Consider the following 57671-nt stretch of genomic DNA (forward strand, 5'->3'; position numbering starts at 1 on the left):
TTGCCGCCGGAGAACAGGATCACCGGCCGTTCGAACTCGCCCGCCACCTCACGGAAGACATGGACCGCCTCGGACTCCAGCGCGTCCAGGTGGGACAGCGTGAAGGTGCTCATGCCAGCCCTCGCTCCACCAGCAGCGCGTGCACCGCGTCCGCCGACTCCTGCGGGGTCTGGTCCTGGGTGCGCAGCACCAGCGCCGGGTCGGCGGGTGGCTCGTACGGGTCGTCGACACCGGTCAGCCCGGTCAGCTCACCCGCGGCCTGCCTGGCGTACAGGCCCTTCACATCCCGCTCGCTGCACACCTCGACGGGGGTCGCGACATGCACCTCGAGGTACGGCGTGCCGCTCTTCTCGTGCCGGTTGCGGACCGCCTCGCGGCTATCGGCGTAGGGGGCGATGACCGGGACCACGGAGAGCACGCCGTTGCGCGCGAGCACCTCGGAGACCAGTCCGATGCGCTGCACATTGGTGTTGCGGTCCTCCCGGGAGAAGCCGAGGCCGGCCGAGAGGAAGCGGCGTATCTCGTCGCCGTCGAGAACCTCCACGCGATGTCCCTGGGCCTTGAGCCGATCGCCCAGCAGCCGGGCGATCGTCGTCTTGCCCGCGCTCGGCAGCCCCGTCAGCCAGACCGTGGCCCCCTGAGCCCTTGGCGTGGTGGTCATGCGCAACAGACCTCTTCCCTACCGTCTCGTCAAGCTCGCGTACGACCTGTCGAAGAGTAGGTAAGAAGTCTGAGAGGAGTGGTTAAGGAAGCTGAGGTTTGGCTGAGTGACTCGTGGTATGCAAGAGGTCACGGGGCCGCGCCACGAACATTTCACAATCGTCGGTCTGTTCACAGACCGACGAAGACACTGCCCGCATCCCGAAGCCGCTCGTGCAGCGCCCGGAAGACGGCGGCCGAACGGGTGCCCGGCCAGTCCGCGGGCAGCAGGCTCGCCGGCAGCCCGGGATCGGTGTACGGCAGATGGCGCCAGGAGTCGAGGGCGCGGAGATAGTCCCGGTAGGCGTCCTCCGGCGCGGTGTCCGTCCGGTGCTCCCAGTCGCGCAGCACCGGCTCATGGGCGTCGAGGAACTGTTCGTGCGCCTTGGCGATCGCCGTCAGGTCCCACCAACGGGCGACCGCCTCGGCGGTGGGCGCGAACCCGAGATGCTCACCGCGGAAGAAATCCACGTACGGGTCGAGGCCGAGCCGGCGCAGGGTGTGCCGGGTCTCCTCGAACAGCCGGGCCGGGGCGATCCACACCCCGGGGGCGGCCGTGCCGAAGCCGAGTCCGGCGAGCCGGGAGCGCAGCACGTGCCGCTTCTGCCGTTCCGACTCGGGCACCGAGAACACCGCGAGCACCCAGCCCGCGTCCTCCGGCGGCGCCCCCGCGTACACCCGGCGGTCGCCGTCGTCGAGCAACTGCCGTGCGTCGGCGGAGAGTTCGTAGCCGGCGGCGCCCTGTGCGGTGCGGGCCGGCGCCAGCAGCCCGCGGCGTTTCAGCCGGGACACCGACGACCGTACGGAGGGGGCGTCCACGCCGACGGCGGCCAGCAGCCGGATCAGCTCGGCTACGGGCACCGGGCCGGGCAGGAAGCGGCCGTACGCGCCGTAGAGCGTGACGATGAGGGACCTCGGGGCGTGTTGCTCGGACACGTTGATCATTTTAGGTCCCCGGCATCGCTGCTGGTCACCTTCGGTACGCGCCTGAACGTGTGTCAGGATTCCGGGACCGCCCGCGGGCGGCGGCCGGGGCGCGTCGAAGGCACCGGCGGGCAGGCCGGCGGCCGTGCCCCAGGGGTGTCCGGAGCCGGGTCAGGCGGCGACGGAGAGCCGGCCGGCCGGGCCGCGGTGCGGCTCGACCACGCTCCCGTCGGCGTGCAGCTCGCCCGTGTCGTCGAAGACGATCGCCCCGTCGCACAGCAGGGTCCAGCCCTGCTCGGGGTGGGCGGCGACGATGTGCGGGAGGCCGCGGTCGGCCGTCGCGCTCGGGAACTGGTGGGAACACATGGCGCACCTCCACGGGTCTGCCTCCGGCGCGGTCGCCGACCGGCATGACCAGACCATGCTCCTGTCGTGAACGCCGTGGAACCTCCGGTCGCGACCTGTGACAACACACGGACAACTCGCGGACGCTCCCACGACGACCGCCGCACGGCCAGGACGGACCGGTGGGACGCGCCACCGAAGGAGTGACGGTCACGCTTCCCGGGCCGGGCGCCCGGTATCCAGGGCATGCCCCACCCCACGACCTGGGAAGGATGTCATGCCCCTACGCCCCGTCCTCGCCGCGGCCCTCGGTTCCGCCGCCCTGCTCTGCGCCGCCGTCGCCCCCGCGACCGCCGCCCCCACCGAGTCCGTCACCGTCGACCCCACCGGCCGTCTCGCCGACGACGGCACGGTCACCCTCTCCGGCACCTACACCTGCACCGATGCCACGGGCCCCGTGTTCGTCAGCTCGTCGGTCAGCCAGGACTCGCCGAACTACCGCCACGGCGTCGGCGGCACCCGTGCCGTGTGCGACGGCGCCAAGCACCACTGGGAGAACACCGGCAAGGTGATCTCGGAGAAGCTGAAGACCGGTGCGGCCCATGTCGAGGCCACGATCATGGAGCTGCGCCCCCAGGGCGGCCTGCCGCTGCCGTCCTTCCACGCCCTCCAGCAGCAGGACGTCACCCTCAAAAAGGCCTGAGGCGCGTTCCCGGGCGGCCCGGCACGCCGGCGGTGCCGGGCCGCCGCTCACCAGGACTCCGTGGCCTCCACGGAAGACCGAGGATGGAGAGCGTGTCCACCACCGGTCGTGCCGGGCAACGGGTCACCAGCTTGCGCAGCGCGGAGGTGACATCGAGGCGCTGTGGTGTGTCGTGGCCGCCGTCGCCCTGGAGGTCGGCGACCGCCCGACGCTACGCCGCTGCCAGGGCCGGCTGCGCCCGGCCGCCGGCCAACTCGCCGGGGCGGGCAGCGGGTTGGTGACTGCGGGGCCGGTCGATGCCTGGCTGGCGGCGATGGAGGAAGCTCTGCGCTAGGGGCCTGTCTGACAATTCCCGTCTGCCTCGCGGCGCCATGCACGCACTCTCGCCGCACCGGGCGCCGACCCAAGTACACGCAGTACGAGGGCCTACGCCCGGCACGCCCCCAGCCTCCGGCCGGGGGGACCCCCAGAGCACGCACCTGACGCCGCGTGGCCGCCCTCCGGGCGACGACGGGAATTGTCAGACAGACCCTCGGTGACCGGCGGCCGGTTGTTCACCGGGGGCTGCACACCGACCGCGGTGCCGCTCTGCCAGGGGTGCCCTGTGCGTCCTGCACCCGCTGGAGGTCCCGGAGGAGGCCCGGGATGCCGGGGTCCTGGCCGGCGGCGACCCTGGCGATGGTCTGCAGGACGGCCTCGTAGAAGGCGTCCCGTACGGCGGGTGCCATGACGTCCGAGGCGTCCAGGCAGCGCGGGCCCTCGCGGAGCCGTGCGGCGATCTTGCGTTCGACCGGGTGGTTCTGCGGGGTCACCTGCCGGTTCGCGGAGAAGAAGTCCGCCGAGCGGGCCCACTCCTGCTGGCCGTCCTTGGAGGCCAGCAGCCGGATCAGCTCACGGGCCCGGGAGTTGTCGCTGAACAGGGCCGCGAAGTCCCCGGTCACCTCGTGGGCCCGGACCGGGCCGCCGCCGGGCAGCAGCGGAGCGGAGTCCGTCAGGTCCGCGTGCCGCGCCTCGGTCTTGTAGAAGGAACGCGCGAAGGAACCCTGGTGCTCCAGACCGCATCCGCCCCAGCCGTCGAACAGCAGCCCGTCGCTGTCCGGAGCACCGCGATGGTCGGTGAGCAGGGCGTGCCGGGCCCTGGTCCGGTCCTGCCCGAGCAGACCGGCCCAGGCCTCCCAGGCGGAACGCACCGCGGCGCTCTGCCACCACTTCTTCCCGCCGGTGCCCAGCGCCCACGGCTCGTAGCCGGCCGGGCCCGCCCGTTGCAGCACGAGGTCCTCGATCCAGTCGGTGCCGGGCCAGCCGGAGGCGCCGTCGTCGCCCATGCCGATGCACCAACTCCCCAGTGGTGCTGGCGAGTCGGCGGGCTTCTCGTCCTGGCGGTACCAGACGATGCTCTTCAGGTCCGCCTTGACCGGCACCCAGTACACGGACGAGGAGGAGATGCCGGTCGCGTTCCAGGGGGCGCCGTACTGCTGCGGGTCGTAGAGCCCGTTCAGTGGCTTGAGGCGGTTCTGGTCGGCGTACTCGGCGAGTTCACCGATGCCCGGCATGATCACGATGTCCGGGGGCTCTCCCGACTGCACCTTGGAGAGCAGCACCTCGCGCTGGGCCGCGGTGCCCTGGTAGCGGAAGGGGATGCCGAAGTCCCGCAACACGGACTCGAACTGCTCCGCCTGCTCACCGGTCCAGGTTCCGAGAATGGTCACCGGCTCCCCGTCGTCGTGCCGTGCCCAGGCCACCACCACCCCGACGGCCGCGACCAGCAGCATGACCACGAGTACGACCAGTAGCTTGAACCGCCGGGTCATCGCCGCCTCCAGTAGTCGCTGTCGAGCCGGAGCCCGAGGCCCAGCGCGGGCAGGACGACGACCAGCAGGCCGCCGACGACCGTGCCCCGGTACATCCGGTCGGTCCAGCCGCCGTCGGTGAGTTCCTGCCGGACCTCCTCCGACTTCTGCGCGACGGTCTGCTGCGCCGTGGCCAGCCCCGGGCCGGTGTGCCGGGACACCTCGGTGATCCGGCCGAGATCCCCGAGCGCCCGGTCCAGGCGGTCCTCGGTGGCGGACGTCGTCATCAGCGGGAACACCGCGAGCAGCACGGTGATGACGAAGGCCGCGAGCAGATACGGGTTCCAGTCGCGGCCGCACCGGTCGCGCAGCATGAACAGCGCCGAGAGCAGGGTCAACGCCAGTGCGCCCAGGGCGAGTTCGGCGAGCCACCAGCCGGGCCGCCGCCACCGCCCCATGGTGGCGGTGGCCTCGGCGTGCCGCAGCTGGACCCGTTGCAGCGCGTCAAGGCGGGGCGCGAGCCCGACCGTGCTGCGGGTGAGCAGCGAGTCCGCCTCGTCGAGTTTCTGCTCCCGCATCAGCGGCTGGTCGCGGTACATGGACGTACCGAGGTTGAGCGAGTTGCCGTAGGTGGCGAGCAGACCGTTGACCGTGCCGAGGTCCTGGTCCGTGCGGTCGGCGATCCTGGACAGGCCCTGGTCGGCGGCGGAGAGCTGGGACCGATAGGTCTCGCCCGAGCCCGCCACGTCGACCAGGTGCGTCCGCACCAGCGCGTGGGCCTCCTGGTCGGCCCGCAGCGCCGCCAGCCGGGTCGCGGCGAGCCCCTGCACGGCCGGCGCCTCACGGGCGGCGAGGGCGGCGGCACCGCGCTCGGTCTGCCGGTAGGAGAAGAACAGGGCGGTCGAGGCCACGGCCGCGCACAGGAACAGCACCAGCAGATGCGTCTCCAGCAGTCGGCGGGTCCGCCAGTGACCAAGCCGCCCGCGCCAGAACGCGGCGGGGGAGTACCGCCGTAGGAAGGCCGTCCGTACGGTCGTCACAGCAGCTTCTCCCCACAGGCGATGCAGTAACGGGCCTCGCTCCCCGCTCGGTTGCGGCAGGTGCCGCAGCGCGGGCCCGGCGGTGCGTCGACGGCGTCGTCCAGGGGGACGCCGGGACGCGAGCCGGCCCGCAGGATCATCGGGCCGAGGGCGCCGGCGTCGACGGCGCGCAGCCGGATCCGCCCCGAGGCCGCGTCCTCGATGTCGGCGACCGTACGGATCTCGTCCAGCACCCAGTCCGTGCCGAACCGCGCGGCCAGCCGGGCCGCCTGCCCCAGGCACTCCCGGGCGGTGTCGGGCCGGTGCTCCTGGAGCGCGGTGAGTCCCTCGCGCAGCGCGCCGCGCATCCGGGCGGTGGCGTGGAGGCTGCGCACGCTGCCGCCGCCCGCCGGGGCGGGCGGCGCGGACTGCCCAGGCAGGTGCCAGCGGGCGACGACGGGCGCATGGACATCGCCGATGGAGACCATGGCGAACTGCAGCTCGGTCTCCAGCGGGTCGTCGTCGGCGCCCGCGACCAGGGTGAGCAGGTAGTCGCGGCTGCCCTGCTCCCACTGGTGGGTGGGGAAGCTCCAGCAGTGCGACCGGCCGGGCCGGGGCAGCCCGACGAGGCGGTGCGGCCGGGGCGCCTTCTCGCTGAGCGAGACCTGGCGCACGGAGGGCCGCAGGGTCACCTCGATCGGCAGTTGGGGCGTGGGCACCCGGCGCAGACGAGCGACGGCGTCCGTGACCGCCCGGCCGAGCCCCTCGTCCACGAACTGGGCGGTGCCGTGCAGCCGTTCGGCGAGGGCCAGCAGCGGATCGGGCGCCCATTCGGTGCCCACCGCGAACACATCGCAGGTGAACTCACCGGCGCAGACGTCCAGTTCCTCTTCGAGACGGGTCTCGCCGGCCGCGCTGCTGCCGTCGGTTATCAGCATCAGATGCCGCACGGACAGTGGGCGGCCGGCGAGCAGGGCCCGCGCCCTGGCCGCCCAGGGGGCGTACCCGGCGGGCCGCGGACCGTCCCGGTGCAGCGGCAGCGAGCCCGCGGCGAACGCGGCCCGGCGCCGCTGGTTCTGGTCGGCGACGGCCCACTCGTCGTCGCCGAGCGGATAGCACCGGACCGGCTCGGGGCCGCTGCCGAGCACGGCGAAGGAGATCCGGTCGGGCAGGGCGCGCAGCGCGGCCGGCAGAGCGTGCCGTACGGCCGCCCGGTCGGACTCGGCGACGTCCACCGCGATGATCACCGCGAGTTCGACGGCGGGCAGATCGGTGGGGGCGCCGTCGGCGGCCACGTCGACCCGCAGATGGGCCTCGATCTTCGCGCTGCGGTGCGGGCGCAGCTCGCCGTCGAGGTCGACGTGGAGTCGGATGCCCGGCTGCGGCGGCCGGGTGTGGCTGCTCATGTCCTGCGTCACCGCTCCTTCGCTTCGTCACCATGCGCACGGCGCCTCCGGTGCCTGCCGATCGGTCCCGTCGTGCCGATCGGTCCCGTCGTGCTGATCGGTCCGTCGTGCTGTGCGGTCCCGTCATGCTGCGCAGGCCCCTTGTGCCGCGCAGTCCCTTTGTGCTGCGCGGTCCCTCCGTGCTGTGCGGTCCTTTCGTGCTGTGCGGTCCTTTCGTGCCGTGCGGTCCTTTCGTGCCGTGCGGTCCTTTCGTGCTGGGGCCCCGTCATGTTGTGCGGTCCCCTTGTGCTGCGCGGTCCCTCCGTGCTGTGCGGTCCTTTCGTGCTGTGCGGTCCCGTCATGTTGTGCGGTCCTGCTCATGTCGGGCGGTTCCGTCGTGTCGTGCGGTCACACGCGGGTCTGCGGTCGTACCGCGTGGACGAGGTCCACGAGGTGTTCGTGGGTGGCGGCCGACTCCCGGTGCCGCGCCGCCAGTTGCCGGTAGAGCGACTCCATCCGCCTGCGCTGCTCGCGCTCCGGCGAGGGCAGGCGTCTGAGCCGGCGGGCGTCGAGCCGGCCGGCGCCCGCGCCCGGAGCGCCGGCCCGGTCGCTCTGGTGGTGCAGCGCGTCCAGTTTCCATTCGTGCAGCTCGGTCCTCAGTCGCAGTGCCTCGTCCTCGGACAGGCTCGGCTCGCCGGCGCCCGGTCCGCGGCCCACCAGGCCGGGCAGTTCGGCCAGCGCCGCGTCGACCTCGGCGGGCGCGGGCAGCGGATCGAAATTCCTCGGGGGCGCTCCGGCGTCACCGGGCAGGCGGGCCGCGCGGATCCGCAGGGAGGCGATCCGGGCCACGGTGTGGTCCAGGGTGCCGGGCCCGACCCGGCCGAGGACGTCGAGGGCCGCTCGCCGGTCGCCCGCGCGCAGCGCCAGTCTGGCCAGGCCCAGGGCGGCGCCGCCGTGCGCGGGGTTGCGGGCGAACACCGCCTCGTACAGCTCCCTGGCGCTGGGCCCGTTGCCGTGGTCGCCGAGCCGCTCCCGGCAGTAGGCGAGGGCCAGTTTGGGGGCATACTCGCCGGGCAGTTCGTGGAGGGCCCGCAGGAAGTGGGCCTGGGCGTCGGCGACCTGCTGGGGGTTGTCGTAGAGACCGGCGTGGCGCAGCGCGAGCAGCGCGCGGTGCCACTCCAGCCGCCAGCGGCGCACCGCGGACGGTCCGGGGATGGAGTCGGCGGTGTCGAGCTCCGCCTGGGCCAGCTCCAGATCGTCCCTGGTGTTCCGGGCCAGCAGGACGCGCACGTTGTGCAGACAGATCTCCACCGACGCCGGCTTCTCGTCCTCCTGGTCGAGGAGCAGCCCGGGGTCGTAACCGCTGCTCACCTCGAACCGCGCCGTCTGCGGGTCGCCCGGATAGCGCCGCGGCACCGGCAGACAGCCGGCGATCTCGGTGGGCGTGGGGGTGCCGAGGTCGAGGGCCGGGGCCACCGGCGGCTCGTAACGGTCGCGGCGTGGCCGCCCCAGCCAGTGCTCGATGCCCGGCACCGTGCCGAGCCGGGCGCCGAGCAGCTGCGGGGACGGACGGAAGTAGTCGGAGGGCTCGGGCGGGTCGCTCTTGCCGCGCAGGGCCCTGATCTCCCGCAGCGCGCCCCGCAGTTGGCCGGCCATCTCGCGGGCGTCGGCGAAGCGCAGGCCGGGGTCGGTCCGCACGGCGCGCTCGACGACCTGCCAGAAGGAGCCGGTGCCGAGGCCCGGCACCTTGTCGACGGCCCAGTGGGCGAGTTCCCGCAGGGTGACGCCGACGGTGTGCAGGTCGTGGGCGACGGTGGGCAGACCGGAGAACGCGATCTCGGGCGCCATGTAGTCGCTGGTGACGTGGGCGGGCGGGCGGCTCTGGCCCTCCTCGCGCATACCGCCGAGGTCGATGACCTTGACGCCGTTCCCGTGGTGCACGACGTTCGAGGGCTTCATGTCGCCGTAGACGAAGACCCGTTCACCGCCGGCGTGCAGGTGCACCAGGGCTTCGAGGATCTGACAGCCGTACGCCGCCACGTGCTCGACGTCGAGGACCGACTCGCCCCGCCGGGTCTCCTCGACGACCTTCTCCAGGGTGCCGTCGCCGACGTCGTCCATGACGATGTAGCCGCCGGTGATCTCCCCGGTGCCGTCGCCGCGGGCGACGAAGTCGCGGATCTGGACGATCCGGGGGTGGCGCATGGCGACCAGGTTGCGGCGCTCGACGTCGGCGAGCCGGGCGCCGTCGTGCTCGTACCGGTTGAGCAGACCCTTGACGGCGACGACGTCCCCGAGATGGGTGTCCTCGGCGAGGTAGACCCAGCCCTGGCCGCCGTGCGCGATCGGCCCCATGATCCGGTACTGGTCGCGCAGCAACTCGCCCTCGGTGAGCTCCGGTTCGTACGAGTAACGCTCGCCGCACGCCGGGCAGTACCCCGTGATGGGCACCGGGCCCTCGGTGAAGGGCGGGGCGAAGGTGATACCGCAGTCGGCGGCCGAACAGCCCATCCGGATGCGCAGCGGCGTCTGCGCACGGACGAGGCGTGCCTCGGCAGGGCGGGGCGCGCGGTCGGGGAGCGCCAGCAGGTCATGGGGGCCGAAGTCCCGCGGGTCCTCGGGCAGGGCGGGCAGTCCGGGACCCTGCTCCGCGCGGCCGCACTGGTCACACCAGCCGGTGGGCAGTACGGAGCCCTTGCAGGGGGATCCGTCGAAGCTCCGGTGCGGGCAGCCGGTCGTCCTCCCATCGCCCTCATTCCCGGGCTCGGTCCGGGCGGCGCCCCGCATCACCGGCCTCCCTGGCGGTCCAGGTCGGTGCGCAGGGTCCTGAGCAGCGAGCGCAGCCGGGTGAGCTGCTGCTGCGGGTCCCGTAACGCGCCGATCCGGCGGAGCTCGGTGCGGCGCAGGTCGGCCGTCTCGGTGACGGAGTCCAGGGAGGCGCTGTCGACGACGTCACGGCGGATGGCGTTGCCGAACTCGGCGAGCTCGAGCCGGCCGAGCAGGGCGTCCGCGTGGTCGAGGAGGGCGGGCCGCAGCAGCTCGTCGCGGGCCGCGCTCCAGCCGGTGCCGCCCTCGTGGCGGAAGACGAGCAGCAGCCGGAATCCCAGCATCCTTAACCGGCTGAGGAGTTCGAGGAGAGGACCGGGCTGGGGCTCTTCGTCGAAGGCGTCGACCACGACCGTGACGGGCCGGACGGGCGTGACATCGGCCGACCGCGGGGGCCGGCGGTCGGTGCCGAGCAGCCAGTCCCAGTACGCGAGGTACTCGCCGACCGGGAAGGAGACCCGTCCCAGGGCGTGGTCGGCGAGGTCCGGTCTGCTGTCGCCGCCGCGATGGACGACGTCGGCGCGGTGCAGCAGATGGCGCAGCGAGCGGTCCTTGCCGCTGCCCGGGGACACTACGGTGATCTTCACCGGGTCCTCGTCCGGATCGGCGTACCACCGGCTCAGCCGTTCCTCGAAGCCGTGGTCCCAGGCGTCCGGGCTGCACAACTCCTTGACGGCGGGCGAGAGTTCGGCGATGCGGTCGACCGGGATCAGATACGAGAAGGCGACCCGGTTGTCCTCGGGCAGCAGCTCTCCCATGTCCCCGCGCCAGCTGACGACAAGGCCGACCACCCGGGCAGGGCGGCCCTCCCGAGGCCGGGTGCAGACGGCGGCGCCGCTGAAACCGGCCCGCACCACCTCCGCCTTGGTGACGGCGTCGAGCTGCACCTGCTCACCGGTGACGCCACCGATGCGGCCCCACAGGCTCATGCCGTCGTCGAAGCCCTCCGCGTACCCGGTCGCGTACACCTCCGTACCGGCCCTGAGCACCGGTTCCAGCGGAGCGGGACGCGCCTGCGGGCGTGGGCTGTCCAGCCGTAACACGGCGACGTCCTCGCCGTGTTCGCCCTCCTCGAGCCAGCCGCCCGCCATGACCCGTGCGGCCACCGGCTCCAGCGCGCTGTTCTCGGCGAACTCCAGCCACATCACGGCATCCGGGTGGCGCACCACGTGTGCACAGGTCAGCGCCGTGTGCTGGTCGACGAGTACACCGGCCCCGCAGATGGGACCGTGCGCGTCCTCGCGTCGCAGCCTGAGTCTCCAGTCCGCACGCAGTTCCCCCATGCTGTCTCACACTACGCGCGAAGCATGGTGCGTCCCTAGACCCGTGACCAGGTTGGATCGGTCAATCAACGGAATTCGGCGGTGTGTTCCCCCGCCGGACCCGGAACCGGGGAGGACGGCCCCCTCTCACGGGAGTGGGGGGACGCCTGTTCGGGGACGTCGATGCCGGCCGGGCGCCGTGCGCACAACCGGCGCAGACTGAACTGGACGGCCAGGGAGGCCACCAGGGCGAGGTCGCCGACCGCGACCGTCGGACGGGGACGAGGGGGCGGTCCGACGACGTGCTCTGCGGTCGTGATCGGCAAGTTGGCAGTGCGAGCCTGAACGCATCCCGAGAGGGTCCCCAGGGGGCGCCGGTCGCTGCCACAGCAACCTGTCTCACCCTTCTCGGTCACTTCGGCCGCTTTTCTCTGATCCGGCTGCCCACGGCCATCCCCGCCGACACCACGCCGTGGGTGGTGTGGCGACGCGGGCGTCCCGCGGAGTCGACGTCCACGGAGGCGCCCAGGCCTTCCTGGTGAGTGCGGCTCTCGGCGTACGAGAGGCGGACCACGGCGTCGAGCCCGCCGTCGGGAGCTTCCTCCAGGGTGACCTCACCACCGCTGGCGCGGACGAGCTGCCGGACCATCGGCAGGCCGAGGCCCGTGCCGTCATGGTCGGCGTCAGAACCTCTCCAGAACCGGTCGAAGGCCTTCTGCCGTTCGGCCTCGGTCATGCCGGGACCCTGGTCGATCACATGCAGCTCGGCCACGGGCGGTGTGCGGCTGCCGTCTTTCGGGGCGGTGGTGACGGCCAGAGTGATGGCGGTTCCCGGTGGGGACACACGCAGCGCGTTGGAGAGCAGGTTGTCGATGATCTGCTCCAGTGCTCCCGGGACCGCCCACACCCGGACGGCCGTGGCTCCGGAGACGACGATGCCGACGTGTTGTTCGTCGGCGAAGGCCGTCCAGATGGCCGCGCGGTCGGCGACGACGGCGTCGAGATCGACCGCCTCCGGTCTGATCGCGGAGTTCTCCAGTCTGGCGAGTGCGAGCAGCCCCTGCACCATACGACTGAGCCGCTCCATCTCCGCCAGCGCCGTGTCGAGGCTGTCCTGGGCGCAGGGGGCGAGGTGCGGCTCGAAATTCTCCAGGCGCAGGCGTAGTGAGGTCAGCGGGGTCCTCAGTTGGTGCGACACCTCGGAGGCGAACGCCTGCTGAGCCCGGAGCACGTGCTGCAGCCGGGTCGCGGTCCTCGTGAACGACGCGGCCAGCCGGCGCAGTTCCGGCGGCCCGTGATCGGTGGCCGGCGGATCGGTGAGCCGCCCTTCGGCGAGTTGCGCGGTGGCGCGTTCCAAGGCCCGCACCGGGCGGGTGATCGACCGGGCGAGGACGAAGCCGATCAGGGCGACGGTGGCCAGCACGCCCAGCCCGACGGCGGCCAGCGCCAGCCAGGTGGCATGGACCTTCGCCTTGAGCGGGCCGAGCCGGTACACGGTCCGCACCACACAGGGGACGGCGACGCCGGAGCCACCCGGCACGGTGACGAACAGGACTTCGCCACCTGCGGACGGGTCGCTCCGGGTACCGACAGCGGGCTGATCGCGCAGCGCGTCGGCGATGTCCGGCGCGGCGGACAGGTCCTTGCCGACCAGGGCAAGGGCGGTGTCGGTGAGGACGACACCCTTCTCGTCGGCGACGAGCACGCGGCTGCCGGTCCGCCGCCCGTAAGCGCGGGCCAGGTCGGGGAGGTCGGCCGCCAGACCGTGCTCCATCCTTTCCTCGCAGACCGCGGCGAGCGTCATCGCCCCCTGCTGCGCCGTACGGGAGAAGCGGGACAGCTCGCTGCGGGCGTAGAAGACGCCGAACGGCACTTCCAGCGTGAGCAGGACGAGCAGTATCAGGCTCAGATGGCTGAGCAGGATGCGACGTGTCACCGGGGCCCTCCGTCGTACGCCGACGCCGCCGCGGAGGTGGCGGACGTGGCGGACGTGGCGGACGTGGCGTCGACGGGAGCCGGCGACACCAGGCGGAAACCGATTCCGCGGATGTTCTCGATCCAGGCGGAGTCCCCGAGTTTGCGGCGCAGCGCGGCGATGTGGACATCCAGGGTCTTGGTGGGGCCGAAGTAGTTCGGCTCCCACGCCGTGTCGAGAATCTGCCGGCGGGAGCAGACGGCTCCGGGGTCTTCCGCGAGGCAGGTGAGCAGGTCGAACTCCTTGGGGGCAAGGGCGACCGGCGCCTGATTGAGGTGCACCTGCCGGGTGCGGCGGTCGATGGCCAGCGGGCCGATCCGCTGGACGTCGGGCATCCCGGGCCGCGCCGGGTCGGCCGACGGCTTCCGCTCGTCGTGGCGCGTGTCCGGCCCTGCGAGGCGGGTGCGGCGGGTGACGGCCCGGATCCGGGCGACGAGTTCCCGTACGCCGAACGGCTTCGAGACATAGTCGTCCGCACCCAGCTCCAGACCGAGCACCCGGTCCACCTCGTCGTCCCTGGCAGTGATCATGATGATCGGCACCGCCGAGCGGGCCCGGAGCGAACGGCAGACGTCGATGCCGTCCATGTCGGGCAGCCCCAGGTCCAGCAGCACCATCGCCGCCTCCGGCGCGGCGAGGCCGTCGGCGCCGCTTCTGGCGTGTTCCACGGTGAACCCGAAACGGCGCAGCCCCTCCATCAGCGGTCCGGCCACCCGGTCGTCGTCCTCGATCAGCAATACACGCATGCCGGAAGGCTCACAGACTTCCGCCGGAGCGTGCGGCGCAAACGCCGGAACCTCCCCCGAGCCGGTGATCCTTGTCTTCGCGGGCAGCTGGATTCACCACGGACGGCGTAGCCGCCGACACCCGATGCGACGGCGACAGCCAGTAGGTCGCCGGCCGGATCAAGCAGAGAGCCAGGACATTCGAACACCGGCGGATGCCGGCTCCGCCCCCGCGGCAGGCAACTCGGCTCCCAAGCCGCCGATGTGCGGGCCACGGTCGGGTTCGGCCATCCCCACCGGAGTCGAAAACTGATCCAGCGTCAGAGAGCATCGGTTGAAGCATCGCCGCGGAATCGGCCGGAGGCGGGAAAAGCACAGCACCTCCTCGAACGATTCCGGGATCCCCGCTGTATTTGCTCTGGCAATCCCCTTGATCGTCTTCCCCTAGCGTCGGTTGCACGTCCGGTGCCACCGGACACCGCGTGACAAGCGCCTCCGAGCCCCTGGACACCTCATGCCCATTGCTGAACTGCGCCGCATCCGGCCGGACCTGGTGGAGTCGTTCACGGCCGCGCTCCCGGGAGCGCGGGCAACCGTGCTGGGCCGCCTGTGGGGCGCCCTCGCACGAGAACCCGTGCCCGGTGTGGTCGGACATCACCGTGAGTCCGACAGTCTCGTGGTCGACCTGCAAGGGGGTGGCTCACTGTCGGCGGCTCAGCGGTGTGCGCTGCCGTTCGCCGAGGTGCCGGCGGGCTTCACCGTGTCCGGTCCCGAGGGAGTGATCAGGGGGCCGGCGGAGCTCCTGGCGCAGCTCGGCCTGCACACCCCCGCGGCGGAACGACTGGCGACCGAGCTCGACAACAGCGTGGTCAACCTGGCGCTGGCCAGGGCCGCGAACACAGACCGGACGGCCCCGCCGAGCGACTCGGCGGACGCCGAGCAGGCGGTTGTCGACGGCCACCCGCAGCATCCCTGCAGCCGGACGCGTACCGGTATGTCGATCGCCGATGTGCTCGCCTATGCTCCCGAGCACCGCCCAGTTGTCCCGCTGGCGCTGCTCCGGGTCCCGGCCGACCGCTGGCAGGGGGCCGGCGCCTGGCCGCCGCAACTGCGCGACGGCGACACGATCCTGATGCCGCTGCATCCCTGGCAGCACGACCATGTGCTCGCGCACCATCCAGACCTGGCCGTCGCGGAGGAGACGATCCCGGCCCGGCCGTTGCTGTCGTTGCGGACCCTCGTACCGCTGGGCGTCCTGCCGGGGTGTCACATCAAGACGGCGCTCGACGTGCAGGTCACCAACTACCGGCGCACCATTTCCCCGGCCGAGGTCGCCGACGGGCCCCCACTGTCCGATCTGGTCTCGGCTCTCCTGGACAAGGCCGGGTACGGGGGAAGCCTCCGCATCCTGCGTGAGCTGGGCGGCGGAGCGGTGCGGGTGGACGGACAGCCCTCGGCGAGCCTGGCGGCGATGATCCGGGAATCGACGGAGCGCTACCTCGACCCCGGGGAGATCGCGGTTCCGCTCACCGCCGTCCACGCGACAGGAGCCACCGTGATCTCGGGAAATCCGGTGCGCTGGCTCGCGGACTTCGCCGGGCTCGTCCTGCCGCCCGCACTGACCTTGCTCTCCATGGGCGTGGCACTGGAGGCCCACGGCCAGAACACCCTGGTCGTGCTGCGGAACGGGCAGCCGGTGCGGGTGCTGTACCGGGATCTGGACGGCGTACGAGTCAGCCCACGGCGCCTGGCCCGGTGCGGCTTCGAGCTGCCACCGCTGCTCGGCACCCGCGCGGGCGACGACGTGGGCGCGCTGCACACCAAACTGTTCGGCGGCCTGATCAGCGGAGTCTTCAGCGAGCTGGTCGACGTCCTCACGCGGACGCGGGGGGCCGATCCCCGAGCGCTGTGGGGTGCGGTGGCCGAGGCCGGCCGCCGGGTGTACGCCGGCCTGCCGGACCACGAGGACGCCACGGCGTTCTTCGGCGACACGATGCCGCTGAAGGCGACCGTCGCCATGCGCCTCTCCGAGAACCCGGGCAAGGCGCAGTGGACCTACGTGCCCAACCCGCTGGCCCTGCACCGCTGACATCCGACACCGATCGTCGTCCCCCTGGAGCACCCCATGACCACCGGCACCGCCCCCCACACCAGGTTCGCCGCCACCACCGTCACCGCATCGGCAGGCGAACCGATGCGGACGGCCGACGCCGTCACCGCCCACACCCTGCTCAACTGCCTGATCCGGGAGGTGTCCGCCCCCGAGCACCAGGTGACCGTCGACAACGGCCACCTCCTGCTGCTCCTGCCCCGCCGGGGCCTTCTGCTCCGTTCCCCACTGCGCCGGGCCTCGCTGATCGGAGCGCACCGCTTCCAGGGCCCGGTACAGCGGCTCGACGACGAAGCCTGGGTGACCGTCGGGTGGAGGGAGCTTGCCGGTTACATCCAGGACGAACTGGAGCTGCGCACGGGTGTCGCCAACGAGGAGTTCGTGACCCAGGTCGCCGACAGCCGCGAGACGATCCGCACCGTACTGGAAGAGCGGGCGGGAGCCACGCCGCACACGGACCCGTACCTGGCGTCGGAACAGTCCCTGGTGTTCGGCCATCGCTTCCACCCCACCCCGAAGGCCCGCACCGGCGACCCGGTGGACTGGCTGGCGTACGGCCCGGAGACCGGCGCGCGGTTCCGTCTGCGCTACCTGGCAGTGCGCCACGGCCTCGTGCGTGAGGAGGGCGAGCTCCACGAGATGGACTCGCTGCACCCTACGGCCGACCCGGAATACGCGGTACTGCCGGTGCATCCCTGGCAGTACCGGCTACTCCAGGGCCACGCCCGGTTGCGCGAGGCGGTCGCCGCCGGCGATGTCGTCGACACCGGCGTGAGCGGACCGGAGCTGATGCCGACCGCATCGGTGCGCACGCTCTACCACCCGGACACCGACACCTTCCTCAAGTTCAGCCTGAACGTCCGCCTCACCAACTGTGTCCGCAGGCACACACGTGACGAACTGGCCGGCGCCGTCGCCCTCAACCGGCTGCTCCAGCCCGTCTTCGCCGACCTGTCCGGCCGCTTCCCGGGATGTGCGCTCCTGGCCGAGCCCGGTTACCGCACTCTCGGCACCGACGGTGACCTCGACCTTCTGGAAGGTCTCGGCGTCATCGTCCGCTCCGGCCTGCGCCCCCACCTGCGCCCCGGGGTGACACCCCTGCTCGCCGCCGCGGTGGCGGACGAGTACCCCACCGGTCCGGCCCATGTCTCCCACCTGCTCGCGCGCGGTGACGGAGACATCCTCGCCTGGTGGGACGCCTATCTACGGCTGCTGCTGCCACCGGTGCTGGCCGCCTACTTCGAACACGGCGTCGTCCTGGAACCCCACCTGCAGAACGTCGTCGTGGGCGTGCACGCCGACGGCACCCCGGCGCAGATGATCTTCCGCGACCTGGAGGGCACCAAGCTCCTGCCCGGCCATCACCAGCGCACCCTCGCCGACCTGCCGGAGGACGTCCGGGGTCCCCTCACCTACGACGCCGAACGCGGCTGGAACCGGGTCGCGTACTGCCTCCTGGTCAACCACACCGCGGAGCTGCTCGGCACACTGGCCGACCTCGACCCGACGCTGGAACCCGCGCTCTGGGGCCTGGTACGCGACCACCTCGACGCCTACGCCCGCACCGCCGCCGAACCGCCACGCCTGCGCGCCCTCCTGTCCGGCGTACCGCTGCCCGCCAAGGCCAACCTCCTGCTGCGCTGGGCCCGCAAGGCCGATCGGCACGCCACCTACGTCCCCCTGCCCAGCCCGCTCGGCGCGGACTTCCCCCATGAGGTGATCCGGTGAGGCCCGCGGTGTCCGCCCTGCTCGACGGGATGACCGAAGACGACCTGCCCGCCTATGTCTACGACCTGCCGGGCCTGCGCGAGCACGTTCAGGTGATCCGGGCCGCGCTGCCGGAACGTGTCGAGCTGCTGTACGCGGCCAAGGCCAACTCCGATCCCCGGATCCTGCGGACACTGGCCGGATACGTCGACGGGTTCGAGGTGGCTTCCGGCGGTGAGCTGAGCCACGTCCGCGGGCTCGCTCCCGATGCGCCGATCTCCTTCGGCGGCCCCGGCAAGACGGAGACGGAGCTGACCTGTGCGCTGCACGCCGGAGTGGAGCGCCTGCACATCGAGAGCGAACAGGAACTACGTCTGGTCAGCACGGTGCTGGGCGACGGGCTCGTCAACGTCCTGCTGCGCGTCAACCTGCCCGTCGACCTCGGCCAGGTCGCACTCGCCATGGGCGGCCACCCCAGCCCCTTCGGTATGGATCCCGCGCAGCTGGACCGTTGCCTGGAGCTGATCGCGACCGACCCACGCATCCGACTGCGCGGCCTCCACCTCCATCTGGCCAGCGGACTCCAGGCCCCGGCCCAACTGGCTCTTGTCGACAAGGTCCTGAACTGGGCCGAAGCCTGGGCTCGCGAGCACGGAGTCGACCTGGCCGAGGTCAACGTCGGAGGGGGAATGGGCGTCGACTACGCCCGTCCGTACGAGGTGTTCGACTGGTCCGTCTTCGGCGCCGGACTGCGCCCCGTCCTGGCCCGCCATCCCCGCCTCACGCTGCGCATCGAACCCGGCCGCTCGGTCACCGCCTACTGCGGCTGGTACGTCACCCAGGTCCTGGACATCAAGTTCAGCCGCGGGCAGGCGTTCGCCGTGCTGCGCGGCGGCACCCACCATCTGCGCACACCGGCGGCGAAACAGCACGACCAGCCCTTCGAGGTGATCCCCGACGACGACTGGCGGCGGCCCTGGGACCGCCCGGAAGCCCGTGACGAACCGGTGACGCTGGTCGGACAGCTGTGCACGCCCAAGGACGTCCTGGCACGCGGCGTCATGGTGGAGCGACTGCGCGTCGGTGACCGCGTCGCCTTCGCCATGGCCGGCGCCTACGCCTGGAACATCTCTCACCACGCCTTCCTCATGCACCCCCACCCGGCCTTCCATCACCTCGACGATGTGGAGGTGCCCGCCCCGGGCACGTACGCCCACCAGATGTCATGAGCGCGGTGCTCGCCACACTCACCGCACGGCACTTCCGCCGCTACCTGCTCGGACAGCTGACCTCCAACGTCGGCACCTGGATGCAGCGCGCCGCCCAGGACCTGCTCGTCCTCCACATCACCGGTGACAGCGGCACCGCGGTCGGCATCGTGACCGCACTGCAGTTCCTGCCCCAGACACTGTTCGGACTGACCGGAGGCGTCCTCGCAGACCGGTACCCCAAGCGGCGGCTTCTGCTGCTCACGCAGACCGCCATGGCAGCACAGTCGCTCCTGCTCGGACTGCTGACCGTCGTCGGAGCGGTGAACCTGCTGTCCGTGTACGCGCTGGCCTTCGCCCTCGGCACCGCAACCGCCGTGGACAGTCCCGCCCGCAACGCCTACATCTCGGAACTGGTCGCCCGCGAGCGCGTGGCCACCGCGGTGAGCCTGAACTCCGCCCAGTTCAACGTGGCCCGTATCCTCGGTCCCGCCCTGGCGGGCCTGACCGTCGCGGCCTTCGGCACGGGCCCCGTCTTCCTCGCGAACGCCGTCTCGTACCTGGCCGTCCTCTACGGCCTGATCACCATCCGTACGGTCGAGCCGAGCGACCCCGGCCACTCCCCACCCGGCCGCACCCGGCTGCGTGACGCCTTCCGATCCATCGCAGCCAGCCCAGACCTGCTCCTGCCGATCTGCGTCATCGCCTTCGTCGGCACCTTCGGCCTCAACTTCCAGGTCACCATCTCGCTCGTGGCCGTCACGGTCTTCCACTCCGGCGCCGCCGCCTTCGGCTACCTCTCCGCCGCCTACGCCGTGGGCAGCCTCATCGGCGCGATCTACGGGGCGAGCCGCGGGAAGCCCCCCACCGCACAACGGCTGATCACCACCACGGTCGTCTTCGGGGCCCTGGAAGCCGCACTGGGCCTGATGCCGGACTTCGGCACGTTCACTGCCTTGCTGATCCCCACCGGCTTCGCCGCGGTGACCGTCACCACCACCGCCAACGCGGCGACCCAGCTGCATGCCGACCCACGCCTACGAGGCCGCGTCCTCTCCGTCTACTTCCTCGTCCTCCTCGGCGGCACCCCCCTCGGCGCCCCGCTGGTCGGCCTGATGTCGGACGCCTTCGGCGCCCGATCCAGCCTCGTCCTCGCCGGCGTCGTATCGGCGTCCTCAGCGCTCGCTCTGTCCGCCTTGATCACACCGCGAGCCCGACGGCTCACCCGGACCAAGAGCCCCGCCTCCGCAGCCGGTTCACCCCGCACCGACGGCCCCGGCGCCCCAGTGCCGTGGGACGACTCGCGCCCGGCGGAGACGCCGGGCGCGACTCCGGACACCAGCGGCCCAGGACGTACAACCCCCTGGTGACGGGTCGTCCCGGAGGCGCCGCCGCGCCCTGTCCAGGCTCGCGTTCATACAGGTCGGACAAGATGCGGCGGCATCCGCAAGTCAGATGTCCCGGAAGATCTCGATCTGCGCCCCGATCGTGTTGAGGCGCTCCGCGAGGTCCTCGTAACCGCGGTTGATGACATACACGTTGCGCAGGACCGACGTGCCCTCGGCCGCCATCATCGCCAGCAGGACGACGACCGCGGGGCGCAGCGCCGGCGGGCACATCATCTCGGCCGCGCGCCAGCGGGTCGGGCCCTCCACCAGTACCCGGTGCGGGTCCAGGAGCTGGAGGCGCCCGCCGAGGCGGTTCAGGTCGGTCAGATAGATCGCGCGGTTGTCGTAGACCCAGTCGTGGATCAGGGTCTTGCCCTGCGCGACCGCCGCGATGGCCGCGAAGAACGGGACGTTGTCGATGTTCAGGCCCGGGAACGGCATCGGGTGGATCTTGTCGATTGGCGCCTCCAACTTGGAGGGGCGGACCGTCAGGTCGACCAGGCGGGTACGGCCGTTGTCGGCGACGTACTCCGCCGTGCGGTCGTGGTCGAGGCCCATCTCCTCCAGGACGGCGAGTTCGATTTCGAGGAACTCGATCGGCACCCGGCGCACGGTCAGCTCCGACTCCGTCACCACCGCCGCGGCCAGCAGGCTCATCGCCTCGACCGGGTCCTCGGAGGGGGAGTAGTCCACGTCCACGTCGATGTTCGGGACGCCGTGCACGGTCAGGGTCGTGGTGCCGATGCCCTCGACCTTGACGCCGAGCGCCTCCAGGAAGAAGCAGAGGTCCTGCACCATGTAATTGGAGGACGCGTTGCGGATGACGGTGACGCCGTCGTGGCGGGCAGCGGCCAGCAGCGCGTTCTCGGTGACCGTGTCCCCGCGTTCGGTCAGCACGATCGGACGGTCCGGCCGGATCGAGTGGTCGACCTGCGCGTGGTACTGCCCCTCGGTCGCCGCGATGTCCAGCCCGAACCGGCGCAGCGCGATCATGTGCGGCTCGATGGTCCGCGTACCGAGGTCGCAGCCGCCGGCGTACGGCAGCTTGAAGTGGTCCATGCGGTGCAGCAGCGGGCCGAAGAACATGATGATCGAGCGGGTGCGTACGGCGGCCTCGGCGTCGATCGACGCCATGTCGAGGTCGGCCGGCGGCACCAGCTCCAGGTCGACACCCTCGTTGATCCAGCGAGTGCGCACGCCGATGGAGTTGAGCACCTCCAGGAGGCGGTACACCTCCTCGATCCTGGCCACCCGGCGCAGTACCGTGCGCCCCTTGTTGAGCAGCGAGGCGCACAGCAGGGCCACGCACGCGTTCTTGCTGGTCTTCACGTCGATCGCGCCGGACAGCCGGCGGCCGCCCACCACCCGCAGATGCATCGGGCCCGCGTAGCCCAGTGAGACGATCTCACTGTCCAGGGCTTCACCGATTCGAGCGATCATCTCAAGGCTGATGTTTTGGTTGCCGCGCTCGATGCGGTTGACAGCGCTCTGACTGGTGCCGAGCGCCTCCGCGAGCTGTGTCTGTGTCCAGCCGCGGTGTTGCCGGGCGTCACGGATGAGCCTGCCGATGCGTACGAGGTAGTCGTCTGCCATGAGGTTGAGGTTATCTCAGATATGAGATGGCGCCTGTTGGGGGGTCCGTTCGGGTGATGCCCTGTCAGCGAGCCTGGCTGTTCGGCCCTTCGACCGTTGTTCCGGCGCGCGCAAGGGCGCGGTGAGAGAACGCCAAGGCGGCTTCCAGCCTTTGGCCGTGCATTCCGGCGGCCGTTGTCCGGAGGCATTTCCTCCGTACGCTGGTGTGCTGCCCGGTGCGCACCATCGGCACATGTCACCAGGCTCAAGTCGGAGGTACGAGAAATGCCCCGAGTGGCGAGCCGTTCCTCGCGATCATCTACAACGGAATCTGATTCGCGGTTCGTTGTGCTGTCTGCCGCCGGTTTCCTCCTCGAAATGCGTGCCGACGGCGGCCACGGGAATTCCCGCGCTCTCTCCGCACGCGGTGGGTATCGTAAATGTCTCGAAGGATTTGGGCGGCGGAAGGCGTGACGGGCGACGGTGGCATATGCGGCCGCGCCCTGAAGTTGCCGGACGGGGAACCGGAGCCCGGCGCGAATGTGGGCGGGGGCGTTCGGCGGCGGACGCCGCCGGTCCTCAAGAGTTATCCGGGTGACACCCCGACCTGCCCCTGCCTGGCCGTGCCGACGCCCGGCGCGTGACGGGCTGCTGGCCAACTTGTGCGTGGTCTTCGCAGGCCAGGAAGCCGGAATCATGACCGACGTCCCCGGCCTGGTGGGCGGTCGCGGTACCGCTGGACCAGTGCCGGGTGCCCTCCCGCCGGGCCCTGCGTGACATCTTTTCCAGGACCGGCGTGCCGTGGATTCCGGTGGCCTCCTTCTCCGCCGATCCGCAGGTGGCCAGATACGGCCCGGAAGGGTTTTCCGAGATCGACATCACCGGTTGCGTCGCGGCGAATCACCGGATCATCTCCCAACTTCTCCTGGCCCGCGAAGAAGTACGCATGACCGGCCACGGAACTGATCTCACCATCCGCCTTCCGGGACAACGCCAGCCCTCCAGCCGTACCCACCCCGATCTTCTCCCGGACCGACCGATCTGTCCGGGCGTGCCGACACCCGCCCTCACGGTTTCCGGAACATTGCGGACAGATCCCGTACCCGTCGTTAAACACCGAGAACTGAATGGTGCCCGCGCTGATCGATTCAGGGCCGCCGCCGAAATCGCGGAGAAGATTCGGAAATCCGGTCCGCTCCGGCTGCGGATCGAGGGCAACCGGTTCGCCGACGGGTCCGGCCCCTTCGCCGACGGCATCCGCGCTACGGGCGCTCCGGAGTACCGGGGCGCGGTCACCGAGGTCGCCATCGGCACCGGCGTGCTGTCCGCCGACCGGGTGGACTGGAGCCTGAACTGCCTGCTCGACGCGGGTGCGGCGGGCGTCCGTCTGGGAGTGGGCAACGGCCTGACCGGTAGGCACTTCGACTCCATCTCCCCGGGAGCCCGACTTGACACGCTCTGACACGATTTTCGACACGCCGACGATCCGCCTTGTGGGTTCCCCGCACCGCCGTCCGGAGCCGGACGGCGGCGCCCAGGTGATCGACGACACGACCTTCACCGCCGCCCGTGTGAACAAGGCGGCCGGCACCCTCCTGGGGGCGCTGAGCGAACCCCGCACCGCACAGGACCTGGTGGCAACCCTCGCCTCCACCGCCGACTGCTCCCCGGCGGAGGCCGGCCGGATGGCGCCGCGGGCCGGACCGCTCACGTCTCCGGTCCGCCCGCGGACGTCATCGCCGACGTTCCCGGGACGTGTGCCGCCACCCGAAGGGTCCGGGCAGATCCATCGACGTCGTCCGGCGTCCCGTGCTGCTGTGCGTGTGGCGGGGCCCGTGCCTGCCCCCGGTGGTGATGGACCAGGAGTGCCGATTGATGTTGAGGCGCACTCCGGGCAGGATCCGAAAGCTCTTCCGGAAGGTGAGCGGCATGACTGCGTCTCCTTTCGCTTCCTCCGTCGGCTACCCCCGCTCCGCCAACTGATGGGCGCGAAACCCGGATTCACTCACGAGCGCGCGTTCGGAACGTGGAGATCCGCTCCCACGCGCCCGCTCGGGCTGTGGTGACCAGCCCCCGGGACCCGGCTCCGGACACGCCACGGGGACAGGGAGGGCGGGTCCGGGCATGACCATTCCGCGCCGGTGTACTAGAGTTATCTCGACATCGAGATATCTGCCCAGGCGCACCGTAGCCGCCCCTTCTAGTAAGGCATGCCTAACTTAGTCTGACCTTACTGGATCGGCCAAGTCGGCGTGGCGGCACGATTGACGGTGGTACGCGCACATCAATGAAGGAGACTGTCGTGTCGGCGAACAGCTTCGACGCCCGCAGCACGCTGCAGGTGGGCGACGAGTCGTACGAGATCTTCCGGCTGGACAAGGTGGAAGGCTCGGCTCGCCTTCCGTACAGCCTGAAGGTGCTGCTGGAGAACCTGCTCCGCACCGAGGACGGCGCGAACATCACCGCCGACCACATCCGTGCCCTCGGCACCTGGGACTCGCAGGCCCAGCCCAGCCAGGAGATCCAGTTCACGCCGGCGCGCGTGATCATGCAGGACTTCACCGGCGTTCCGTGTGTCGTGGACCTTGCCACCATGCGTGAGGCCGTCAAGGAGCTCGGCGGCGACCCGGCGAAGATCAACCCGCTGGCCCCGGCCGAGCTGGTCATCGACCACTCCGTCATCGCCGACAAGTTCGGCACGAACGACGCCTTCAAGCAGAACGTCGAGCTGGAGTACGGCCGCAACCGCGAGCGCTACCAGTTCCTGCGCTGGGGCCAGACCGCGTTCGACGAGTTCAAGGTCGTCCCGCCGGGCACCGGCATCGTCCACCAGGTCAACATCGAGCACCTCGCGCGTACCGTCATGGTCCGCAACGGGCAGGCGTACCCCGACACCCTGGTCGGCACCGACTCGCACACCACCATGGTCAACGGCCTCGGTGTGCTGGGCTGGGGCGTCGGCGGCATCGAGGCCGAGGCCGCCATGCTCGGCCAGCCGGTCTCCATGCTCATCCCGCGTGTCGTCGGCTTCAAGCTGACCGGTGAGCTCAAGCCCGGCACCACCGCCACCGACCTCGTGCTCACCATCACCGAGATGCTCCGCAAGCACGGTGTGGTCGGCAAGTTCGTGGAGTTCTACGGCGAGGGCGTCGCCGCCACCTCGCTCGCCAACCGCGCCACCATCGGCAACATGTCGCCGGAGTTCGGCTCCACCGCCGCGATCTTCCCGATCGACGACGAGACCCTCAACTACCTGCGCCTGACCGGCCGCTCCGACCAGCAGGTCGCGCTCGTCGAGGCGTACGCCAAGGAGCAGGGCCTCTGGCTGGACCCGAAGGCCGAGCCCGACTTCTCCGAGAAGCTGGAGCTGGACCTGTCGACGGTCGTCCCCTCGATCGCCGGCCCGAAGCGCCCGCAGGACCGTATCGTCCTCGCCAACGCCGCCGAGCAGTTCAAGCAGGATGTCCGCAATTACGTGGACGTCGTGGACGAGGCCGGTGTCGAGTCCTTCCCGGCCTCGGACGCCCCGGCCCTCCGCCCCAACGGCGCCCCGTCCAACCCGGTCCAGGTCACCGCCCCCGACGGCACGACCTACACGATCGACCACGGCGCGGTCACCGTCGCGGCCATCACCTCCTGCACCAACACCTCCAACCCGTACGTCATGGTCGCCGCCGCGCTGGTGGCCAAGAAGGCGGTCGAGAAGGGCCTGACCCGCAAGCCCTGGGTCAAGACCACCCTCGCCCCGGGTTCCAAGGTCGTCACCGACTACTTCGAGAAGGCGGGCCTGACCCCGTATCTCGACAAGGTCGGCTTCAACCTGGTCGGTTACGGCTGCACCACCTGCATCGGCAACTCCGGCCCGCTGCCGGAGGAGGTCTCCAAGGCCGTCAACGACCACGACCTCGCGGTCACCTCGGTCCTCTCCGGCAACCGGAACTTCGAGGGCCGTATCAACCCCGACGTCAAGATGAACTACCTGGCCTCCCCGCCGCTGGTCGTCGCCTACGCCCTCGCCGGTTCCATGAAGGTGGACATCACCCGCGACGCGCTCGGCACCGACACCGAGGGCAAGCCTGTCTACCTCAAGGACATCTGGCCGACCGAGGCCGAGGTCAACGAGGTCGTCGCGAACGCGATCGGCGAGGACATGTTCAACAAGTCCTACGCCGACGTCTTCGCCGGCGACGCCCAGTGGCAGTCGCTGCCGATCCCGACCGGCGACACCTTCGAGTGGGACGCGGAGTCGACGTACGTCCGCAAGCCCCCCTACTTCGAGGGCATGGCGCACGAGCCGTCCCCGGTCACCGACATCACCGGCGCCCGCGTCCTCGCCAAGCTCGGCGACTCGGTCACCACCGACCACATCTCGCCCGCCGGTGCCATCAAGGCCGACACCCCGGCCGGCAAGTACCTCACCGAGCACGGTGTGGAGCGTCGTGACTTCAACTCCTACGGCTCCCGCCGAGGCAACCACGAGGTCATGATCCGCGGTACCTTCGCCAACATCCGCCTGCGCAACCAGATCGCGCCGGGCACCGAGGGCGGCTACACCCGCGACTTCACCCAGGCCGACGCGCCGGTGGCGTTCATCTACGACGCCTCCCGCAACTACATCGAGCAGGGCATCCCGCTGGTCGTCCTGGCCGGCAAGGAGTACGGCTCCGGTTCGTCCCGCGACTGGGCCGCCAAGGGCACCGCGCTGCTCGGCGTGAAGGCCGTCATCGCCGAGTCGTACGAGCGCATCCACCGCTCGAACCTCATCGGCATGGGCGTCCTCCCGCTGCAGTTCCCGGAGGGCGCGACCGCCGAGTCCCTCGGTCTGACCGGCGAGGAGACCTTCTCCTTCACCGGTGTCGAGGAGCTCAACGACGGCACCACGCCGCGCACGGTCAAGGTCACCACCGACACGGGCGTCGACTTCGACGCGGTCGTCCGGATCGACACCCCCGGCGAGGCCGACTACTACCGCAACGGCGGCATCATGCAGTACGTGCTGCGCAGCCTGCTCCGCAAGTAGCCTTCAGAGGCCTGTGAGGGCCGCGTCCCCGGTCAGCCGGGGGCGCGGCCCTTCGCCGTACCTGTGCGCGACCGCCGCGGGACATCGCCAGGGCTCAGTCGGAACACAGCATTCCCCCAGCGGACCGGCACAGACTTGATACATGTCTGCCACCGCAGGGTCCCGAACCGGCCGAGTCCGCGTCCTGACCGTCGACGACGAGCCCGTTCTCACCGAAGTGCTCTCCGCCGCCGTCGCGGACGCGGGCTGGCGCCCCTACCCCGCGCTCGACGGACAGACGGCCCTGCGACCGGCACGCGGCCGCACCCCGCACGCGGTGGTGCGCGACGGGATGCTGCCCGACCTCGACGGCCTCCAGGTACTGCGCAGACTGCGCTACGAGATGCCGAGGCTGCCCGTCCTGATGCTCACCGCCCGCGATGCCGTCGAACACCGTATCGACGGCCTGGAAGCGGGGGCCGATGACTACGTCACCAAGCCCTTCTCCGTGGCGGAGGTGATGCTGCGGCTGCGCGGACTGCTGCGCCGGGCCGGCACCGAACGGCCCCCCGCCGACGACTCCGTGCGCGTCCTCGGTGACCTGGTGCTGACCGGCGAGTCCCGCGAGGTACCGCGGGCCGGCACCCCGATCAGGCTCACCGCCAAGGAGTTCGACCTGCTCAGCCTGCTCCTGGACCATCCACGCCAGGTGCTGAGCAAGGCACAGATCCTCGACCACGTCTGGAGCACGTCCTTCGACGGCGGCGGCAACCTGGTCGAGGTCTGCATCTCCAGCCTCCGCCGCAAGATCGACCGGGGCCGTACGCCGATGATCCACACCGTCCGCGGCATGGGCTATGTCGTACGCCCCGTGGAGGAAGGCAGATGACCGCCCGGCCGCGGAGCCGGTCGCTGCGCACGCGGCTGCTCGTCTTCATCACCGCCGTCCTGGTCTGCGTCTGCGCAGTGATGGCCCTGACCACCGTCTTCGCCCAACGTGCCTTTCTGATGGGCAACCTGGACGACCGGGTGCGCGACGCGGTCGAGCGCAACGCGGGCGGCGCCGCCCTGCATCCCGAGCTGACCCGCGACCTGACCTTCCTCAACGAGGGCGGACAGCCGGCCGGCATGCTCGCGGCCCGCATCGACACCCAGGGCGACATCCTCAGCGCGGCCGTGGTCACCCAGGACGCGCCCCCGCGCTCGCTCACCACCGCCCAGACCGACGCCCTCAAGGGCCTCGCGCCGGACGGCTCGCCCGGCACCCGCACGGTTCCCGGCCTCGGCACCTACCGGGTCGCCGCCCTGGACGCGAGCGGCGTCCGCGTCGTGACCGGCCTCCCCATGGACGACGTCCTGGACACGATCGGAGACCTCGTGGAGGTCGAGGTCGCGGTCGCCGCGGTCGGTCTCATGGTCGCGGGCTGCCTGTGCGCGGTGGTGATACGACGACAGCTGCGTCCCCTCGGCCGGGTCGCCGCAACCGCCGTCGAGGTCTCCCACGCACCCCTCGGTCACGGCCAGGTCACCGGCCTGACCCGGGTACCGGAACGGGACACCGACCCCGGCAGCGAGGCCGGCCAGGTCGGCGCCGCCCTCAACCGCATGATCGACCATGTCGAGGCCTCCCTCGCGGAACGCCGGCGCAGCGAGGAACAGGTGCGCCGCAGCGAGGAGCGCATGCGCCGCTTCCTGGCCGACGCCAGCCACGAACTGCGCACCCCGCTCGCCTCGATCGCCGGATACGCCGAGTTGATGAACCGCGGCACCGACCGCATCGAACCGGGCCTGGCCTGGCGCCGGGTCAACGCCGAGTCGGCCCGGATGCGCAGTCTGGTCGAGGACCTGTTGCTGCTCGCCCGTCTCGACGAGGGACGGCCGCTGCAGTCCGCGGAGGTCGACATGGCCGCGCTGGTCGCGGAGGCGGTGTGGGACGCGCGGGTGGCGGGCGCCGCTCATGTCTGGCAGCTCGAACTCAACCTGGATGGCCCGGCGTTGGTCCTGGGCGACGAGGCCCGGTTGCACCAGGTGGTGGCCAACCTGCTGGCCAACGCGCGGATGCACACGCCCGCGGGTACGACGGTGACCGCCACGGTCGAGGCAACCGCCGCCACCTGCGTGATCCGCGTCCACGACGACGGGCCGGGCATCCCGCCCGAGCTCCTTCCCGCCGTCTTCGAACGCTTCACCCGCGCCGACTCCTCCCGCACCCGCGCCGGCGTCCTGGAGGGCGGTTCGGGGCTGGGCCTGGCCATCGTCGCGGCGATCACCACGGCCCACGACGGCCACATCAAGGTGCAGAGCACTCCGGGCCGCACGGAGTTCACCCTGGAACTCCCGCCGGCCGAACTCCCGTCGGCCGACACCGTGCTACGGGCCCGCCCCGCCTCCGTATAAGCGCGCTGAAAACGGCAACGGACGGCACGGCTCGCCCTACCCTTGCCGAATGACATCCACCGCCCCTCTCCTGAGGGCGCTGCACGACCCCGGGGACCCGCCGCCGCGTCCACTCCCGGAGCGGGCGGCGGCGCTGTTGCGGGAACTCGACGCGCCGCCTCGGCCGGCGGCCCATCCGAGGGCGGTGCACGACGTGGCCTGCCGGCTGGTCGACTGGGTGGAGCGGCGGTACCCGGAGACTCCCTTCCACCGGGACGCCGTGCTCTTCGGCGCGGCCACGCATGACATAGGGAAGACGGCCCACATCGGCGAACTATCCGGCCCCGGCTCGGCACACTAGGAGACCGGCCGTGAATTGCTGCTGTTCCGGGGCATCGCCCCCGGTCCGGCCCGCGTCGCCGGCATCCACGCGAGCTGGACCCTGCCGGACATCGGTGTCGAGGACCTGCTGGTCAGCGTCGCCGACAAGATCTGGAAGAACAAGCGCGTCCCGGACCTGGAGGACCGTCTCGTCCGAAGGATCACCGAGGGAAGCGGCCGCCCGATGTGGGAGGAGTTCCTGGAACTGGACGACTTCCTGACCGAGGCGGGGGAGGCCGCCGACGCCCGGCTGGCCTTCCAGGCGTCGTTTCCGGTGTGTTGACGTCGCTGGTCCGCTCTGGGCGGACCCGGTGTAGGTGCACACCGGGTCCGCGAGCCGGGCAGGCGAGGGGGGTGGGGGCCTGCCCGGGGGGGAAGTGGCTCGAACTGCCTCTTGCGCACTCTGCTGTTCGGCTTGTGTCGACGCCGTGACGCACGACAACGTTGTCTCATGGTCTGTACATGACTCTACCGTCTCAACCGACAACGATGTCAACCCACTTCGGGTAGCCCGACCGGGTGAACCGGACCTTTCCTGCCGAGATGTGTGCGGTCTTCCGTGCTACGGGTGGCGCACGTTACTGTCCCTGCGGCTTGTGCGACCTGTGGTGCGCGACCCGTCCTGAGGAGGAGGGGCCGCGTCATGCGTTTCCGTCCCATGTCCCTGCTGCTGGCCGCGGTGCTCGCGACCGGCGGTGCCACCCCCGCCCTCGCGGCGACCGCGAGCGGGCCACCCGAACTGGTCCCCCAACTGGTCAAGGACCCCACGGCGTACGTGGATCCGCTGATCGGCACCAAGAACGGCGGCAACACCTTCCCGGGCGCCGTCGTGCCGTTCGGCATGCTCTCCTGGAGCCCGGAGAACACCAGGGGCGACGCGACCAGAACCGCCGCGCCCGGCGGCTACCAGTACGACGCCACCCGCATCCGCGGCTTCAGCCTCACCCATATGTCCGGCACCGGCTGCGCGGGCGGCAGCGGCGACATGCCGTTCTTCCCGTACGCCGGTGAGGTCACCTCGTCCCCCGCGAGCGACACCAAGGACGCCGTCTACGCCTCGGACTTCAGCCACACCGACGAGACCGCCGAACCCGGCCACTACAAGGTCGGTCTCGCCTCCGGCGTCACCGCCGACCTCACCGCGACCACCCGAACCGGCTCGGCCCGGTTCACCTACCCGGACGGCAAACCGGCCTCGTTGCTCGTCCGCACCGCCAACTCCGAAGTGGGCTCGGCCGATTCGACGGTCACCATCGACCCGGCCACCCACACCATCTCCGGCTCGGTCACCTCGGGCGACTTCTGCGGCTACCTCGACCCGGAGGGCCAACGCGCCTACTACACCCTGTACTTCACCGCCCACTTCGACCGCGCCTTCACCGCTACCGGCACCTGGCAGGACGACAGGCTCACCCCGGGGTCGACGACCGCCTCCGGCGGCACCGGCGGCTTCGCGAACGGCGGGCGTCCGGTCGCGGGCAAGGGGGCGGGCGGATACGTCGAGTTCGCGCCCGGCACCGGCCCGGTGAACGCCAAGGTCGGTATCTCGTACGTCAGTCAGGGCGCGGCCGAGGCCAACCTCAGGGCGGAGAACCCACCCGGCCGCTCCTTCGACGCCGTCCGCGAGGCGGCCCACCGCGCCTGGCGCGACCGCCTCGGTGCCCTCCGCGTCGGTGGCGGCACGGACACCGACCGCACCACCTTCTACACGGCCCTCTACCACTCGCTCTTCCACCCGAGCGTGATCAGCGACGCCGACGGCCGCTACCGGGGCGGCGACGACCAGGTGCACCGCGTCGGACGCGGCCACCGGGCGCAGTACGGCACCTTCTCCGGCTGGGACGTCTACCGCGACCAGGTCCAGCTGCTCACCCTGCTGGATCCCGGGACCGGCTCGGACATCGCCCAGTCGCTCTACGAACTCGCCCGGCAGAACGGCGGGGTCTGGGACCGCTGGCTGCACGGCGCGAGCGGCACCCACGTCATGAACGGCGACCCCTCGCCCACCGCCCTCGCCGGCATCCGCGCCTTCGGCGGCACCGGCTTCGACCTGAAGGGCGCCCTGGACTCCCTGGTGAAGGCGGCCACGGTACCGACCGCACAGGACCTGTCGCCGGCGGGCAAGCCTGTGCTGTCGGTAGGCCAACGCCCCTCCCTGGACAAGTACCTGGACAAGCACTACATGCCCTCCGTGTCGAACGCCTGGGGTGGCGCGGCCGAGACGCTGGAGATGTCCACGGCCGACTTCGCCCTCTCCCAACTCGCCTCGGCGGCGGGGGAGAAGCGCACCGCGGCCGCCTTCGCCGACCGTTCCCAGTGGTGGCAGAACAACTTCAACATCGCCGCCGATCCCACCGGCGGTTACATCGCCAACCGCAAGGCCGACGGCAGCTGGGTCACCGGCTTCACCCCTGCCACCGGCAACGGGTTCGTGGAGGGCACGGCCGCCCAGTACACCTGGATGGTCCAGCACAACCCGGCCGGGCTGTTCGCCGCGATGGGCGGCACGGACCAGGCCCTCGCCCGCCTCGACGCCTTCTTCCACAACAGCGACGGCAGTTGGGCCTTCACCGGCAGCGGGGGTGACAAGTCCGAACTGGACAACGAGCCCTCGGTCAACGTGCCCTACCTGTACGACTACGCGGGCGCCCCGTACAAGGCGCAGCGGACCGTCCGCGCGGCCATGACCACGCTCTGGTCCACCGGTCCGGGCGGTATCCCCGGCAACGACGACCTCGGCGCGATGTCGTCCTGGTACGTCTTCTCGGCGCTCGGCATGTACCCCCAGGTCCCGTCCCGTGCCGAACTCGTCCTCGCCTCACCCCTGTTCGAGCGCGTGGAGATCGACCGCCCGCACGGCAACGACATCTCGATCCGCGCCCGGGGAGCGGCCGCGGACGCCCCCTACGTCCAGTCCCTGAAGGTCAACGGCCGTGCCAGTGACCGCTCTTGGCTCGGCAGTTCCTTCGTCCGTGACGGCGGCCGTCTCGACTACACCCTCTCCGCCACCCCGAACCGCACCTGGGGAACCTCCTCCGTGCCGCCGTCCTTCCGCCAGGGCGAGCAGCCGTACCAGATCGGCGTCGGACCGACCACCGCGACGCTCGCCCCCGGTGACAGCGCTCAGGTCGCCATCCGCGCCCTGTCCCTCACGGGCGGCACCGGCCCGGAGGTCCGCTTCCGGGTGGAGACCCCGGACGGCGTCAAGGCCACCCCGGCCGAGGGCACGGTGACCGACGGCTCCCAGCGGATAACCCTCTCCACCACCCGTGGCACCCCGCAGGGCTATTACGACGTGCAGGTCACGGTGACCTCCACCGGCACCTCCTACTCCCAGCCGGTCGCCCTGACCGTCGCCGCCCCGGGCACCCTCCTCGCCGCCTACGACAACACCGGTGTCTCGGACGACGTCGGTGACCACGACGAGGCCGACTTCGACGGCGGCGGCTGGAGCTACTCCCGCCAGGCCCTCGCCGCGGCCGGCCTCACCGCGGGCGCCCAGGGCACGGTCGACGGCCTGACCTACACCTGGCCGAGTGCCCCCGCCGGCCGCCCCGACAACGCGACAGCGGCGGCCCAGACCGTCGAACTCGCCACCCCGGCGGGCAGGTTGTCCTTCCTCGGCAGCGCCACCAACGGCAACCAGTCCGCGCCGGCGACCGTCACCTACACCGACGGCACCACCGGCACGGTCGATCTCTCCTTCACCGACTGGACCGTCGGCGGCGGAGGCGGCACCGTCCAGTACGGCAACGAGACCGTGGCGAAGACCGCGTACCGCAATGTCGCGGGGGCGGACAAGGACCTCGTGGCGACCTACGTCTTCGCGACCAAGCCGTTCGATGCGCCGGCGGGCAAGAGCATCAAGAGCGTCCGGCTCCCCGACAACACCGACCTGCACGTGTTCACCCTCGCCACCGGGTGAAGAAAGGGGGGGCGGACCCGAACGGGCCCGCCCCCTTCTCCGTGCCGTGCCTCAGGCCAGCAACTCCACCTCCGACAGCGTCGATTGGCCGTCCAGGACGAGCCGGTAGTGCGCGTACGTCCCGGGCGTACGGACCGTGAACGCGCGGGTCTGCAGGTCCCAGGCGAAGGTCTCGCCCGAACGCCGGTCCACCGTCCGCCAGTCGGTGCCGTCGGTCGAGGCCTGGAGGGTCCAGCCCGTCGGGGCCTTCGTGTGGTCCGCCGGTGAGGTGAGGGTGTACTGGATCCCCTTGACCGACCTGCTCACCGGCAGGTCCACCGAGGTCACCGCCTGCTCCGTCGCCGACGTGTTGTCGAACAGGGAGCCGTCACCCTTCAGGACGTCCGCGCGCGGGGTGGGGACCTTGTCGTCCTCGGCGATCGACACCGGGCCGGCGTTCTTGCCCGTGCCCCAGGTCGACGGCTTCGGGCCCATCGCGAAGTCGATGATCCCGCCCTTGGAGATGAGCGAGTGGGGGAGCGAAGTCGACGTCCAGATACGGCCGTTGACCCGCACGCCCTGCACGTAGACGTTCGTCGCGCTGTTCCGCTGTGCCCGGATCACCAGGTCGTGGCCGTTCTCCAGGTGGACCGTCGCCTTCTTGAACAGGGGGGAGCCGATCGAGTAGTCGCCGCTGCCCATCGCCAGCGGGTAGAAGCCGAGAGCCGAGAAGAGGTACCAGGCCGACTGCTCGCCGTTGTCCTCGTCGCCGTGGTAGCCCTGGCCGATCTCGCTGCCCAGGTAGAGCCGGGAGAGCGCCTCGCGGACGTAGGCCTGGGCCTTCCAGGGTTCGCCGGCCGCGTCGTACATGTAGATGACGTGGTGGGCGACCTGGTTGGAGTGGCCGTACATGCCCATCCGGACGTCCCTGGCCTCGGTCATCTCGTGGATGACCCCGCCGTACGAGCCGACGAAGTCGGCGGAGGCCGTCTCGGGTGTCGCGAAGTACTCGTCCAGCTTGTCCGCGAGTCCTGCCCGGCCGCCGTACAGGTTGGCGAGGCCCCTGCTGTCCTGCGGGGCGGTGAAGGCGTAGCCCCAGCCGTTGGTCTCGGTGTAGTCGTAACCCCACACCCGCGGGTCGTACGACGACGAGTCCACCCGCCACCTGCCCTGGGCGTCCTTGCCCTGGAAGAAGCCGGCCTTGGAGTCGAAGAGGTTCACATAGTCCTGGGCGCGGTTGAGGAAGTAGTCCGACTCCTCCTTGTAGCGCTTCTCGCCGGTCTTCTTGTACAGGGCCAGGCCCATCTCGGCGATGCCGTAGTCGTTGACGTACCCCTCCATCGCCCACGACAGGCCCTCACGGGTGTCGTCGCTGGTGTAGCCGAGGAAGGGCGAGGTCGACATGCCCTTGCGGCCCACGCCGGAGGAGGGCGGGACGACCGTCGCGTTCTTCACGGCCGCCTCGTACGCCGCCTTCGCGTCGAAGTGCACGCCCTTGACGTACGCGTCCGCGAACGCCACGTCCGAGGAGGTGCCGGTCATCAGGTCGGCGTAGCCGGGGGAGGACCAGCGCGAGGTCCAGCCGCCGTCCTTGTACTGCTGAACGAACCCGTCGACCATCTCGCCCGCCTGGCTGGGCGTCAGGAGTGAGTAGGCGGGCCACGTCGTGCGATACGTGTCCCAGAAGCCGTTGTTGACGTAGACCTTGCCGTCCACGATCTTCGCGCCGGTGTGCGTCGGAGTGTCCTGACTGGTCATCGGCGAGAAGGGGGAGGCGTACTGGTCCTTCGAACCGACCTTCTCGAAACCGGAGTTGGGATACAGGTACAGCCGGTACATGCTGGAGTAGAGGCTGGTCAGCTGGTCCGCGGTGGCGCCCTCCACCTCGACCTTGCCGAACAGTTTGTCCCAGACCTTCTGGGCATGCGTCTTCACCGTGTCGAAGGTGGTGCCGTCGGGGATCTCCTGGCGCAGGTTGTCCTTCGCCTGGTCGACGCTGATCAGGGAGGTGGCCAGGCGCAGGGTGACGGTGTGGTCGGCGCCCGTGTCGAAGCGCAGATAGCCCTTGACCCCGCTGGAGTCGCCGCCGGTCACCGGCTTGTCGAAGACGCCGTAGACGAAGAGGCGGGTGGCGCCGGTCGACAGGCCGGACTTGACGTCGGAGTAGCCGGTGACGACCCCGTGCTCCTTGTCGAGGGTCAGGCCCGCCTGCTCGGTGACGTTGTCGAAGATCACGCTCGCGTCGTCGCCCGGGTAGGTGAAGCGCAGCGCGGCGGCGTGATCGGTCGGCGCTATCTCGGCCTTGAGGCCGTTCTCGAAGCGCACGCCGTAGTAGTACGGCCGCGCGGTCTCGTTCTCGTGCCGGAAGGCCAGCTCGCGTGCCTCCCGGCCGGTGTCCGGGGTGCCGGCGGCGACGGACGGCATCAGCTGGAAGGTCTGCCGGTCGCCCATCCAGGGGCTGGGCTCATGGCTCGCGCTGAACGCCTGGATCGTCGGCAGGTTGGCGTCGTTGTTCGCGCGTGCGTACTCGTACAGCCAGCTCAGCGAGGACGCGTTGGTCACCGGCGTCCAGAAGTTGAAGCCGTGCGGCAGCGCCGTCGCCGGGAAGTCGTTGCCGCGCGAGAAACTGCCGCTGGAGTTGGTGCCGCGGGTGGTCAGCGCGTAGTCGGACAGATGCGCCTTGGGCTTCTCGGGAGCGACGCTCCTGATGTCCACGTCGTCGATCCAGCCCCGGAACTTGGCCGGGCCCGCCGGGGAGTCGTACCCCACGAGTATCCGGTCGACGGTCTTGCCGGCCGCGACCGAACCGATCACCGACGAGACATCGTTCCACTGGTTGACGTACAGCCCCTTCGACGCGCCCTGCCCGCGCGGCGACAGTGCGAAGCCGTGCTGGTCCACCGCCCCGAGGCCGCTCAGATACGTGCCGTCGGTGAAGGCCAGGTCCACGGAGACGTTGGTGGCGTCGTAGTCGAGGTCGCCGTCGGCCATCGAGGGGAAGATCCGGTACGACAACCGCGTGTCGCGGCCGACCTTCACGTTCACGTCGAAGACCTTGTTGTACGAGTACGCCCGCCCGCTCGCCGTGTGCCGGCCCGCGTAGCGCAGCGCACGGGTCCCGGTGAAGCCCGCCCGTGCCTTCGCGGTCGGCGAGCCGCTCGGGCCCTTGTCGACCAGCGAGAGCATGTCCTGGGGCACCGGACCGCCGCTGCCGCCCGTGGAGAACTGGACGTCGGCGATCTGCAGGATGTCCGGGGCGCCGTTGTTCTTCGTGACGTCGAGCCGGAAGTGCTGGTACTCGGCGGGTGCGGAGAGGTCGTACGAGCTGGTCTGGAACCGTTCGGCGAAGCTCTCGCCCGTGCGGGTGTCGACCGTCTTCCAGTCCTTGCCGTCCGTCGAGCCCTGGAGGGTCCAGTCCGCGGGGTCGCGTTCGGCGTAGTCGTTCGCCGAGGTGAGGGCGTACGTCACCAGCTTGATGGGCTTGTCGAAGTCGAACTCCACCCAGCCGGTGGGCTCGAAGGTGAGCCACTTGGTGCCCGGCTCGCCGTCGACGAGGTTCTCCTTGACCTCGTCCGCGCCGGTGTTCTCGCCGCTGGCCCGCATGTCGGTCACATGGTCGGTGACATTGCCGGGGATGCCGGTGGTGTAGCCGCCGTCGACGCCGGAGGCGCGCGGGGCGCCGCTGGGGTCCGTGTCGACCGTGTCGGTCCAGTCCGGTGACGGATCGCCAGACTCGAACGAGGATGCGAACTGCGTCGCGGCGGCCGGTGCCTTGGCCGGCAGGGCGACCGCGGCTCCCTGGGAGCCCAGGGTCATGACTACGGCGGCCGTGATCACGACCGCCGTACCAGATCTGTGTCCTGTTCTTCGCTGCGTTCTCCGCTGCATCACAACGGGTACCCTCCCTGCCACATGAGACAACGTTGTCAGATGCGTGGCGCAGGAACCAGTAGGTGGTCAAGTGGTCCGTGATGTCAAGGGCGTTGACTGCGGCATTCAGGGGTCTATGTCGGCTCTTTTTCCGGCAAGGCGTACTCAGGTCGCTCAGATTTCCGACAGGTCTCAACTAGGAAAAGACCCATGGCCAACCTTGCATTCGATCTTGCCCCGCTGGCGTGAAGTGGACTATACCTGTCGGCGTTTCCTGAGTGACTTCCTGCACGACCCAGCACTACCCGACCGCGGTGCCGGGGAGGATCCGGTTCACCGCCTGAGTCCTGGAGAAGGCGAGGACTTGAGCATGGGATCCACTTCCGCAGCCAAGCATGGTTCCGAAGGCGTCGGCCGCCGCGATCTGATCAAACGGTCAGCGGCACTCGGCCTGATTTCGGTCCCCACCGTCGGATTCCTCTCGGCCTGCGCCAGCAGCGGGGGAGGCGGCCAGTCCAAGGACAAGGCCGGCAAGAAGACGACCAAGAACCCGCTCGGCGTCAACGACACCGCCCAGATGGAATTCGTCCTCTTCGACGGCGGCTTCGGCAAGGAGTACGCCGAGGACGCGGTGAAGATCTACGAGAAGGACTTCCCGAAGGCCAAGGTCAAGTTCTCCGCCACCCAGAAGATCCAGTCCACCCTGCAGCCCCGTTTCAACCAGGGCACCCCGCCGGACCTCATCGACAACTCCGGTGCCGAGCAGATGGACATGGGCGTGCTGGTCGGCAAGAACCAGCTGGCCGATCTCACCCCGCTCCTCGACGCGCCGTCATATGACGACCCGAACAAGAAGGTCCGCGACACGCTGCGCCCCGGCATCGTCGAGATGGGTCAGTTCGACGGCAACCCGGTGTGGATCATGTACTACGCCTACACGGTGTACGGCGTCTGGTACTCGCAGAAGGCCCTGGACTCGCTCGACGCGGAGTACCCGCAGACCTGGGACCAGATGATCGCCGTCTGCGAGAAGGCCAAGAAGAAGGGCATGGCCGGCTGGACGTACGCGGGCAAGTACCCGTACTACATCCCCTTCTCGCTGTACCCGATGATCGGCAAGGTCGGCGGCGTCGAAGTCCTGAACGCGATCGACAACCTGGAGCCGAACGCCTGGAAGCACCCGGCCGTGAAGGCGTGTTTCGAGGCCTACTACGAGCTCTACAAGAAGGGCTACATCCTCAAGGGCACCCCCGGCCTGGACCACATCCAGTCGCAGACCGCCTGGGCGGAGGGCAAGGCCCTGTTCATCCCGAACGGCTCCTGGGTGGAGAACGAGTCGGCGAACGTCATCCCCTCCGACTTCAACCTCGCCGTCTCCGCGCCCACCGGCATCGACAAGAACGACAAGATGCCGTTCGGCACCATCTGGGCCTCCGGCGGCGAGCCGTTCATCGTCCCCGCCAAGGCGCAGAACGCCGAGGGCGGCATGGAGCAGCTGCGCATCATGCTCAGCGAGGCGTCCTCCAAGAACTTCACGTCCAAGGTGAAGTCGCTGACCGCGTACAACGGCGGCACCGACGGCATCACCCTCACCCCGGGCCTCACCTCCGGGGTCGCCGCGCTGAAGCTGGCCGGGTCGAACGTGGTCAACCCGCGGCTCCAGGACTGGTACGTGCAGCTTCAGAAGGAGAAGATCGGGGTGGCCGGCCTCGGCGAGATGATGGCCGGCCGACTGACCCCGGCGGAGGCGATCAAGAAGATCCAGGGCTTCGCCGACGAGGCCGCCAAGGACAGCTCGATCAAGCACTACAAGCACCAGTAACCGGAAACCCTCACCGCACCGGAGTGGCGATGCAGCACGGCAAGTACCGGTTCATTGTGGGGTTTCTGACGTTGCCCCTCGGACTGTACGCGCTCTTCGTGGTGTGGCCGTTCATCCAGTCCATCTACTACTCGTTCACGGACTGGACCGGCCTGAGCCCCGAATTCAAGATGGTCGGCCTGGACAACTACCGGAGGATGCTGCACGACGAGATCTTCTGGAAGTCCTTGCAGCACAGCTTGATGTTCGCGGTCGTGCTGCCGCTGGTGACGATCAGCCTTGCGCTGTTCTTCGCCTTCATGATCAATGTCGGTGGTCGCAGAAGGAGGGGCGGCCCGGTCGTCTCCGGCGTCCGGGGCTCTTCCTTCTACAAGATCGTCTATTTCTTCCCGCAGGTGCTGTCGATCGCGATCGTCTCGCTGCTGTTCGCCTTCGCGTACAACCCGGACAGCGGCGCGATCAATTCACTGCTGCGCGGAATTGGTCTGGACAACGTCCAGCCGCTGTGGCTCGGCGACCCGAGCCTGGCGCTGTGGTGTGTGATGGCCGTACTCGTCTGGTCCACGGTCGGTTTCTTCGTGGTCCTCTTCTCGGCGGGCATGGCGTCCATCCCCACGGATCTCTACGAGGCCGCCCTCCTCGACGGCGCAGGCCGGGCGACGACCTTCTTCCGCCTCACCCTGCCGCTGCTGTGGGACACCGTGCAGTCCGGCTGGGTCTACATGGGCATCCTCGCGCTGGGCGCCGAGTCGTTCGCAGTCGTACAGATCATGACGACCGGACCGGGCGGCCCCGACTACTCGACGACCGTGATGGTCCTGTACGTGTACCAGAAGGCGTTCCGGGACGGTCAGGCCGCCTACGCCACCACCATCGGCGTCGCCCTGCTGGTCGTCACGCTCGCCTTCGCGGCGGTCGTGATGCGGCTGGGCCGTCGCGAGCGGCTGGAGTACTGAAGCGATGACGACGACCGAGACCGACGCCACCGTCACCAAGGCCGAGGCCGCCCCCGCGCCGAAGCCGCCCCGGCGGCGGCGCGAGGGCGGGATCCTCAACGTCTTCTCCCACGGCATCCTGGTCCTCTGGGCGGTCATGGTGGTCATGCCGCTGCTGTGGGCGGTGATGACGTCCTTCAAGGACGACAGGTCCATCTTCAGCTCACCCTGGGCGCTGCCGGACAGGCTGCACTTCGACAACTGGGCGCGGGCGTGGACCGACGCCAACATGAGCGACTACTTCCTGAACACCATCCTGGTGGTGGGCGGTTCACTCATCGGCACCCTGGTGCTCGGCTCGATGGCGGCCTACGTCCTGGCCCGCTTCGACTTCCCGGGCAACCGCTTCATCTACTTCCTGTTCGTCGGCGGCATGAGCTTCCCGATCATGCTCGCGCTGGTCCCGCTGTTCTATGTCGTGAACAACATGGGCCTGCTGAACACGATCCACGGCCTGATCCTGGTCTACATCGCGTACTCGCTGCCGTTCACGGTCTTCTTCCTCACGGCGTTCTTCCGCACCCTGCCCACCTCGGTGGCCGAAGCCGCCTTCGTCGACGGCGCCTCCCACACCCGTACGTTCTTCCAGATCATGTTGCCGATGGCCAAGCCCGGTCTGATCAGTGTGGGGATCTTCAACTTCCTGGGCCAGTGGAACCAGTACATGCTCCCGACGGTCCTCAACACGGACCCCGACAAGCACGTCCTCACCCAGGGCCTGGTCCAGCTGGCGGTCAGCCAGGGTTACAAGGGTGACTGGTCGGGCCTGTTCGCCGGCCTGGTGATGGCGATGCTCCCGGTCCTGGCTGCGTACATCATCTTCCAGCGCCAGGTGGTGGCGGGCCTGACCGCGGGTGCTTTGAAGTAGGCGCCGCCCATCTGGTGATCCACCCCTCCCACACCCTCTCCGACCTGCTCATCAGTGGCCTGGACATGTCCAACGCATGTCCGCCGGGAAACCGCCGAGCCGTCAACGATTTCTGTCAAGGACTTGACGGCGGTAACCCGTTCAGCAGAGCTTGGAGTTCATAACTTGTAAGTGACCCGGTTCCAGTGATGTGACTTGGGTCACGTTGGCGGCACCGTGGCCGCCTCCGATGGCGGGAGTGGATGGGTCGATGGAGACTCCGGGGTCGCAGTCGTCGCTGCACCGAGCCAACCTGGAACGTGTCGTACGGGCCGTACGGCTGGCCGGATCGCTCACGCAGGCGGAGATCGCGCGCACGACCGGCCTGTCGGCGGCGACGGTCTCCAACATCGTGCGCGAGCTCAAGGACGGCGGAACCGTCGAGGTCACGCCCACATCGGCGGGCGGCCGCAGGGCCCGCAGTGTGAGTCTCAGCGGTGACGCCGGCATCGTCATAGGGGTCGACTTCGGCCACACCCACCTGCGCGTCGCGATCGGGAACCTCGCCCACCAGGTGCTCGCCGAGGAGTCCGAGCCCCTCGACGTGGACTCGTCGTCCAGTCAAGGCTTCGACAGGGCGGAAGAGCTGGTCAACCGCCTGATCGCGGCGACCGGCGTGGACCGCTCGAAGATCGCCGGCGTGGGCGTCGGCGTCCCCGGCCCGATCGACGTGGAGTCCGGCACCCTCGGCTCCAGCGCCATCCTGCCCGGCTGGATCGGCGCGAGACCCGCCGAGGAGCTCAGGCTCCGTCTCGGGGTCCCCGTGCACGTCGACAACGACGCCAACCTCGGCGCCCTCGGCGAGTTGGTCTGGGGCGGCGGCAAGGGCGTCCGTGATCTCGCCTACATCAAGGTCGCGAGCGGTGTCGGCGCCGGTCTGGTGATCAACGGGAAGATCTACCGGGGCCCAGGCGGCACAGCTGGCGAAATCGGGCATATCACACTCGACGAATCCGGCCCGGTCTGCCGCTGCGGCAACCGCGGCTGCCTGGAGACCTTCGCGGCGGCCCGCTATGTGCTGCCGTTGCTCCAGCCCAGTCACGGCAACGACCTGACCATGGAAGGCGTCGTACGGCTGGCCCGGGACGGCGATCCCGGCTGCCGTCGGGTGATCGCCGACGTCGGCCGGCACATCGGCAGCGGGGTGGCCAATCTCTGCAACCTGCTGAATCCGAGCCGGGTGGTCCTCGGCGGCGACCTCGCCGAGGCCGGAGAGCTGGTCCTGGCGCCCATCAGGGAGTCCGTGGGGCGCTACGCGATCCCCAGCGCCGCGCGCCAACTCTCGGTGCTTCCCGGGGCACTTGGCGGCCGTGCGGAGGTGCTCGGCGCACTCGCTCTCGCGCTCAGCGAGATGGGTGATTCGACCCTTTTGGACGGCACGTTGCCTGCCGTTGCACCTGCCTTCACTTAGAGAACGAATGGCGCCGTTGCCATCTCGTTAAGTATTTACTTCTTGACGCCGCAGTCACGGCCGAGTTGACTTCCAGCCACCTCGGCCGCAGCGTTGCGGCCCTGTCAGGGAGGCACCCCCAATGAACGCAACGATGCGTAGAGTCGTGATCGGCACCGCCGCTGTTTCCATGGCGCTGTCCGTCGCCGCCTGTGGCAAGGCCGGCGATGACAAGAAGAGCGACTCGTCCAGCAGCAGCTCCTCCGGTGGTAGCAAGACCATCGGCCTGCTGCTCCCCGACAGCGTGACCGCGCGCTACGAGAAGTTCGACAAGCCGTACTTCGAGGCGAAGGTCAGCTCGCTGTGTGCCGACTGCAAGGTCGAGTACGCGAACGCCGCCGGTGACTCGGCCAAGCAGGCCCAGCAGGTCAGCAGCATGATCACCAAGGGCGTCAAGGTCATCGTGATCTCGTCCCAGGACGCTGCCGCCATCAAGTCCTCCGTGCAGGCCGCCGTGGACAAGGGCATCAAGGTCGTCGCGTACGACCGCCTCGCCCAGGGCCCGGTCTCGGCCTTCGTCTCCTTCGACAACGTCAAGGTCGGCGAGCTGCAGGGCCAGGCCCTGCTCGACGCCCTCGGCTCCAAGGCGACCACCAAGTCCAAGGTCGTCATGATCAACGGTGACGACGCCGACCCGAACGCCGCCCAGTTCAAGCAGGGCGCGCACAAGGCCCTGGACGGCAAGGTCGACATCGCCTACGAGCAGTCCGGCCTGTGGAAGGACACCGTCGCCGCGCAGAAGGTCAAGGCGGCCATCACGCAGCTCGGTGCCAAGAACATCGCGGGCGTCTACTCCGCCAACGACGGCATGGCCGGTGGTATCGCCACCACCCTCAAGGGCGCCGGCATCAGCGGCATCCCGCTGACCGGTCAGGACGCGGAGCTCGCCGGTATCCAGCGCATCGTCGCCGGCACCCAGTCCTCCACCGTCTACAAGGCGTTCAAGCCGGAGGCCGAGGCCGCCGCCACCATCGCGGTGGACCTGCTGAACAACAAGAGCATCTCCTCGCTCGCCACCAGCACGCAGACCAGCGGCTCCGGCAACAAGGTGCCCTCGCAGCTGCTGACCCCGGTGTCGGTCACCAAGGCCAACATCAAGGACACGGTGATCAAGGACGGTCTGTACACCGTCTCCGACATCTGCACCGGCGAGTTCGCCAAGGCCTGCAAGGCCGCCGGCCTCCAGTAGTCCGGCCCGGCGTCCCGGAGCCGTCCGGCTCCGGCCCGTCAGCGCCCGGGTGATCGCAGTACGACACCCGGGCCCCCGCCGCCCGGCGCACCCGGCCCCTCCACAGGGCGCCCCGTCCGTCCGGCGGTCTCGCGAAACCCCTCCGACGCCCGCTCCGGCCTTCATACCCCGCTGCCGGAGCGGGCGTCGGACGGACCCGTTGCCAAGCGCAGCGGATTCGCGCATGTTCATCTTGTAAACCACGTGCGTACACCGACCAACCTGAGGTACCGCACGGCCCTCCGCGCCTGGCCACCAGGCGCGGCATCCCCGCCGGTCAGGCGGCGAAGGAGATGGTTCACGTGTCCGCTACGCCCGTGCTGGCGTTGCGCGGAGTCTCCAAGCGATTCGGTGCGGTCCAGGCACTCACCGATGTCGATCTGGAGGTCCACGCCGGAGAAGTGGTCGCCCTGGTGGGCGACAACGGCGCAGGAAAGTCGACCCTGGTCAAGACGATCGCGGGTGTGCACCCCATCGATGAGGGCGTCATCGAGTGGGACGGCAATCCGGTCAGCATCAACAAGCCGCACGACGCCCAGGGTCTCGGCGTCGCGACGGTCTACCAGGACCTCGCCCTCTGCGACAACCTCGACGTGGTCGGCAACCTCTTCCTCGGCCGTGAGCTGCTGCACCGCGGCGTCATCGACGAGGTGACGATGGAGAAGCAGGCCCGCGAGCTGCTGAGCACGCTCTCCATCCGCATCCCGAGCGTGCGCATCCCGATCGCCAGCCTCTCCGGTGGCCAGCGCCAGGTCGTGGCCATCGCCCGCGCCCTGATCGGCGACCCGAAGGTCGTCATTCTCGACGAGCCCACCGCGGCCCTCGGTGTCGAGCAGACCGCACAGGTCCTCGACCTGGTCGAGCGGCTGCGCGAGCGCAACCTCGCCGTCATCCTGATCAGCCACAACATGGCCGACGTGAAGGCGGTCGCGGACACCGTCGCCGTGCTGCGCCTGGGCAGGAACAACGGCTTCTTCCCCGTGAAGAGCACCAGCCATGAAGAGATCATCGCCGCGATCACGGGTGCCACGGACAACGCCGTGACCCGTCGTGCGGAGCGTCGCACCCCGGAGGCGGCAAAGTGAGTGAGACGTCGAACAAGACCGTAGAGGGCGACGAGTCGCCCAAGACCGAGAAGACCGCGGTAGCCGAGGCCGCCGCGGCCACCACGACGGTGGCCCCCGCCGACGACCCCACGGCCGCGCCGGTCGCGGTCGTCGACCCGCGGCTGCTGGTCCGTGAAGAGGGCTTCAAGGGCTACCTCACGGAGTTCAAGCGCCGGGTCCGGGGCGGCGAGCTGGGCTCGCTGCCGGTGGTCATCGGCCTGATCATCATCTGGACCATCTTCCAGGCGAAGAACAGCCTCTTCCTCAGCGCGGACAACCTCTCCAACATCAGCTACTTCCTCTCGGCCACCGGCATGCTCGCCATCGGCCTGGTGTTCGTACTGCTGCTCGGCGAGATCGACCTGTCCGTCGGTTCGGTGAGCGGCCTCGCCTCCACCGTGTTCGCCGTCTTCGTGGTCAACCACGGGATGAACGGCTGGCTGGCCCTGGTCCTCACGATCATCACGGGCATCGGCATCGGCGCGCTGCACGGCTGGTTCTTCGCGAAGATCGGCGTACCGGCGTTCGTGGTCACCCTGGCCGGCTTCCTCGGCTGGAACGGTCTGATGCTGTGGCTGCTGGGCGACAGCGGCACGATCAACATCCCGTCCGACAGCGGCCCGGTGCACCTCCTCGGCCAGAGCTCCTTCTTCATGGACCAGGCCATCATCGGCGCCTACCTGCTGGCCGGTCTCGGTGTGGTGCTCTCGGCCCTGGGCCAGTTCAACGAGCAGCGGCGGCGCCGTGCGGCGGGTGTGCCGTTCCGGCCCACCAGCGAGATCCTGATGCGCGTCGCCCTGCTGGCGATCGCGTCCTTCGTGGCGGCGGCGGTGCTGAACAACGCGTCCGGTGTCTCCAACGCGCTGGTGATCTTCCTCGCGTCGCTGGTCGTCGTCGACTTCGTGCTGCGTCGTACGACGTACGGCCGCAAGGTCTTCGCGGTCGGTGGCGGCATCGAGGCGGCGCGCCGTGCGGGTATCAGCGTGCCGATGGTCCGGATCACCGTGTTCGCGATCTCCGGTGGCTTCGCGGCGATCGGCGGTATGTTCTTCGCCGGTCAGACGGCGAGTGCGACGCTGAACGCGGGCGGCGGCAACACCCTCATGCTCGCCATCGCGGCGGCCGTCATCGGTGGTACCTCGCTGTTCGGTGGCCGGGGTTCGGTGTGGTCGGCGCTGCTGGGCATGCTGGTCATCCAGTCGATCCAGACCGGTCTCGACCTGCTGAACATGAACACGTCGATCCAGTACATGATCACGGGTGGCGTTCTGCTCGGCGCGGTGGTCATCGACTCCGTGTCCCGCCGGAGCCAGAAGGCCGCGGGTCGCGGCTGACGCCGATGAAGTGAGACATGTGCCCGGTGCCTTTCAGGCACCGGGCACAGTCGTGTCATAGGAAGGGCTCTCGATGGGTACGGCCGTTCGCGTGACCTATGACCCATGGGCCGGAGTCCGGCCGCCCGGGCGGAACATTAGACTCGACGAGCCCGGCAACAGCTCGATCAGCTCTACTGCAAGGAGGCACGGGTGCCGCTGCTGACCCGTATCAGGGGACCGCGCGATCTGGACGGGCTCAGCCCCGAGGAGCTGCTCCAGCTGGCAGAGGAGATCCGTAGCTTCCTCGTGGAAGCGGTGTCCAAGACCGGCGGACACCTTGGTCCCAACCTGGGCGTGGTCGAGCTCACCATCGCCCTGCACCGCGTCTTCGATTCGCCGAAGGACAAGGTGCTGTGGGACACCGGCCACCAGTCCTATGTGCACAAGCTGCTCACCGGCCGGCAGGACTTCTCCCGGCTGAAGCAGAAGGGCGGCCTGTCCGGCTACCCCTCGCAGGCCGAGTCCGAGCACGACGTCATCGAGAACAGCCACGCCTCCACGGTCCTCGGCTGGGCCGACGGCATCGCCAAGGGCAACCAGCTGCTCAAACGCGACAGCCATGTCGTCGCCGTGATCGGTGACGGTGCCCTCACCGGCGGAATGGCCTGGGAGGCGCTCAACAACATCGCCGACGCCAAGGACCGGCCGCTGGTCATCGTCGTCAATGACAACGAGCGGTCCTACGCCCCGACCATCGGCGGCCTCGCCAACCACCTGGCGACCCTGCGCACGACGGACGGCTACGAGCGGTTCCTCGCCCGCGGGAAGGACCTGCTGGAGCGCACGCCCGTCGTCGGAAGGCCGCTCTACGGCACCCTGCACGGCGCCAAGAAGGGCCTGAAGGACTTCATCGCCCCACAGGGCATGTTCGAGGACCTGGGCCTGAAGTACGTCGGCCCGATCGACGGCCACGACATGGAGGCCCTGGAGTCGGCCCTCGCCCGGGCCAAGCGGTTCGGCGGCCCGGTGATCGTGCACTGCCTCACCGAGAAGGGCCGCGGCTACCAGCCCGCCCTCCAGGACGAGGCCGACCGATTCCACGGCATCGGCCCCATCCACCCCGACACCGGCCTGCCGGTCAAGGCCTCCGGCGCCGACTGGACCTCCGTCTTCGGCGACGAGATGGTCAGGCTCGGCAAGGAGCGCGAGGACATCGTCGCCATCACGGCGGCCATGCTCCAGCCGGTCGGCCTGAAGAAGTTCGCCGACTCCTTCCCGGAGCGGATCTACGACGTCGGTATCGCCGAGCAGCATGGCGCCGTCTCCGCGGCGGGCCTCGCCACGGCCGGGCTGCACCCGGTCTTCGCCGTGTACGCCACCTTCCTCAACCGCGCCTTCGACCAGGTGCTGATGGACGTGGCCCTGCACAAGTGCGGGGTGACCTTCGTCCTGGACCGGGCCGGCGTCACCGGCACCGACGGCGCCTCCCACAACGGCATGTGGGACATGTCGATCCTCCAGGTCGTCCCCGGCCTGCGGCTCGCCGCCCCGCGCGACGCCGACCAGGTCCGCGCCCAGCTCCGCGAGGCCGTCGAGGTCGACGACGCACCGACCGTGGTCCGCTTCTCCAAGGGCGCCGTCGGCCCCGCCGTACCCGCCGTCGGCAAGGTGGGCGGCATGGACGTGCTGCGTGAGCCGGGCACCGACACCCCGGATGTGCTGCTGGTGTCGGTGGGGGCGCTGGCGCCCATGTGCCTGGAGATCGCCGGTCTCCTCGACAAGCAGGGCATCTCCACCACCGTCGTCGACCCGCGCTGGGTGAAGCCGGTGGACGAGGCGATGGCCCCGCTGGCCGAGCGGCACCGGGTGGTCGTCACGGTCGAGGACAACATCCGTGTCGGCGGCGTCGGCGCGACGGTCGCCCAGGCGCTCCGGGACGCGGGCGTGGACGTCCCGCTGCGCGACTTCGGCATCCCGCCCCGCTTCCTCGACCACGCGTCGAGGGGCGAGGTCATGACGGAGATCGGCCTGACGGCTCCGGACATCGCCCGCCAGGTGACGGGCCTGGTGGCCAAGCTGGACGGATCGACGGCCGAGGTGGACTCGGTGGAGCCGGCGAGGGATTAGAGGTCCCTGCGGGGCGCTCCAAAATGGCGCGGGGCGAAAACCGCCCAATGGGCTGGTTCCGCCACCTTCACCGGTGGCGGAACCAGCCCATTTGCGTGAACCTGCCTTTGCCGGGGCATACGCATCCCCGGTCCTCTCGATCATGTCGAGGACGACAAGCGTGGGAGGTAGGCAGGTGGCCAGTACGCTCTTCAGGACCAAGAACGTCGAACAGTCCATCCGGGACACCGAGGAACCGGAGCACGCGCTCAAGAAGTCGCTGTCGGCCCTGGACCTCACGGTCTTCGGCGTGGGTGTCATCATCGGCACCGGCATCTTCGTCCTGACCGGCACGGCCGCCAAGAACAGCGCCGGCCCCGCCGTCGCCCTCTCCTTCGTCGTGGCCGGTGTCGTCTGCGGCCTCGCCGCGCTCTGCTACGCGGAGTTCGCCTCCACCCTCCCGGTGGCGGGCTCCGCGTACACCTTCTCGTACGCCTCGCTCGGTGAGTTCCCGGCCTGGATCATCGGCTGGGACCTGGTGCTGGAGCTGGCGCTGGGCACGGCGGTGGTCGCCGTCGGCTGGTCGGGGTACATCCACTCGCTGCTCGACAACGCGGGCTGGCATCTGCCCCAGTACCTCAGCGGCCGCGACGGCGCCCACGGCTTCGGCTTCGACATCCTCGCCGCCGCCCTGGTCCTCGTGCTCACCGCGATCCTGGTAGTCGGCATGAAGCTCTCGGCCCGGGTCACCTCGGTCGTCGTCGCCATCAAGGTGGCCGTCGTCCTGGTCGTCATCATCGCGGGTGCCTTCTTCATCCACAGCGGCAACTACGACCCGTTCATCCCCAAGGAGCAGCCGGTGCCGGCGGGCGGCAACCTCAAGGCCCCGCTGATCCAGCTGATGATCGGCTGGGCGCCCTCCGACTTCGGCGTGATGGGCATCTTCACCGCCGCGTCCGTCGTCTTCTTCGCCTTCATCGGCTTCGACGTCGTCGCCACGGCCGCCGAGGAGACCCGCAACCCCCAGCGGGACGTGCCGCGCGGAATCATCGGCTCGCTGATCATCTGCACCGTGCTGTACGTCGCCGTGGCGATCGTGGTGACCGGCATGCAGAAGTACAGCTCGCTGTCCGTGGACGCCCCGCTCGCCGACGCGTTCAAAGCCACCGGGCACCCCTGGTTCGCGGGCCTGATCAGCTTCGGCGCCGCCGTCGGCCTGACCACCGTCTGCATGATCCTGCTGCTCGGCCAGTCCCGGGTGTTCTTCGCGATGAGCCGGGACGGGCTGCTGCCCCGGTTCTTCTCGCACACCCACCCGAGGTTCCGCACCCCGTACCGGCCGACCATCCTGCTGGGCGTCATCATCGCGATCGTCGCCGGCTTCACCAGCCTCAGCGAACTCGCCGAACTGGTGAACATCGGCACGCTCTTCGCCTTCATCGTCGTCGCGATCAGCGTGGTCATCCTGCGCCGGACCCGGCCCGACCTGGAGCGGTCCTTCCGCACCCCGTGGGTGCCGGTCCTGCCGATCGTGTCCGTGCTGGCGTCGCTGTGGCTGATGCTCAACCTGCCGGCCGAGACCTGGCTGCGGTTCGCCATCTGGATGGTCATCGGCCTGGTCGTCTACTTCTTCTACAGCCGCTCGCACAGCCGCCTCGCCGGGCAGGAGCGGACCTCCGTCGACGCTCGGTAATCATCAGGCTCGCCACTTCGGCCCCGTATGTCCCGTCCGGGTGGGACTGCGGGGCCGGATAGCGTGCTCCCCATGCTTGTCGCACCCCTCGCCCCGTCACCGTCCGTAGTCGTACTGAAGGGGTACTGGGCGCGGCTGCTGCCGCTGCTCGCCGTGCTGGCCTGCGTCACCCGGGCGCCGTCCTTCCGCCGGCCGCTGTGGAACCCGGACGAGGGCTTTCTCGCCGTACAGGCGCGCATGCTGGCGCGGGGCGGGCAGCTGTACGAGACGGTCGTGGACCGCAAGCCGCCGCTGCTGCCCTGGCTGTACGAGGGGGTGTTCGCGGTCTTCGGCTCCGGGTCCCTCACCCCGGTCCGGGTGCTCGCCGTGCTCGCGCAGCTGGCCACCGCCGTACTGCTCGCGTCGATCGCCCGGCGCCGGTGGGGCGATCGCGCGGGACGCACCGCGGGGGCGCTGTATCTGCTGGTCTCCGTGGGGCTCAACCCCGAGGACGCGCAGGCGGCCACCTTCGAGGTGTTCATGCTGCCCGCCACGGCCGCCGCGATGTGGTGCGCCGACCGCCGCCGCTGGGGCGCCGCCGGAGCCGCCGTCGCCTGCGCCCTGCTCACCAAGCAGACCGGCGGCGCGGTCCTGCTGCCGGTGGTCTATCTGCTCAACCGGTACGGCGGCCCGCGCACGAGCCTGCTCAGACTGGCGGCCGGTGTCGCCCTGCCCGTACTGGGTGCGGCCCTGCTCACCGACCCGGCCGGCTTCACCTTCTGGACGGTCACCGGCTCCGGCGCCTACGCCTCCTTCACCGGCTCCGAACTCCATGTCCTGGCACGGGCGGTGACCAACACCGCGATCCTCGCCACGGCCTGCGCCGGTCTGGTCCCGCCGGTCGCCCGCGCCCTGCGTATCGCCCGCACCGGCGCCGGCGACCTGTGGCTGTGGCTGGCCGCGTCGGCGGTCGCCGTCACCCTCGGCTTCCACTTCTTCGGCCACTACTTCCTGCAACTCACCCCGCCCCTCGCACTGCTGGCCACGGCCGCGCTGCAACTCCTGCCGAGGGAACGGACCCAGGCCGCCGTCCGCACCTCGGCCTGCGTCTGCGTCCTGTTCCTGACCTGGGGAGTCCTGGCCCCGCGTCCCGAACTCGCCCACGCCCAGCGGCTCGCGCTCGCCCTCGCCCATCGCACCGAACCCGGCGACCGGGTGCTGGTCTGGGGCATACACCCGGAGACGTACTGGCTCGCCGACCGCACCCCCGCCACCCGCTATCTCACCGCCGGCCTCCTCACCAACTTCAGCGGCGGCCGGGACGGCCCCCAGGTCGGCGAGAAGTACGCCGTCGAGGGCACCTGGCCGGTCTTCCGCGCGGAGCTGGCCGACCGGGCACCGGCCCTGGTGATCGACGACTCCCGGGGCAAGCCGTACGGCCCCGACCGCGTCCCCAGCCTGCGCCGACTGCTCACGGCCGGCTACGAACAGGTGGGCGAGGTGGACGGCGCGGTGCTGTACGCCCGGGTGCCGGGGGAGTAGGGCGGGGGCACGAGGGGCACGGTCGGGGCCGACTCAACTTGGCTGTGGGTGTGGGTGTGGGTGGATTCGGTTCCGGGGCGATGGGTGTTGCTGGGTCGGGTCTGCGGGGCTGCCCCGTGGGTGGGTCCGGGCCCGCGGAGCGGCGGACGTGGGTGGGACGGCTCCGCGGGCCAGTGGGTGTGGGCGGGTCCGAGACAGCGGGCGATGAGGGTGGGAGGCTCCGAGCCAGCGGGGCGACGGGCGCGCGTGGCCTGGCTCCGCGGAGGAGCGGGCGCTGGCGGACCTGGCTCCGGGAGTGATGGGTGTGGGCGGACCTGGCTCTGCGGAGCTGCGGGTGTGGGTGGGCCGGTTCAGCGGAGGGGTGGGGCGCGGGCGGCCGCAACAGGAGACGTTCGCCCCGTCGATACGCCCGGTACCCACTCTCGCCGTACCGGCCGGAAGCCCAAGTACGTCCAGTACGAGGGCTTCCGGCCGGCATACCGAGAGCACACACCGGACGCCGCCCCATGACGGGCGAACGTTGCCTGCCACGGCACTGGTTCGGCGGAGCAACGGGTGAGGGCGGCCGCTCCGCGGAGCGGACTGGTGGGGCCCCGTTCAGCGGAGCAGGGCGCTCGGGCCCATCACCTCTGCGCCCAACTCCGTCACCTTGCGCCGTAGTTCACGGTCGGCGGTGACAACGAGCCGGGGCCGGCCAGGGTTCGCGGCGACGAGTTCGACGATGCGGTCGTCGCCGCTGCCGGCCGCCGGCTCCACCCGTACCCCGGGCACCGACTCCACCCCGCGGGCCGCGCCCTCGACGACGAGCACCAGTTCCACCGGGTTCGGGTGGCCGGGCAGGCCCCGCTCGGCCAGCCGGTCGCGCAGCCGCTCGGCGGCCCCCTTGCGGTCCCGCCACCAGCCGTCCGGCCGTGACCCGACGACGTTCGCGCCGTCGACGATCACCAGCAGGGGAGCATCGTCTTCCATGCCCCCAGCCTCGCACGCCCGGGGCCGGGCCACTGCCCCGAACGGCCCCGCTTAGAGTGAAGCGGTGAACGGCGACTGGCTCCTCCGCGGCCGTGACGGCCGGCTCAGTGTCTATCTGCCGTCGGGCGATGCTGTGCTGTGCCGGGCGGAACGTGGCCCCGGCAGCCCCTGGGGCGCCCCCCGGAAGATGGGCGGCGACCAGCGGCTGCACCCCGGTTTCTCGGTCGGCCAGGGCGTCAACGGATACGCCCACCTGGTCGCCTGGCGGCCCACGGTGAAGGGTGAGTCGGGCCTCGTCCACTCCACCCACTACCGTCCGCACCTGGCCGCCCTGGACTGGCAGCCGATCGGCCACCCCGGCAAGAAGGGCGAGGTCACCGGCGCCCCGGCCGTCGCGGTGGACGCCGAGGGCCGTGCCCATGTCTTCGTCCGCAACCGGGGGCGCGGCGTGAGCATGGTCGCCCAGAAGGAGAAGGGCGGCTGGGATCCGTGGCGTGATCTGAAGGGCCGGCTGGTCGAGGACGGGCTCGCGGCGGTGACCGGTGAGTCGGGGCGGGTCGAGGTGTACGCGGCCGTACCCGGCGGGCTCGTGTACTGGCGCCAGGAGGAGGCGGGGAAGCCGCCCGTGCTGCAGGAGGCGCTTGAGACCCCCGTCCGCCCCGGCACCCTCACAGCCCTCGCCACCTCCCCCGAGAGCACGACCCTCTACTACAGCGACGAGGCCGGCGACCTCTGCGCCTGGCGCCCCGGCGGCAAGCCGTACCATCTGCTGCCCTCGGCCGGGCCCGGCCCGGTCGCCGCGGTCCGCTGTGAACTCGACGGGTACGACTGCACCCTGCTCGCCCAGCGCTCGGCGAGCGGCCGGGTGGCCTTCGCCGCGTACCCCACGGAGGACGAGCGGGCCGGCGCCTGGTGGACCGAGTCAGGACCGCAGCTCCCGGCCGACGCGACGGTCGCCCTGGCCACGGACGGGGACGACCGGGTCACCGCGGCGACCCTGTCCCCGTCCGGCGGGCAACTCCTGGTCACCCGCCGCAAGGACGAACCGGGGCTGGCGCTGGAGGCGTGGCGCGAGGTCTGACGTATCGCCGGTTGCCGGATTCGGCGTACCGTCAGCTGCCGCCAGTGGCGCGGGACTTCTTCGCCGACTCGGGGATCCTGGCGGCGGTGCGGACCGGGCCTTGCCGATGTCGACGCCCTTGATGCCTCTTCAACGGCATGCGAAAGGGGGCCTCCGCGTACTGCGGGGGCCCCCTTCGGCTGTCGGCCGTTACGCCGGGACCGAGGCCACGCCCGGGGCCAGGAACTTCTTGCCGTTCACGCGGTCCGAGACACCCTCGCGGTCCAGGTACGGCGTGATGCCGCCCAGGTGGAAGGGCCAGCCGGCGCCCGTGATCAGGCAGAGGTCGATGTCCTGGGCCTCGGCGACGACACCCTCGTCGAGCATGAGCCCGATCTCCTGGGCGACGGCGTCCAGGACGCGGTCACGGACCTGCTCCTCGGTGAGGACCACATCGCCCTGCTTGAGCAGCGCGGCGACCTCGGGGTCGAGCTCCGGCTTCCCGCTGTCGTACACGTAGAAGCCGCGCTTGCCCGCCTTGACGACGGCGGCGAGGTTCGGGGAGACCGTGAAGCGGTCCGGGAAGGCCCGGTTGAGGGTCTCCGAGACATGCAGGCCGATGGCCGGGCCGACCAGCTCAAGGAGGACCAGCGGGGACATCGGCAGGCCGAGCGGCTCCACCGCCTTCTCCGCGACCTCGACCGGGGTGCCCTCGTCGATGACGTTCTGGATCTCTCCCATGAAGCGGGTGAGGATGCGGTTCACGACGAACGCCGGGGCGTCCTTCACCAGAACCGCGGTCTTCTTCAGCTTCTTGGCGACGGCGAACGCGGTGGCCAGCGACGCGTCGTCGGTCTGCTCGCCGCGCACGATCTCCAGGAGCGGGAGGATCGCGACCGGGTTGAAGAAGTGGAAGCCCACGACCCGCTCGGGGTTCTTGAGCTTCGACGCCATCTCCGTCACCGACAGGGAGGAGGTGTTGGTGGCGAGGATCGCGTGCGCCGGGGCGACCGCCTCGACCTCCGCGAACACCTGCTGCTTGACGCCGATCTCCTCGAAGACGGCCTCGATGACGAAGTCCGCGTCCGCGAAGCCCTCGGCCTTGTCCAGCACACCCGAGACAAGCGCCTTGAGGCGGTTGGCCTTGTCCTGGTTGATACGGCCCTTGCCGAGCAGCTTCTCGATCTCGGCGTGGACATAGCCCACACCCTTGTCGACGCGCTCCTGGTCGATGTCGGTCAGCACGACCGGCACCTCCAGGCGGCGCAGGAAGAGCAGCGCGAGCTGGGAGGCCATCAGACCGGCGCCGACGACACCGACCTTGGTGACCGGACGCGCCAGGTTCTTGTCCGGGGCGCCCGCCGGACGCTTTCCGCGCTTCTGCACCAGGTTGAAGGCGTAGATACCGGCGCGCAGTTCACCGCCCATGATCAGGTCGGCGAGGGCCTGGTCCTCGGCGTCGTAACCCTGCTGGAGGTCGCCGTTCTTGGCGGCGGCGATGATGTCGAGGGCGCGGTAGGCGGCCGGAGCGGCGCCGTGCACCTTGCCGTCGGCGATGAAACGGCCCTTGGCGACGGCCTGGTCCCAGGCCTCGCCGCGGTCGATCACCGGACGCTCGACCTCGATGTCGCCCTTGAGGACCTGGGCGGTCCAGATCAGCGACTGCTCCAGGAAGTCGGCGCCCTCGAAGATGGCGTCGGCGATGCCGAGGTCGAAGACCTGCTGGCCCTTGAGCTGCTTGTTCTGGTTGAGGCTGTTCTCGATGATGACCGAGACGGCCTTCTCGGCGCCGATCAGGTTCGGCAGCAGCGTGCAGCCGCCCCAGCCCGGGACCAGGCCCAGGAACACCTCGGGGAGCGAGAACGCCGGGATGGCCTTGGAGACGGTCCGGTACGTGCAGTGCAGACCGACCTCGACGCCACCGCCCATCGCGGCGCCGTTGTAGTACGTGAAGGTCGGCACGGCCAGACCGGAGAGGCGCTTGAAGACCTCGTGGCCGCCCTTGCCGATGGCGAGCGCGTGCTCGTGCTCCTTGAGGAGCTCGACGCCCTTCAGGTCCGCGCCGACGGCGAAGATGAACGGCTTGCCGGTGATGCCGACACCGACGATCGTGCCCTCGGCCGCCTCCTTCTCCACCTGGTCGACGGCGGTGTTGAGGTTCGCCAGCGAGGCCGGGCCGAAGGTGGTCGGCTTGGTGTGGTCCAGGCCGTTGTCCAGGGTGATCAGCGCGAAGCGGCCGGCCCCGAACGGCAGGTCGAAGTGGCGTACGTGCGCCGACGTCACGACCTCGTCGGGGAACAGGTCCGAGGCCTGCTTCAGAAGCTCGGCGGTGGTGCTCACTTGTCCCCCTCGAAGTGCGGGTTCTCCCAGATGACCGTCGCGCCCATGCCGAAGCCGACGCACATGGTGGTCAGGCCGTAGCGGACGTTCGGCTGCTCCTCGAACTGACGGGCCAGCTGCGTCATCAGACGCACACCCGAGGAGGCGAGCGGGTGACCGAAGGCGATCGCGCCGCCGTACTGGTTGACGCGCTCGTCGTCGTCCGCGATGCCGTAGTGGTCGAGGAAGGCCAGCACCTGCACGGCGAAGGCCTCGTTGATCTCGAACAGACCGATGTCGGAGATGCTCAGGCCGGCCTGGGCGAGCGCCTTCTCCGTGGCCGGGATCGGCCCGTAGCCCATGACCTCGGGCTCGACGCCCGCGAAGGAGTAGGCGACGAGACGCATCTTGACCGGCAGGTTGTTCTCGCGGGCGAAGTCCTCGCTCGCGATGAGCGAGGCGGTGGCACCGTCGTTCAGACCGGCCGCGTTACCGGCGGTGACCCGGCCGTGCACGCGGAACGGCGTCTTCAGACCCGACAGGTTCTCCAGGGTGGTCCCCGGCCGCATCGGCTCGTCGGCGGTGACCAGACCCCAGCCGGTCTCGCCGCCCTCGGGGTTGGTCCGGCGCACCGAGATCGGCACCAGGTCGGCCTGGATCTTGCCGTTGGCGTACGCCTTGGCGGCCTTCTCCTGCGAGCGCACCGCGTACTCGTCGGCGCGCAGCTTGGTGATCTGCGGGTAGCGGTCGTGCAGGTTCTCGGCGGTCATGCCCATGAACAGCGCCGACTCGTCGACCAGCTTCTCGCTGACGAACCGCGGGTTCGGGTCGACGCCCTCGCCCATCGGGTGACGGCCCATGTGCTCGACACCGCCGGCGATGGCGACGTCGTACGCGCCGAAGGCGACGGAACCGGCGACCGTGGTGACGGCGGTCAGCGCGCCGGCGCACATGCGGTCGATGGAGTAGCCGGGCACGGAGGTCGGCAGGCCCGCGAGAATGCCCGCGGTGCGGCCGATGGTCAGACCCTGGTCACCGATCTGCGTGGTCGCGGCGATGGCGACCTCGTCGATCTTCTTGGTGTCCAGCCCGGGGTTGCGGCGCAGCAGCTCCCGGATCGCCTTCACGACGAGGTCGTCGGCACGGGTCTCGTGGTAGATGCCCTTCGGGCCCGCCTTGCCGAACGGGGTGCGGACGCCGTCGACAAACACGACGTCCCTGACGGTACGAGGCACGATTGGCTCTCCTCCAGGGTGCGGGATGGCACTGCTGCGATGCGCTGAGCGCGCGCTCAGTCCCATGCTACTTGTGGGTAACGTAGCTGCACAGTCCCGGGGGCTGGAGCGGCGAACATCACACCCCTCGCCCAGCGAAGAGGGCAGTCGAAGTCTGCCCTTTTTCCTGTGGTGAGCGTGATCGGCTCGTCGTTAGCGTGACGGCCGTGAGGTCACCCTCGCCCCGAGGCGTGCGCCTGGAACGGAGTCATCCATGCAGCAGGTTGTCGACTACATAGAACAGCGCCGGAAGGAATACGAGGACCACGACCTCTTCACGCGTCTCCTGGACGACGAATCCCTCCCCGGGGAAAAGCGTCTGGCGTGGGGCCCGAGCGTCGTCCCGTTCATCATGGGCTACTCCGACCTGAACAAGTACGTCTTCCGAAAGAGCGAGGACGACGCGCGGACGGACCCGCTGCAGGCCCTGCTGAACGCGCACACGGTCGAGGAGGACTTCCACTGGCAGTGGATGCTCACCGACCTGGAGAAGCTGGGCGCCGACAGCCGGATGCCGCTCTCGGATGCCACCCGCGTCCTGTGGGGTACGGATTTCGCGCATTCCCGGCGCCTTGTCCTGGAACTGGCCGCGCTCGCCGCCGATGCGCCCACCTATGCCCGCTTCGCCATGGTCGAGGCCATCGAGTCCGTGTCCATCACGATCTTCACCCGCTGCCGGGGCATCACCTTGCGGGACGGCGGTGAATGCGAGTTCTTCGGCACCAAGCACTATCTGG

At 70.1% G+C, this 57671-nt stretch carries 39 protein-coding genes and 2 pseudogenes (1 of these 41 running past the window's edge); 23 read left to right on the forward strand and 18 right to left on the reverse strand.

The window, feature by feature from the left end; genetic code table 11:
• The 4 genes and pseudogenes from ABTY98_RS36625 to ABTY98_RS36640 all read right to left on the reverse strand — a co-directional run.
• Positions 1 to 113: pseudogene (locus tag ABTY98_RS36625) on the reverse strand (sulfate adenylyltransferase subunit CysD); the annotation flags it as partial.
• Positions 110 to 661, reverse strand: a complete 552-nt coding sequence (cysC, locus tag ABTY98_RS36630; protein ID WP_352225442.1) for an adenylyl-sulfate kinase — start codon at positions 659 to 661, stop codon at positions 110 to 112. The gene cysC and the pseudogene ABTY98_RS36625, both read right to left, overlap by 4 nt.
• A 170-nt stretch (positions 662 to 831) precedes the next feature.
• Positions 832 to 1644, reverse strand: a complete 813-nt coding sequence (locus ABTY98_RS36635; protein ID WP_352225443.1) for a PaaX family transcriptional regulator — start codon at positions 1642 to 1644, stop codon at positions 832 to 834.
• Positions 1645 to 1794: 150 nt separating this feature from the next.
• A complete protein-coding gene (locus ABTY98_RS36640) occupies positions 1795 to 1989 on the reverse strand; it encodes a DUF5999 family protein (protein ID WP_352225444.1) in 195 nt (64 codons plus the stop codon).
• Between the two features lie 256 nt (positions 1990 to 2245).
• Between ABTY98_RS36640 and ABTY98_RS36645 the strand changes: the two genes are divergently transcribed.
• A complete protein-coding gene (locus ABTY98_RS36645; RefSeq protein ID WP_352225445.1) occupies positions 2246 to 2671 on the forward strand; it encodes a DUF6299 family protein in 426 nt (141 codons plus the stop codon).
• Between the two features lie 554 nt (positions 2672 to 3225).
• On the opposite strand, the gene ABTY98_RS36650 is transcribed toward ABTY98_RS36645, so the two are convergent.
• The 8 genes from ABTY98_RS36650 to ABTY98_RS36685 all read right to left on the reverse strand — a co-directional run bounded on the left by ABTY98_RS36650 (position 3226) and on the right by ABTY98_RS36685 (position 13674).
• The gene (locus tag ABTY98_RS36650; RefSeq protein WP_352225446.1) at positions 3226 to 4482 is read right to left on the reverse strand and encodes an extracellular solute-binding protein; all 1257 of its coding nucleotides are present in this window, start codon (positions 4480 to 4482) and stop codon (positions 3226 to 3228) included.
• Positions 4479 to 5501, reverse strand: a complete 1023-nt coding sequence (locus tag ABTY98_RS36655; protein WP_352225447.1) for a hypothetical protein — start codon at positions 5499 to 5501, stop codon at positions 4479 to 4481. Before ABTY98_RS36655 ends, ABTY98_RS36650 begins: the two co-directional genes overlap by 4 nt.
• A complete protein-coding gene (locus ABTY98_RS36660) occupies positions 5498 to 6886 on the reverse strand; it encodes a vWA domain-containing protein (protein WP_352225448.1) in 1389 nt (462 codons plus the stop codon). Before ABTY98_RS36660 ends, ABTY98_RS36655 begins: the two co-directional genes overlap by 4 nt.
• Before the next feature lie 387 nt (positions 6887 to 7273).
• Positions 7274 to 9652, reverse strand: a complete 2379-nt coding sequence (locus ABTY98_RS36665; RefSeq protein WP_352225449.1) for a serine/threonine protein kinase — start codon at positions 9650 to 9652, stop codon at positions 7274 to 7276.
• Positions 9652 to 10974, reverse strand: a complete 1323-nt coding sequence (locus ABTY98_RS36670) for a S1 family peptidase (protein WP_352225450.1) — start codon at positions 10972 to 10974, stop codon at positions 9652 to 9654. Before ABTY98_RS36670 ends, ABTY98_RS36665 begins: the two co-directional genes overlap by 1 nt.
• Before the next feature lie 65 nt (positions 10975 to 11039).
• Positions 11040 to 11279 (reverse strand): hypothetical protein, encoded by a 240-nt coding sequence (locus ABTY98_RS36675; protein ID WP_352225451.1) that lies wholly within the window; start codon positions 11277 to 11279, stop codon positions 11040 to 11042.
• 86 nt (positions 11280 to 11365) lie between these two features.
• Positions 11366 to 12889: a sensor histidine kinase gene (locus tag ABTY98_RS36680; protein ID WP_352225452.1), complete on the reverse strand. Its 1524-nt coding sequence runs from the start codon at positions 12887 to 12889 to the stop codon at positions 11366 to 11368.
• The gene (locus tag ABTY98_RS36685) at positions 12886 to 13674 is read right to left on the reverse strand and encodes a response regulator transcription factor (protein ID WP_352225453.1); all 789 of its coding nucleotides are present in this window, start codon (positions 13672 to 13674) and stop codon (positions 12886 to 12888) included. The genes ABTY98_RS36680 and ABTY98_RS36685 overlap by 4 nt, the downstream gene beginning before the upstream one ends.
• A gap of 493 nt (positions 13675 to 14167) precedes the next feature.
• Here ABTY98_RS36685 and ABTY98_RS36690 point away from each other — a divergent pair, with 493 nt between their 5' ends.
• The 4 genes from ABTY98_RS36690 to ABTY98_RS36705 are packed head-to-tail and all read left to right on the forward strand — an operon-like array spanning position 14168 to position 20048.
• Positions 14168 to 15742 (forward strand): IucA/IucC family protein, encoded by a 1575-nt coding sequence (locus ABTY98_RS36690; RefSeq protein ID WP_352225454.1) that lies wholly within the window; start codon positions 14168 to 14170, stop codon positions 15740 to 15742.
• Between the two features lie 36 nt (positions 15743 to 15778).
• Positions 15779 to 17491, forward strand: a complete 1713-nt coding sequence (locus tag ABTY98_RS36695) for an IucA/IucC family protein (RefSeq protein ID WP_352225455.1) — start codon at positions 15779 to 15781, stop codon at positions 17489 to 17491.
• Between the two features lie 29 nt (positions 17492 to 17520).
• A complete protein-coding gene (locus tag ABTY98_RS36700; RefSeq protein ID WP_352225480.1) occupies positions 17521 to 18699 on the forward strand; it encodes a type III PLP-dependent enzyme in 1179 nt (392 codons plus the stop codon).
• Entirely contained in the window at positions 18696 to 20048 is a 1353-nt protein-coding gene (locus ABTY98_RS36705; protein ID WP_502994444.1) for an MFS transporter, read from the forward strand. The genes ABTY98_RS36700 and ABTY98_RS36705 overlap by 4 nt, the downstream gene beginning before the upstream one ends.
• Before the next feature lie 81 nt (positions 20049 to 20129).
• Here the strand turns inward: ABTY98_RS36705 and ABTY98_RS36710 are convergent, their stop codons facing one another.
• Complete coding sequence (locus ABTY98_RS36710; protein WP_352225457.1) at positions 20130 to 21659, reverse strand: helix-turn-helix domain-containing protein; 1530 nt, start codon at positions 21657 to 21659, stop codon at positions 20130 to 20132.
• Positions 21660 to 22389: 730 nt separating this feature from the next.
• Between ABTY98_RS36710 and ABTY98_RS36715 the strand changes: the two genes are divergently transcribed.
• Complete coding sequence (locus ABTY98_RS36715; RefSeq protein ID WP_502994445.1) at positions 22390 to 23100, forward strand: CgnE/CgnB domain-containing protein; 711 nt, start codon at positions 22390 to 22392, stop codon at positions 23098 to 23100.
• Positions 23101 to 23371: 271 nt separating this feature from the next.
• Here the strand turns inward: ABTY98_RS36715 and ABTY98_RS36720 are convergent, their stop codons facing one another.
• Complete coding sequence (locus ABTY98_RS36720) at positions 23372 to 23569, reverse strand: DUF4236 domain-containing protein (RefSeq protein ID WP_352225459.1); 198 nt, start codon at positions 23567 to 23569, stop codon at positions 23372 to 23374.
• A 371-nt stretch (positions 23570 to 23940) separates the two neighbouring features.
• On the opposite strand from ABTY98_RS36720, the gene acnA reads away from it, so the two are divergent.
• The 5 genes and pseudogenes from acnA to ABTY98_RS36745 all read left to right on the forward strand — a co-directional run bounded on the left by acnA (position 23941) and on the right by ABTY98_RS36745 (position 33319).
• The gene (gene acnA, locus ABTY98_RS36725) at positions 23941 to 26658 is read left to right on the forward strand and encodes an aconitate hydratase AcnA (protein WP_352225460.1); all 2718 of its coding nucleotides are present in this window, start codon (positions 23941 to 23943) and stop codon (positions 26656 to 26658) included.
• A 142-nt stretch (positions 26659 to 26800) separates the two neighbouring features.
• On the forward strand, positions 26801 to 27526 hold the full coding sequence (locus tag ABTY98_RS36730) for a response regulator transcription factor (RefSeq protein WP_352225462.1): 726 nt from the start codon (positions 26801 to 26803) through the stop codon (positions 27524 to 27526).
• Entirely contained in the window at positions 27523 to 29034 is a 1512-nt protein-coding gene (locus ABTY98_RS36735) for a HAMP domain-containing sensor histidine kinase (RefSeq protein WP_352225463.1), read from the forward strand. Before ABTY98_RS36730 ends, ABTY98_RS36735 begins: the two co-directional genes overlap by 4 nt.
• Positions 29035 to 29083: 49 nt before the next feature.
• Positions 29084 to 29677: pseudogene (locus ABTY98_RS36740) on the forward strand (phosphohydrolase).
• A gap of 360 nt (positions 29678 to 30037) precedes the next feature.
• On the forward strand, positions 30038 to 33319 hold the full coding sequence (locus ABTY98_RS36745; RefSeq protein ID WP_352225464.1) for a GH92 family glycosyl hydrolase: 3282 nt from the start codon (positions 30038 to 30040) through the stop codon (positions 33317 to 33319).
• A 51-nt stretch (positions 33320 to 33370) separates the two neighbouring features.
• Here the strand turns inward: ABTY98_RS36745 and ABTY98_RS36750 are convergent, their stop codons facing one another.
• Positions 33371 to 37114 carry a GH92 family glycosyl hydrolase gene (locus tag ABTY98_RS36750; RefSeq protein WP_352225481.1) on the reverse strand — a complete coding sequence of 1248 codons (3744 nt, stop codon included), beginning with the start codon at positions 37112 to 37114 and terminating at the stop codon, positions 33371 to 33373.
• A 424-nt stretch (positions 37115 to 37538) separates the two neighbouring features.
• Between ABTY98_RS36750 and ngcE the strand changes: the two genes are divergently transcribed.
• From ngcE to ABTY98_RS36800, 10 genes are all read left to right on the forward strand, one after another.
• Positions 37539 to 38990: an N-acetylglucosamine/diacetylchitobiose ABC transporter substrate-binding protein gene (ngcE, locus tag ABTY98_RS36755; protein ID WP_352225465.1), complete on the forward strand. Its 1452-nt coding sequence runs from the start codon at positions 37539 to 37541 to the stop codon at positions 38988 to 38990.
• Between the two features lie 29 nt (positions 38991 to 39019).
• Positions 39020 to 39946, forward strand: coding sequence for a carbohydrate ABC transporter permease (locus tag ABTY98_RS36760; RefSeq protein WP_352225466.1), 927 nt, complete (start codon positions 39020 to 39022; stop codon positions 39944 to 39946).
• A gap of 4 nt (positions 39947 to 39950) precedes the next feature.
• Positions 39951 to 40853 carry a carbohydrate ABC transporter permease gene (locus ABTY98_RS36765; RefSeq protein WP_352225467.1) on the forward strand — a complete coding sequence of 301 codons (903 nt, stop codon included), beginning with the start codon at positions 39951 to 39953 and terminating at the stop codon, positions 40851 to 40853.
• Between the two features lie 250 nt (positions 40854 to 41103).
• Entirely contained in the window at positions 41104 to 42303 is a 1200-nt protein-coding gene (locus ABTY98_RS36770; protein WP_352225468.1) for an ROK family transcriptional regulator, read from the forward strand.
• Positions 42304 to 42424: 121 nt separating this feature from the next.
• Positions 42425 to 43531 (forward strand): sugar ABC transporter substrate-binding protein, encoded by a 1107-nt coding sequence (locus tag ABTY98_RS36775; RefSeq protein ID WP_352225469.1) that lies wholly within the window; start codon positions 42425 to 42427, stop codon positions 43529 to 43531.
• Between the two features lie 332 nt (positions 43532 to 43863).
• Complete coding sequence (locus ABTY98_RS36780) at positions 43864 to 44655, forward strand: ATP-binding cassette domain-containing protein (RefSeq protein WP_352225470.1); 792 nt, start codon at positions 43864 to 43866, stop codon at positions 44653 to 44655.
• Complete coding sequence (locus ABTY98_RS36785; RefSeq protein WP_502994446.1) at positions 44652 to 46010, forward strand: sugar ABC transporter permease; 1359 nt, start codon at positions 44652 to 44654, stop codon at positions 46008 to 46010. Before ABTY98_RS36780 ends, ABTY98_RS36785 begins: the two co-directional genes overlap by 4 nt.
• 192 nt (positions 46011 to 46202) lie before the next feature.
• Positions 46203 to 48119 (forward strand): 1-deoxy-D-xylulose-5-phosphate synthase, encoded by a 1917-nt coding sequence (gene dxs, locus ABTY98_RS36790; protein WP_352225471.1) that lies wholly within the window; start codon positions 46203 to 46205, stop codon positions 48117 to 48119.
• A 175-nt stretch (positions 48120 to 48294) separates the two neighbouring features.
• Positions 48295 to 49791 (forward strand): amino acid permease, encoded by a 1497-nt coding sequence (locus tag ABTY98_RS36795; protein WP_352225472.1) that lies wholly within the window; start codon positions 48295 to 48297, stop codon positions 49789 to 49791.
• Between the two features lie 72 nt (positions 49792 to 49863).
• A complete protein-coding gene (locus tag ABTY98_RS36800; RefSeq protein ID WP_352225473.1) occupies positions 49864 to 51312 on the forward strand; it encodes an ArnT family glycosyltransferase in 1449 nt (482 codons plus the stop codon).
• Positions 51313 to 51909: 597 nt separating this feature from the next.
• Here the strand turns inward: ABTY98_RS36800 and ABTY98_RS36805 are convergent.
• Positions 51910 to 52281 (reverse strand): PIN domain-containing protein, encoded by a 372-nt coding sequence (locus ABTY98_RS36805; protein ID WP_352225474.1) that lies wholly within the window; start codon positions 52279 to 52281, stop codon positions 51910 to 51912.
• Between the two features lie 64 nt (positions 52282 to 52345).
• Here ABTY98_RS36805 and ABTY98_RS36810 point away from each other — a divergent pair, with 64 nt between their 5' ends.
• Positions 52346 to 53362, forward strand: coding sequence for a DUF8189 domain-containing protein (locus ABTY98_RS36810; protein ID WP_352225475.1), 1017 nt, complete (start codon positions 52346 to 52348; stop codon positions 53360 to 53362).
• 189 nt (positions 53363 to 53551) lie between these two features.
• Here ABTY98_RS36810 and ABTY98_RS36815 read toward each other — a convergent pair whose 3' ends face one another.
• Positions 53552 to 55681, reverse strand: a complete 2130-nt coding sequence (locus ABTY98_RS36815; RefSeq protein WP_352225476.1) for a 3-hydroxyacyl-CoA dehydrogenase NAD-binding domain-containing protein — start codon at positions 55679 to 55681, stop codon at positions 53552 to 53554.
• Positions 55678 to 56895: a thiolase family protein gene (locus ABTY98_RS36820; protein ID WP_352225477.1), complete on the reverse strand. Its 1218-nt coding sequence runs from the start codon at positions 56893 to 56895 to the stop codon at positions 55678 to 55680. Before ABTY98_RS36820 ends, ABTY98_RS36815 begins: the two co-directional genes overlap by 4 nt.
• A 253-nt stretch (positions 56896 to 57148) precedes the next feature.
• Here ABTY98_RS36820 and ABTY98_RS36825 point away from each other — a divergent pair, with 253 nt between their 5' ends.
• Positions 57149 to 57671: the 5' portion of a hypothetical protein gene (locus ABTY98_RS36825; RefSeq protein WP_352225478.1), read on the forward strand. 251 nt of this gene lie beyond the right edge of the window; 523 of the gene's 774 nt are visible here — the first part of the coding sequence; its start codon is at positions 57149 to 57151; the stop codon falls past the right edge of the window.

The sequence above is a fragment of the Streptomyces sp. NPDC096040 genome, assembly GCF_040303265.1.
Classification (GTDB): Bacteria; Actinomycetota; Actinomycetes; order Streptomycetales; family Streptomycetaceae; genus Streptomyces.

What these genes read in the sequence shown, in the direction of transcription:
- cysC (WP_352225442.1), bottom strand. Translation starts at nt 661, where the DNA reads ATGACCACCACGCCAAGGGCTCAGGGGGCCACGGTCTGGCTGACGGGG.
- ABTY98_RS36635 (WP_352225443.1), bottom strand. Translation starts at nt 1,644, where the DNA reads ATGATCAACGTGTCCGAGCAACACGCCCCGAGGTCCCTCATCGTCACG.
- ABTY98_RS36640 (WP_352225444.1), bottom strand. Translation starts at nt 1,989, where the DNA reads ATGTGTTCCCACCAGTTCCCGAGCGCGACGGCCGACCGCGGCCTCCCG.
- ABTY98_RS36645 (WP_352225445.1), top strand. Translation starts at nt 2,246, where the DNA reads ATGCCCCTACGCCCCGTCCTCGCCGCGGCCCTCGGTTCCGCCGCCCTG.
- ABTY98_RS36650 (WP_352225446.1), bottom strand. Translation starts at nt 4,482, where the DNA reads ATGACCCGGCGGTTCAAGCTACTGGTCGTACTCGTGGTCATGCTGCTG.
- ABTY98_RS36660 (WP_352225448.1), bottom strand. Translation starts at nt 6,886, where the DNA reads ATGAGCAGCCACACCCGGCCGCCGCAGCCGGGCATCCGACTCCACGTC.
- ABTY98_RS36665 (WP_352225449.1), bottom strand. Translation starts at nt 9,652, where the DNA reads ATGCGGGGCGCCGCCCGGACCGAGCCCGGGAATGAGGGCGATGGGAGG.
- ABTY98_RS36670 (WP_352225450.1), bottom strand. Translation starts at nt 10,974, where the DNA reads ATGGGGGAACTGCGTGCGGACTGGAGACTCAGGCTGCGACGCGAGGAC.
- ABTY98_RS36685 (WP_352225453.1), bottom strand. Translation starts at nt 13,674, where the DNA reads ATGCGTGTATTGCTGATCGAGGACGACGACCGGGTGGCCGGACCGCTG.
- ABTY98_RS36690 (WP_352225454.1), top strand. Translation starts at nt 14,168, where the DNA reads ATGCCCATTGCTGAACTGCGCCGCATCCGGCCGGACCTGGTGGAGTCG.
- ABTY98_RS36695 (WP_352225455.1), top strand. Translation starts at nt 15,779, where the DNA reads ATGACCACCGGCACCGCCCCCCACACCAGGTTCGCCGCCACCACCGTC.
- ABTY98_RS36700 (WP_352225480.1), top strand. Translation starts at nt 17,521, where the DNA reads ATGACCGAAGACGACCTGCCCGCCTATGTCTACGACCTGCCGGGCCTG.
- ABTY98_RS36705 (WP_502994444.1), top strand. Translation starts at nt 18,696, where the DNA reads ATGAGCGCGGTGCTCGCCACACTCACCGCACGGCACTTCCGCCGCTAC.
- ABTY98_RS36710 (WP_352225457.1), bottom strand. Translation starts at nt 21,659, where the DNA reads ATGGCAGACGACTACCTCGTACGCATCGGCAGGCTCATCCGTGACGCC.
- ABTY98_RS36720 (WP_352225459.1), bottom strand. Translation starts at nt 23,569, where the DNA reads ATGCCGCTCACCTTCCGGAAGAGCTTTCGGATCCTGCCCGGAGTGCGC.
- ABTY98_RS36730 (WP_352225462.1), top strand. Translation starts at nt 26,801, where the DNA reads ATGTCTGCCACCGCAGGGTCCCGAACCGGCCGAGTCCGCGTCCTGACC.
- ABTY98_RS36735 (WP_352225463.1), top strand. Translation starts at nt 27,523, where the DNA reads ATGACCGCCCGGCCGCGGAGCCGGTCGCTGCGCACGCGGCTGCTCGTC.
- ABTY98_RS36745 (WP_352225464.1), top strand. Translation starts at nt 30,038, where the DNA reads ATGCGTTTCCGTCCCATGTCCCTGCTGCTGGCCGCGGTGCTCGCGACC.
- ABTY98_RS36750 (WP_352225481.1), bottom strand. Translation starts at nt 37,114, where the DNA reads ATGACCCTGGGCTCCCAGGGAGCCGCGGTCGCCCTGCCGGCCAAGGCA.
- ngcE (WP_352225465.1), top strand. Translation starts at nt 37,539, where the DNA reads ATGGGATCCACTTCCGCAGCCAAGCATGGTTCCGAAGGCGTCGGCCGC.
- ABTY98_RS36760 (WP_352225466.1), top strand. Translation starts at nt 39,020, where the DNA reads ATGCAGCACGGCAAGTACCGGTTCATTGTGGGGTTTCTGACGTTGCCC.
- ABTY98_RS36765 (WP_352225467.1), top strand. Translation starts at nt 39,951, where the DNA reads ATGACGACGACCGAGACCGACGCCACCGTCACCAAGGCCGAGGCCGCC.
- ABTY98_RS36770 (WP_352225468.1), top strand. Translation starts at nt 41,104, where the DNA reads ATGGAGACTCCGGGGTCGCAGTCGTCGCTGCACCGAGCCAACCTGGAA.
- ABTY98_RS36775 (WP_352225469.1), top strand. Translation starts at nt 42,425, where the DNA reads ATGAACGCAACGATGCGTAGAGTCGTGATCGGCACCGCCGCTGTTTCC.
- ABTY98_RS36780 (WP_352225470.1), top strand. Translation starts at nt 43,864, where the DNA reads ATGGTTCACGTGTCCGCTACGCCCGTGCTGGCGTTGCGCGGAGTCTCC.
- ABTY98_RS36800 (WP_352225473.1), top strand. Translation starts at nt 49,864, where the DNA reads ATGCTTGTCGCACCCCTCGCCCCGTCACCGTCCGTAGTCGTACTGAAG.
- ABTY98_RS36805 (WP_352225474.1), bottom strand. Translation starts at nt 52,281, where the DNA reads ATGGAAGACGATGCTCCCCTGCTGGTGATCGTCGACGGCGCGAACGTC.